50 protein-coding genes, 2 tRNA genes and 1 pseudogene (1 of these 53 cut by a window edge) are annotated in these 56,440 nt (G+C 60.4%); 30 read left to right on the top strand and 23 right to left on the bottom strand.

The window, feature by feature from the left end:
* Both ACLNEE_RS11305 and ACLNEE_RS11300 read left to right on the top strand, forming a co-directional pair.
* Nucleotides 1-1,461 carry the end of a caspase family protein gene (locus tag ACLNEE_RS11305; RefSeq protein ID WP_412007119.1) on the top strand. 2,403 nt of this gene lie to the left of the window's left edge, so 1,461 of the gene's 3,864 nt are visible here — the last part of the coding sequence; its start codon lies beyond the left edge, outside the window; the stop codon is at nucleotides 1,459-1,461.
* A gap of 46 nt (nucleotides 1,462-1,507) precedes the next feature.
* Nucleotides 1,508-2,629: a pyridoxal phosphate-dependent aminotransferase gene (locus ACLNEE_RS11300; protein WP_412007118.1), complete on the top strand. Its 1,122-nt coding sequence runs from the start codon at nucleotides 1,508-1,510 to the stop codon at nucleotides 2,627-2,629.
* On the opposite strand, the gene ACLNEE_RS11295 is transcribed toward ACLNEE_RS11300, so the two are convergent.
* The 6 genes from ACLNEE_RS11295 to ACLNEE_RS11270 form a co-directional block, all read right to left on the bottom strand.
* The gene (locus ACLNEE_RS11295) at nucleotides 2,626-3,480 is read right to left on the bottom strand and encodes a hypothetical protein (RefSeq protein ID WP_412007117.1); all 855 of its coding nucleotides are present in this window, start codon (nucleotides 3,478-3,480) and stop codon (nucleotides 2,626-2,628) included. The two genes, ACLNEE_RS11300 and ACLNEE_RS11295, sit on opposite strands and share 4 nt — an antisense overlap.
* 107 nt (nucleotides 3,481-3,587) lie before the next feature.
* Complete coding sequence (locus tag ACLNEE_RS11290; RefSeq protein WP_412007116.1) at nucleotides 3,588-4,418, bottom strand: hypothetical protein; 831 nt, start codon at nucleotides 4,416-4,418, stop codon at nucleotides 3,588-3,590.
* Nucleotides 4,419-4,511: 93 nt separating this feature from the next.
* On the bottom strand, nucleotides 4,512-5,420 hold the full coding sequence (locus ACLNEE_RS11285) for a hypothetical protein (protein WP_412007115.1): 909 nt from the start codon (nucleotides 5,418-5,420) through the stop codon (nucleotides 4,512-4,514).
* A gap of 45 nt (nucleotides 5,421-5,465) precedes the next feature.
* Entirely contained in the window at nucleotides 5,466-5,918 is a 453-nt protein-coding gene (locus ACLNEE_RS11280) for a DinB family protein (protein WP_412007114.1), read from the bottom strand.
* Nucleotides 5,919-5,976: 58 nt separating this feature from the next.
* Nucleotides 5,977-7,356: a Gfo/Idh/MocA family protein gene (locus ACLNEE_RS11275; protein ID WP_412007113.1), complete on the bottom strand. Its 1,380-nt coding sequence runs from the start codon at nucleotides 7,354-7,356 to the stop codon at nucleotides 5,977-5,979.
* Between the two features lie 50 nt (nucleotides 7,357-7,406).
* A complete protein-coding gene (locus tag ACLNEE_RS11270; protein WP_412007112.1) occupies nucleotides 7,407-8,120 on the bottom strand; it encodes a DUF3298 and DUF4163 domain-containing protein in 714 nt (237 codons plus the stop codon).
* 173 nt (nucleotides 8,121-8,293) lie between these two features.
* Between ACLNEE_RS11270 and ACLNEE_RS11265 the strand changes: the two genes are divergently transcribed.
* The 3 genes from ACLNEE_RS11265 to ACLNEE_RS11255 all read left to right on the top strand — a co-directional run bounded on the left by ACLNEE_RS11265 (nucleotide 8,294) and on the right by ACLNEE_RS11255 (nucleotide 13,277).
* Nucleotides 8,294-9,565, top strand: a complete 1,272-nt coding sequence (locus ACLNEE_RS11265; RefSeq protein WP_412007111.1) for an amidohydrolase family protein — start codon at nucleotides 8,294-8,296, stop codon at nucleotides 9,563-9,565.
* Nucleotides 9,565-12,387, top strand: coding sequence for an amidohydrolase family protein (locus tag ACLNEE_RS11260; RefSeq protein ID WP_412007110.1), 2,823 nt, complete (start codon nucleotides 9,565-9,567; stop codon nucleotides 12,385-12,387). Before ACLNEE_RS11265 ends, ACLNEE_RS11260 begins: the two co-directional genes overlap by 1 nt.
* Before the next feature lie 95 nt (nucleotides 12,388-12,482).
* Nucleotides 12,483-13,277, top strand: coding sequence for a hypothetical protein (locus ACLNEE_RS11255; RefSeq protein ID WP_412007109.1), 795 nt, complete (start codon nucleotides 12,483-12,485; stop codon nucleotides 13,275-13,277).
* Between the two features lie 86 nt (nucleotides 13,278-13,363).
* Here ACLNEE_RS11255 and ACLNEE_RS11250 read toward each other — a convergent pair whose 3' ends face one another.
* The gene (locus tag ACLNEE_RS11250; protein WP_412007108.1) at nucleotides 13,364-14,707 is read right to left on the bottom strand and encodes an alpha/beta fold hydrolase; all 1,344 of its coding nucleotides are present in this window, start codon (nucleotides 14,705-14,707) and stop codon (nucleotides 13,364-13,366) included.
* Nucleotides 14,708-14,834: 127 nt separating this feature from the next.
* Between ACLNEE_RS11250 and ACLNEE_RS11245 the strand changes: the two genes are divergently transcribed.
* A complete protein-coding gene (locus ACLNEE_RS11245; protein ID WP_412007107.1) occupies nucleotides 14,835-16,040 on the top strand; it encodes an MFS transporter in 1,206 nt (401 codons plus the stop codon).
* Here the strand turns inward: ACLNEE_RS11245 and ACLNEE_RS11240 are convergent.
* On the bottom strand, nucleotides 16,011-16,667 hold the full coding sequence (locus ACLNEE_RS11240) for an HAD-IA family hydrolase (RefSeq protein WP_412007106.1): 657 nt from the start codon (nucleotides 16,665-16,667) through the stop codon (nucleotides 16,011-16,013). The two genes, ACLNEE_RS11245 and ACLNEE_RS11240, sit on opposite strands and share 30 nt — an antisense overlap.
* Nucleotides 16,664-17,794 carry a TIGR03364 family FAD-dependent oxidoreductase gene (locus tag ACLNEE_RS11235; protein WP_412007105.1) on the bottom strand — a complete coding sequence of 377 codons (1,131 nt, stop codon included), beginning with the start codon at nucleotides 17,792-17,794 and terminating at the stop codon, nucleotides 16,664-16,666. The genes ACLNEE_RS11240 and ACLNEE_RS11235 overlap by 4 nt, the downstream gene beginning before the upstream one ends.
* Nucleotides 17,795-18,039: 245 nt before the next feature.
* Here ACLNEE_RS11235 and ACLNEE_RS11230 point away from each other — a divergent pair, with 245 nt between their 5' ends.
* The 3 genes and pseudogenes from ACLNEE_RS11230 to ACLNEE_RS11220 form a co-directional block, all read left to right on the top strand.
* Nucleotides 18,040-20,067 (top strand): hypothetical protein, encoded by a 2,028-nt coding sequence (locus ACLNEE_RS11230; RefSeq protein WP_412007104.1) that lies wholly within the window; start codon nucleotides 18,040-18,042, stop codon nucleotides 20,065-20,067.
* A 248-nt stretch (nucleotides 20,068-20,315) separates the two neighbouring features.
* Nucleotides 20,316-20,391 (top strand) — tRNA-Ala (locus tag ACLNEE_RS11225).
* A 17-nt stretch (nucleotides 20,392-20,408) separates the two neighbouring features.
* A pseudogene (locus tag ACLNEE_RS11220) lies at nucleotides 20,409-20,510 on the top strand (GIY-YIG nuclease family protein); the annotation flags it as partial.
* A gap of 63 nt (nucleotides 20,511-20,573) precedes the next feature.
* On the opposite strand, the gene ACLNEE_RS11215 reads toward ACLNEE_RS11220, so the two are convergent.
* Nucleotides 20,574-21,713 carry a hypothetical protein gene (locus tag ACLNEE_RS11215; protein ID WP_412007149.1) on the bottom strand — a complete coding sequence of 380 codons (1,140 nt, stop codon included), beginning with the start codon at nucleotides 21,711-21,713 and terminating at the stop codon, nucleotides 20,574-20,576.
* Between the two features lie 521 nt (nucleotides 21,714-22,234).
* Between ACLNEE_RS11215 and ACLNEE_RS11210 the strand changes: the two genes are divergently transcribed.
* Together ACLNEE_RS11210 and ACLNEE_RS11205 are read left to right on the top strand one after the other, a co-directional pair.
* The gene (locus ACLNEE_RS11210) at nucleotides 22,235-22,417 is read left to right on the top strand and encodes a hypothetical protein (protein WP_412007103.1); all 183 of its coding nucleotides are present in this window, start codon (nucleotides 22,235-22,237) and stop codon (nucleotides 22,415-22,417) included.
* Between the two features lie 905 nt (nucleotides 22,418-23,322).
* Nucleotides 23,323-23,937 (top strand): hypothetical protein, encoded by a 615-nt coding sequence (locus tag ACLNEE_RS11205; RefSeq protein WP_411421347.1) that lies wholly within the window; start codon nucleotides 23,323-23,325, stop codon nucleotides 23,935-23,937.
* A 1,144-nt stretch (nucleotides 23,938-25,081) separates the two neighbouring features.
* On the opposite strand, the gene ACLNEE_RS11200 is transcribed toward ACLNEE_RS11205, so the two are convergent.
* Nucleotides 25,082-25,561: a GNAT family N-acetyltransferase gene (locus ACLNEE_RS11200; RefSeq protein WP_411421345.1), complete on the bottom strand. Its 480-nt coding sequence runs from the start codon at nucleotides 25,559-25,561 to the stop codon at nucleotides 25,082-25,084.
* Between the two features lie 89 nt (nucleotides 25,562-25,650).
* On the opposite strand from ACLNEE_RS11200, the gene ACLNEE_RS11195 reads away from it, so the two are divergent.
* Both ACLNEE_RS11195 and ACLNEE_RS11190 read left to right on the top strand, forming a co-directional pair.
* Nucleotides 25,651-26,466 carry a PEP-CTERM sorting domain-containing protein gene (locus tag ACLNEE_RS11195; RefSeq protein WP_411421344.1) on the top strand — a complete coding sequence of 272 codons (816 nt, stop codon included), beginning with the start codon at nucleotides 25,651-25,653 and terminating at the stop codon, nucleotides 26,464-26,466.
* A 177-nt stretch (nucleotides 26,467-26,643) separates the two neighbouring features.
* On the top strand, nucleotides 26,644-27,285 hold the full coding sequence (locus tag ACLNEE_RS11190; protein WP_411421343.1) for a PEP-CTERM sorting domain-containing protein: 642 nt from the start codon (nucleotides 26,644-26,646) through the stop codon (nucleotides 27,283-27,285).
* A gap of 21 nt (nucleotides 27,286-27,306) precedes the next feature.
* Here ACLNEE_RS11190 and ACLNEE_RS11185 read toward each other — a convergent pair whose 3' ends face one another.
* Complete coding sequence (locus ACLNEE_RS11185) at nucleotides 27,307-28,104, bottom strand: hypothetical protein (RefSeq protein ID WP_411421342.1); 798 nt, start codon at nucleotides 28,102-28,104, stop codon at nucleotides 27,307-27,309.
* 208 nt (nucleotides 28,105-28,312) lie between these two features.
* On the opposite strand from ACLNEE_RS11185, the gene ACLNEE_RS11180 reads away from it, so the two are divergent.
* A complete protein-coding gene (locus tag ACLNEE_RS11180; protein ID WP_411421341.1) occupies nucleotides 28,313-29,206 on the top strand; it encodes an AraC family transcriptional regulator in 894 nt (297 codons plus the stop codon).
* Nucleotides 29,207-29,279: 73 nt separating this feature from the next.
* Here the strand turns inward: ACLNEE_RS11180 and rpoN are convergent, their stop codons facing one another.
* Entirely contained in the window at nucleotides 29,280-30,665 is a 1,386-nt protein-coding gene (gene rpoN, locus ACLNEE_RS11175; RefSeq protein WP_411421340.1) for an RNA polymerase factor sigma-54, read from the bottom strand.
* 156 nt (nucleotides 30,666-30,821) lie between these two features.
* Here rpoN and ACLNEE_RS11170 point away from each other — a divergent pair, with 156 nt between their 5' ends.
* On the top strand, nucleotides 30,822-31,418 hold the full coding sequence (locus tag ACLNEE_RS11170; protein WP_411421339.1) for a riboflavin synthase: 597 nt from the start codon (nucleotides 30,822-30,824) through the stop codon (nucleotides 31,416-31,418).
* 9 nt (nucleotides 31,419-31,427) lie between these two features.
* Here the strand turns inward: ACLNEE_RS11170 and ACLNEE_RS11165 are convergent, their stop codons facing one another.
* A complete protein-coding gene (locus ACLNEE_RS11165) occupies nucleotides 31,428-32,711 on the bottom strand; it encodes a tetratricopeptide repeat protein (protein WP_412007102.1) in 1,284 nt (427 codons plus the stop codon).
* Nucleotides 32,712-32,837: 126 nt separating this feature from the next.
* Here ACLNEE_RS11165 and ACLNEE_RS11160 point away from each other — a divergent pair, with 126 nt between their 5' ends.
* Complete coding sequence (locus ACLNEE_RS11160; protein ID WP_411421337.1) at nucleotides 32,838-33,866, top strand: hypothetical protein; 1,029 nt, start codon at nucleotides 32,838-32,840, stop codon at nucleotides 33,864-33,866.
* An 82-nt stretch (nucleotides 33,867-33,948) separates the two neighbouring features.
* Here ACLNEE_RS11160 and ACLNEE_RS11155 read toward each other — a convergent pair whose 3' ends face one another.
* Entirely contained in the window at nucleotides 33,949-35,982 is a 2,034-nt protein-coding gene (locus ACLNEE_RS11155) for a hypothetical protein (RefSeq protein ID WP_412007101.1), read from the bottom strand.
* Nucleotides 35,983-36,259: 277 nt separating this feature from the next.
* Here ACLNEE_RS11155 and ACLNEE_RS11150 point away from each other — a divergent pair, with 277 nt between their 5' ends.
* The 3 genes from ACLNEE_RS11150 to ACLNEE_RS11140 all read left to right on the top strand — a co-directional run bounded on the left by ACLNEE_RS11150 (nucleotide 36,260) and on the right by ACLNEE_RS11140 (nucleotide 39,089).
* Nucleotides 36,260-36,955, top strand: coding sequence for an OB-fold-containig protein (locus tag ACLNEE_RS11150; protein ID WP_412007100.1), 696 nt, complete (start codon nucleotides 36,260-36,262; stop codon nucleotides 36,953-36,955).
* Nucleotides 36,956-36,993: 38 nt separating this feature from the next.
* Nucleotides 36,994-38,760 (top strand): flotillin family protein, encoded by a 1,767-nt coding sequence (locus tag ACLNEE_RS11145; protein WP_411421334.1) that lies wholly within the window; start codon nucleotides 36,994-36,996, stop codon nucleotides 38,758-38,760.
* 104 nt (nucleotides 38,761-38,864) lie between these two features.
* Nucleotides 38,865-39,089 carry a hypothetical protein gene (locus ACLNEE_RS11140; RefSeq protein WP_411421333.1) on the top strand — a complete coding sequence of 75 codons (225 nt, stop codon included), beginning with the start codon at nucleotides 38,865-38,867 and terminating at the stop codon, nucleotides 39,087-39,089.
* Between the two features lie 18 nt (nucleotides 39,090-39,107).
* Here ACLNEE_RS11140 and trhA read toward each other — a convergent pair whose 3' ends face one another.
* Nucleotides 39,108-39,752, bottom strand: a complete 645-nt coding sequence (gene trhA / locus ACLNEE_RS11135; RefSeq protein WP_411421332.1) for a PAQR family membrane homeostasis protein TrhA — start codon at nucleotides 39,750-39,752, stop codon at nucleotides 39,108-39,110.
* Nucleotides 39,753-39,849: 97 nt separating this feature from the next.
* Here trhA and ACLNEE_RS11130 point away from each other — a divergent pair, with 97 nt between their 5' ends.
* Nucleotides 39,850-40,341 (top strand): RNA polymerase sigma factor, encoded by a 492-nt coding sequence (locus ACLNEE_RS11130; RefSeq protein ID WP_411421331.1) that lies wholly within the window; start codon nucleotides 39,850-39,852, stop codon nucleotides 40,339-40,341.
* A complete protein-coding gene (locus tag ACLNEE_RS11125; RefSeq protein ID WP_411421330.1) occupies nucleotides 40,338-40,973 on the top strand; it encodes a hypothetical protein in 636 nt (211 codons plus the stop codon). Before ACLNEE_RS11130 ends, ACLNEE_RS11125 begins: the two co-directional genes overlap by 4 nt.
* A gap of 32 nt (nucleotides 40,974-41,005) precedes the next feature.
* Here the strand turns inward: ACLNEE_RS11125 and ACLNEE_RS11120 are convergent, their stop codons facing one another.
* Nucleotides 41,006-42,103, bottom strand: coding sequence for an aspartyl protease family protein (locus tag ACLNEE_RS11120; RefSeq protein ID WP_411421329.1), 1,098 nt, complete (start codon nucleotides 42,101-42,103; stop codon nucleotides 41,006-41,008).
* A gap of 166 nt (nucleotides 42,104-42,269) precedes the next feature.
* On the bottom strand, nucleotides 42,270-43,070 hold the full coding sequence (locus ACLNEE_RS11115) for a 3-keto-disaccharide hydrolase (RefSeq protein WP_412007099.1): 801 nt from the start codon (nucleotides 43,068-43,070) through the stop codon (nucleotides 42,270-42,272).
* A gap of 43 nt (nucleotides 43,071-43,113) precedes the next feature.
* Between ACLNEE_RS11115 and ACLNEE_RS11110 the strand changes: the two genes are divergently transcribed.
* The 6 genes from ACLNEE_RS11110 to ACLNEE_RS11085 are packed head-to-tail and all read left to right on the top strand — an operon-like array spanning nucleotide 43,114 to nucleotide 48,116.
* Nucleotides 43,114-43,887, top strand: a complete 774-nt coding sequence (locus ACLNEE_RS11110; RefSeq protein ID WP_412007098.1) for an inositol monophosphatase family protein — start codon at nucleotides 43,114-43,116, stop codon at nucleotides 43,885-43,887.
* Nucleotides 43,884-44,303 carry a Holliday junction resolvase RuvX gene (gene ruvX, locus ACLNEE_RS11105; RefSeq protein WP_411421326.1) on the top strand — a complete coding sequence of 140 codons (420 nt, stop codon included), beginning with the start codon at nucleotides 43,884-43,886 and terminating at the stop codon, nucleotides 44,301-44,303. The genes ACLNEE_RS11110 and ruvX overlap by 4 nt, the downstream gene beginning before the upstream one ends.
* A complete protein-coding gene (gene mltG / locus ACLNEE_RS11100) occupies nucleotides 44,293-45,297 on the top strand; it encodes an endolytic transglycosylase MltG (RefSeq protein ID WP_411421325.1) in 1,005 nt (334 codons plus the stop codon). The genes ruvX and mltG overlap by 11 nt, the downstream gene beginning before the upstream one ends.
* Nucleotides 45,294-46,385, top strand: a complete 1,092-nt coding sequence (locus tag ACLNEE_RS11095; protein WP_411421324.1) for a YqeG family HAD IIIA-type phosphatase — start codon at nucleotides 45,294-45,296, stop codon at nucleotides 46,383-46,385. Before mltG ends, ACLNEE_RS11095 begins: the two co-directional genes overlap by 4 nt.
* Nucleotides 46,382-47,200, top strand: coding sequence for a shikimate dehydrogenase family protein (locus ACLNEE_RS11090; protein WP_411421323.1), 819 nt, complete (start codon nucleotides 46,382-46,384; stop codon nucleotides 47,198-47,200). The genes ACLNEE_RS11095 and ACLNEE_RS11090 overlap by 4 nt, the downstream gene beginning before the upstream one ends.
* Nucleotides 47,187-48,116: an L-threonylcarbamoyladenylate synthase gene (locus ACLNEE_RS11085; RefSeq protein ID WP_411421322.1), complete on the top strand. Its 930-nt coding sequence runs from the start codon at nucleotides 47,187-47,189 to the stop codon at nucleotides 48,114-48,116. Before ACLNEE_RS11090 ends, ACLNEE_RS11085 begins: the two co-directional genes overlap by 14 nt.
* Here ACLNEE_RS11085 and ACLNEE_RS11080 read toward each other — a convergent pair.
* From ACLNEE_RS11080 to ACLNEE_RS11060, 5 genes are all read right to left on the bottom strand, one after another.
* Nucleotides 48,113-48,925 carry a hypothetical protein gene (locus ACLNEE_RS11080; RefSeq protein ID WP_411421321.1) on the bottom strand — a complete coding sequence of 271 codons (813 nt, stop codon included), beginning with the start codon at nucleotides 48,923-48,925 and terminating at the stop codon, nucleotides 48,113-48,115. The two genes, ACLNEE_RS11085 and ACLNEE_RS11080, sit on opposite strands and share 4 nt — an antisense overlap.
* Nucleotides 48,926-48,966: 41 nt before the next feature.
* The gene (locus ACLNEE_RS11075; protein WP_411421320.1) at nucleotides 48,967-50,883 is read right to left on the bottom strand and encodes an APC family permease; all 1,917 of its coding nucleotides are present in this window, start codon (nucleotides 50,881-50,883) and stop codon (nucleotides 48,967-48,969) included.
* A 64-nt stretch (nucleotides 50,884-50,947) separates the two neighbouring features.
* The gene (locus ACLNEE_RS11070; protein ID WP_411421319.1) at nucleotides 50,948-52,000 is read right to left on the bottom strand and encodes an N-acetylglucosamine-6-phosphate deacetylase; all 1,053 of its coding nucleotides are present in this window, start codon (nucleotides 51,998-52,000) and stop codon (nucleotides 50,948-50,950) included.
* Entirely contained in the window at nucleotides 51,997-52,935 is a 939-nt protein-coding gene (gene dprA / locus ACLNEE_RS11065) for a DNA-processing protein DprA (protein ID WP_411421318.1), read from the bottom strand. The genes ACLNEE_RS11070 and dprA overlap by 4 nt, the downstream gene beginning before the upstream one ends.
* A gap of 102 nt (nucleotides 52,936-53,037) precedes the next feature.
* Nucleotides 53,038-54,663, bottom strand: coding sequence for an outer membrane protein assembly factor BamB family protein (locus ACLNEE_RS11060; RefSeq protein WP_411421317.1), 1,626 nt, complete (start codon nucleotides 54,661-54,663; stop codon nucleotides 53,038-53,040).
* A gap of 168 nt (nucleotides 54,664-54,831) precedes the next feature.
* Here ACLNEE_RS11060 and ACLNEE_RS11055 point away from each other — a divergent pair, with 168 nt between their 5' ends.
* From ACLNEE_RS11055 to ACLNEE_RS11045, 3 genes are all read left to right on the top strand, one after another.
* Complete coding sequence (locus tag ACLNEE_RS11055) at nucleotides 54,832-55,530, top strand: polysaccharide deacetylase family protein (RefSeq protein WP_411421316.1); 699 nt, start codon at nucleotides 54,832-54,834, stop codon at nucleotides 55,528-55,530.
* Nucleotides 55,531-55,660: 130 nt separating this feature from the next.
* Nucleotides 55,661-55,737 (top strand) — tRNA-Ile (locus ACLNEE_RS11050).
* A 106-nt stretch (nucleotides 55,738-55,843) separates the two neighbouring features.
* Nucleotides 55,844-56,440 (top strand): hypothetical protein (locus tag ACLNEE_RS11045; protein WP_412007097.1); only part of this gene is annotated, 597 nt, incomplete at its 3' end.

The raw sequence follows: 56,440 nt of genomic DNA, 5'->3' as shown, positions 1-56,440 counted from the left end.
ATCTCGGAGCGTGAAAACGGGGGGATTGGACGGGTGGAAGTGGCCCTGAACGGCAAGCGCCTTTCCACCCGCACCGGGGCCGGCTATTTTCGAATTGGACTGAAGGATGTGCGGCCCTTCTTGCTCCCGTCGGCGTTGCTGCCGCCGGGGCGAGGAAACGTGCTGACGGTGACCGTGGCCAATCGCGATGGCACGCTCTCCAGTCGGCCCTGGCCCTTGGATTTGGGCGTTCCCACGGATTTGCAGGCTCCGCCGGTGCGTTTGTTCGCCTTGTTTGTGGGCGTGGGGGACTACGCCGGAACCGGGGGTGATTTGCAAGCTCCGGCCCGAGATGCGGAGGCCTTGGCCAAGGCGATTCAGGATTCGGCGGAGCGGCTGCTGCCCGGTCGGGTGAACATCACCGTTTTGGCCACGACCCCCGATGCTCCTGCCGATCGCCGACCCACCCGGGCAAACATTTTGCGGTGGTTTGCCGAAACGGCCCCGCAAACCACTCCCTCGGACATTGTGATGGTGTTTATGGCCGGTCACGGATTGAGCCAGATTGGGGAACGCCGCGACTATTTCTTTCTCACTCCCGAAACCGATCCGAACGCCGTGACGCCTTTGACCGCCGAGACCGGAGCCGTGAGCGGAACGACGCTGCGCGATCAGTTGACCGCCATGCCCGCGGCCAAGCAGGTGGTGGTGCTGGATACCTGCCAAAGTGGGGCGGCCCTCAACACCCTGGGGGCAGAGCGCTCGGCCGGAGCCGATTATCAACGCGCCTATGAAGCCCTGCGCGACAGCACCGGGATGTGGTTACTGGCCGGCGCCGCTGCCGATCAAAAAAGCTACGAATCGGCCAACGTTGAGCACGGATTGCTGACCTACTCTTTGCTGGAGGCCATTGACCGGGCCTCAGGCGATGGCCTGCGGGCGGCTTCGAGCGGCGAGCTGTTTTTGGATGTGGAGCGGTGGTTGACTTATGCGGCCAATCGGGTGGAATCGCTGCGCAACGAGGTCGGGATTACCGGCATTCAGCGTCCGCAACTGAAGCGGAGTCGTTCGGGCGCATCGTTTGATTTGGGCGTCACCCGGCCTGAATTCCGAGGCAAACTTGGCTTGCGTCCGCCCATGCCGGTGGTGTTGCTGGGCACTTTTGATCAGGATGAAGAAGATCCGTTAGCGCTGGAGGCGGCCATGCGGTCGGCTCTGCGGCAGGCCAATACCATTAAGCCGTGGCTGGATGTGACCACTCACCCCAATGCCTATCGTCTGTCGGGTCGGTATGAGGTGGATGGCGTGAACATTCGCGTTCGGGGCTTGATCCAGCGGATTGATGAGCGCGGAGCTCGGCGCACGCTGGCATCATTTGAAGCGACCGGAAGAACCGATGCTCTGCCTGCGCTGGCCGGAAGGATTCGGGAACTGGCCGAGGCCCGGATTTTGCAGCTAGAAAGCCAAAAGGGCGGCGGATAAGCCCATCCGCGCTACCGGCCGGGGCCGAGATGGCATAGGATGAGATATGGCCGATATTGCCGTTCACGGCGGGGCGTTTTGGGATGCTATCGGGGCTGATTTTGGCGATTTGCGCCGGGCCGATGAGATCATCAATGCCGATGTGCTGGACGCCTGGTTTCCCCCCGATCCGGCCATTGTTGCCCGCCTGACCGAGCACCTTGATTGGCTGATGCGAACCTCTCCACCGACCCGCTGCGAGGGGCTGCTGGCGGCGATTTCCGAAACTCGAGGTGTTTTGCCGGCCTGCGTGACCGCCGGGCCGGGGTCATCGTCGCTGATTTTTGCCGCCTTCCGGCAGTGGTTTTCGGGAGTGCGGGCGCTGGCTCTTCGACCGACCTACGGTGAATACGCGCACGTTCTTGACCATGTGCTTGGATCGAAGGTGGACGCCTTTGACCTCCATCGGGAAGAAGGGTACCGGGTGGACATTGAGGCTCTGGCACGGGCGGCGGCGGGCTACGACCTGCTTGTCCTGGTCAATCCCAATTCGCCCACGGGCGGATTTTTGCCGCGGACTGAAGTCGTGAAACTGCTTGATCTTTTGCCGGAGACCGTAGCGGTTTGGATCGATGAAACATACTTGGAATACGCAGGTTCACCAAATGGTTGGTCTGCGGAGAGCTTGGAAACCGAGGTTGCGCGCAGGCCGAACCTAATGGTGCTCAAGTCGATGTCGAAGGTTTACGCGCTGAGTGGTTTGCGCATTGGGTACCTCATCGCTCCCGCCGAGCGCACGGCGGAACTTCAACGGCAGACGCCTCCGTGGGCGGTGGACTTACCGGCGCAGGTGGCGGCGATTATGGCGTTGAGAGATTCTGAGTATTACCCGGCTCGGTGGCGTGAAACCGCAACTCTGCGTAACCAAATGGTGGAGCACCTTGTTGGGCTCGGCTGGGAAGTTGCGCCATCTTCGGCAAATTTCGTTTTGGCCGACGTGCGCACAAGTGATTTGGAAACCGAGAGGATTGCCCAAGCCATGATGGAGCGGGGCATTTTTGTGCGCGCGTTTCCTGAGGGGCAAGAGGAGTTACGTCGGTACGGTCTGCGTCTGGCGGTGAAAGATGCAGCGACCCAATCTCGCTTGCTAAGCGTCTTGACGGAAGTGGTCAAATCACCAAAAGGTTAAGATGCCAAGGCCGTTGATTCGGCATTATGGCGAGCGGAAAGCAGGTGAGCGTTGAGCTTTTTGATGAGCTTGGCGCGTGCACTTTGACTGAGCCCCCGGGCCATACGGACGGGCTTACCTTTGGTGTCAGTGAACTCAATCTGGTCTTGTTTTTGCATTTTGTTGGTATCAGAATCCAAGACTTCAGACTGTTTCACCAATTGGTCAATGTCGATTTCGTGCTTGCGGAGGTAGGTGAAGGGGCCCCATCGGTACGTGACGGTGAGTTTGTTGCCCTCCAGCCGAATACTCTCGCGGCAGAGAGAAAAGACCACGCCGGCAATCATGAGGAGTCCAACCGCAAAGAACGGCAGATAGAAGAGTCCCATGAGTAAAGCTAGGAAACCGAATGATTTGAGCATGCTGCCCAGCATCATGGTGGCATGGAAGATGGTAAACCCGTTCCATCCCAGAGCAAAGATTCCGAGGCCCAAAGCGGCGGACGCACTGGGTTCTGCGGTGTTTGCTTCGATCGGCTCAAGATGATCGAGTGCGTTGAGGCCAATCTCTTGACGGGCGGCGTTTTCTTGCAGTCGGTCCTGAAGCGCGGTGAGACACGGACGGGATTCGGGGTCGCCGGGGGCGGCAAGATGGAGTTGACGACGCAAGTCAGATTCCATTTGCGGCAGTTGGCGCACGGCGAGTTGAAAGGTATTCAACAGTTCTGCGTCGTCGGGCTGGCTGAGCGATGATTTGGCGATCATCAACCGGTCGGCTTCGGCCCGTAGTTTTTGAATCAGCTCGACTCGCTCGGTGATCTCTTCGGGAACCAGGCCGGGATTCTCCATGACCAGAGGGGCGAACTGGGCCACCCATCGGTTCATGTCTTGCCGCAAAGCGTTTTCGCCTTCGGTAAGGTTGTGAAGCTCCATCCTTACCTTTATTGTTGCCTCTTTTCGAGGCCTTGTTCCCTGGGGTTCTACGGGGATTCGGTACGAAGGGATCGCTGGTAGGCCAGGTATGCGTTGATCTGACGAACCAGCTCTTCGCGTTTGCCTTCGCTCAGTTCGCGCCCTACATGAATCGGAAATCCGATGGAGTCTTGGATGGCAATGGCGCGGCCACCGTTCCATACCGACGATCGCGAGTCTCGCACTTCAACAATCTCAACCTGTTGGTCAAGCGTAATCTTGTGCTCCACTGGCCACCAGAACGGGCCCAACCATTTGGTGAGGATCAGCCCATCGCCTTTGAGGGTTAGCTTTTCGTGGTATGAAAATGCCCAAGGTCGGCCAAAGGCCATCGCGACAATAAACACCGTGGCGGCAAAGAGGGCGACCGATTTTGAAGTTACTTGGCCCACCGTAAAGTTTTGGCCGTGAAAGAATGCCGCAACGGCTACCGCCCCCAGGGCAGGGAGCATGATTCCGATGGTTTTGCCCCAGTTTACGGTATTTGTCACGGCTTCAAAAACCTCAGGAATAGGGTCGGTCGCCAACCCCATTTCTTGCCGAGCGGAATTTTCGTGGAGTCGATCTTGAAGGGTGGTGAGGCACGGCCTAGATTCCGGATCGCCGGGGGCAACGAGATGGAGTTGCCGACGTAAATCGGCCTCCATTTGAGGAAGCTGGTGCGCCGCAAGTTGAAAGGTATTCAAGAGTTCAGCGTCTTCGGGCTGGCTGAGCAGTGATTTGGCGATCATCAACCGGTCGGCTTCGGCCCGCAGTTGTTGAATGAGCTCGATTCGCTCGGTGATCTCTTCGGGGATCAGGGCAGGATTCGCCATGACCAGAGGGGCAAACTGGGCCACCCACCGGTTCATGTCTTGGCGCAACGTGTCTTCGCCTTCGGTCAGATTTTGACTCTCCATTCTCACCTAACCGTTGTTTTGCTCCCTTCCGTTCTACGGGGATTCAGTCCGAAGCGTTCGCTGATAAGCGAGGTATGCGTTGAGCTGGCGAACCAGATCCTCGCGCTTGGCATTGCTGATTCCCCGGGCAAAATGGATGGGGCGGCCGGTCGGATCGGTCATTTCAATAACCTCAAAAAACCGTCTTGTCCGATTGTTCGTTTCACTCTGCTCGACCTCTTTGACCTTTTGGTCAGGATCAATTTGATGGCGTCGCTCAAACTTCAGGGCACCTAACCTTTTGGTGATCACAAGATCAGTACCGCTCAGCCGAATGGTCTCTTCGGCCGCGGCCGTAAACGCGCCGCCGAACATTGCCACCACCGCCGCATAAAAAATGGCGTAAAAGAGTACGAGCGCAAGCGCTCCCGGGCCAAAGGCCATCCACATGCCGCCGATCATCAGGAGCATATGGACGGTCACAAACGCCCCTACGCCGAGCGCGGGAATGAGCAGTCCAATCGCGGCGACCCAACTGGGCACGCTGGTCACCGCCTCCAATACTTCGGGAACCGTGTCGGTGGCCAAACCCATTTCTTGCCGAGCGGCATTTTCGTGCAAACGCTCTTGCAGGCGGTCGAGGTCGGGCCGGCTTTCGGGGTCGCCGGGAGCCACCCGGGCCAAGCGTGTTCGCAGGTCAGATTCAATCTGGCTGAGTTGCGGCAGTGCCATCTCAAACGTGCGAACCAACTCATCATCCTGGGGCCCGCGCAGCATCGATTTAGACGTTGCGAGTCGCTCTGAATCTCGGCGCAGGCCCTCGATCAGTTCAAGACGGTCACGCAGATCCGCCGCTTCCAGGGGGGCCGGTGCCATGACCAGAGGGGCAAAGCGGGCCACCCACGCGTTCATTTCGTCGCGGGTGGCGCTTTCCTGGTTTTCAAAGGCAAAGCCCGAAGCCATACCTCCCATTATTGGCGCATAAAAGCGCGAAATGTCGTGGGGGGGTTAGCGGACGCCCCACTCCCACAGGCCATAAGCGACCTTGTCGGGCAAGGGCGTACCGGCCTGGCGCAGGGCCAGCTCAATCTGTGCCCGGTGGAAGCTCTCGTGCGCCACCAAGTACGCCACAAAGGCGGCCGCGTGCGGCTTGAATCCTTTGATGCGACCCTCGGGCGTTTGGGCGCGGGCCACCAGTTCCCGAATCGCCGCGCCCGAGCTTGTTAGGCCCGAAGCGATCTCGTCACGCAGAGCGCCCGCCTCCAGTTTTGTCTGCGTCGCGTGCAAGTCGGGGGCCGAGGCCTTCAGCCACATCAGGCGCACGGCATGCACGTGAACAAAGTGCGCGCGCACGGCCTTGCCCTTTGTGAGGGGGGTGTCGATGGCCGCCTCGGGGATGGCATCGAGCAGAAACAGGTTGATGCGGGCGTTGATGTCCCAGGTTTCCAGGAGCGCATGCATAACGACCATTCTAGTCCGGAGTCGAGGCTCTTGAACCAGAATGGTCGTGCGTCGTCCGTTAGTTATTCAGGTCAACGGGCTTCATGGTGCGCCACTTGCCGCGCGTGAAGTCGGGGAAGTCCACCGAGCGACCCCGATTGGCCACCGAGATCTCGCTGAGCGGAGTCACCGCCGACCAGGCGGCCGCATCGTATACGTCTTGGTCGAGCGGGAGTCCGTTGCGCAGGCAGTAGATGATGCGCCACACCATCACAAAGTCCATGCCGCCATGGCCACCATGGCGCTTGGCTTCGACTTCCAGCTTCTTCCAAAGCGGGTGGTCGTACTTGGTAAAGAATTCGCCCACGGCCGCGCCTTGCGTCCAGCTTTCAAACTCTTTGGTGACCCCTTCAATGGCCACGCGAGCCGGGAAGCCGCCCCACACGCCGCGGGTGCCTTGAATGAGATTGTGCCGGGTGTACGGGCGTGGCAGCTGCTCATCCCACTGGATCATCAACGTTTTGCCGCGCACGGTTTGGGCAATGCTGGTGTTTAGGTCGCCGCAGGTAAAGCGCAGGGAGCGCCGCTCGTGGCCTTCGGGGAACTCTTGCTTGGCGTAAATGGCGCGGGCGCGGGCCGGACAACTCACGCTGCTCATAAAGTCGAGCCGGTCGCCGCGGTTGATATCCATGTACCACGCAACCGGGCCCAGTCCGTGGGTGGGATACAGGTTGCCGTTGTGCTTGGTGTAGTGATAGGTGCGCCAGCTGCCGGTCCCGTGTTCAATCTCCTTCATTTGCCAGCGCAGGTCGTGAATGTAGGCGGCTTCCCCGTGGAGCAGTTCGCCAAACAGGCCGAGCCGGCACATGTTCAGCACCATCAACTCCTCGCGACCGTAGTTGACGTTTTCCAGCATCATGCAGTGGCGCTGGGTGGCTTCGGCGGTTTCCACCAGTTCCCAGCAGCCTTCCAGGGTCAGGGCGGCGGGGACTTCGACCAGAGCGTGGGCTCCGGCCTTCATGCAGGCCACGGCTTGGGGCACGTGCCAATCCCAGGGGGTGCTGATGAACACGGCATCGAGCTTGTTTTCGCCGAGCATGCGCTCGTAATCTCGATCGCCGTTGGTGTAGAGCTTGGGCGCGGGGCGACCCTTGTTGGTCGTCATCTTGGCCCCCTTGTTGGCGCTGGGGACATGGGGATCGGCAATCGCGACGATCTCCACGCCTTCGCAGTTCATGCTGGCATCCAAATGGCTCGGCCCGCGGGCGCCCATACCGATGAACCCGAGTCGCACTTTTTCGAGCTTGGGGGTGCGTACATCGTACGCCGATCCGGGCGCACTGCGGAGTCGAGGGGTCTGACCGGTGTTTTGGGCGAGGGCCGAGGCGGGGAGTCCTGCGGCCAGAGCCGCCGCGGCGGCACCGGCCATCAAATCACGTCGGGAGAGGTCTTGACTCATGGGGCGGATTGTACGGGATCATCCGCCCCAATGTCACCCCAGAGATCACGTTATCGCGCGCTGCCGCGAGCGAATCGAACGAGCCCAGCCGGGTCGATGTAGCCCTTCATCTGCTCCCACGTCAGCTTGATCTCGTAGCCACCTTCGGCGTACGGGCCAAGTTCGTAGGGCGAGAAGTGCCAAGTGAGGCCTTGAGAATGAATGACAAAGGCGTTCACCTGCTCAACGCTCAGGGAGGAGGCGGGGTCGCCACCGCGTTCCTTCTTGGCCCGGTTAATGGCGGGGATGAGCACCTTTTGCGTGAGGTCGGCGGCGCGCTTGCCGCGCAGCAACAGATCGCTCAGGGTCAGCGATTTGGCACGTCGATTCACCACGCCATAGTTGAACACCTTGGTGAAGCTGTTGGGGTGGGCTCCGCCGGTGTAGGTGCTCACGTCGTAGCGGAAGCTCACGAGTTGGGCATGAGCGGTCGCCACCACCGGGGTGGCTTGCAAAAATTTGGGGCCGGGCCCGACATCGCCGTCCTTAAAGATTTCGCGAAAATCGGCGAGCTGTTCATTGGCAAAGGCGCGGGCCGCGTTTTCGGCGGTGGACTTGAGCGGGCCGGTGATGCGGAATCGAGGCACGCTGACCGTGATTTCCCGCGACTCGGTCTTTTCTTTGGCCAGGGTCACAAACTCAACGTTCCCGCGTGAAGTTTGGGCCGGAACGGCAAACGCCAAGCTCACGCCGAGCGCAATCAGGGGCAAACGAAACGAAAACATGGTGACCTAAAGATACTTGACCGCGGCTTTACCCCGCCATGGGGGGCCGGGAATGGCGACGCGTGATTCGGGTGGCCATCGCCCGAAAATGTGCGCCCCGCGCAAAAAAGATTAAGAAACTTATAGAATAAACGTTACTTATGGTGAAGCGTGGACTCCTTTTGCTATCCCTCATGGCTACGGTGGCCGGGGTGGCAGCGCAAACGCAGGCTCCCCAGCCGACTGCATTTGCCATCACCAACGTTCGGGTGGAAGTGGGAACCGGCGACGTGGTTTCCAACGCCGTGGTTGTGGTGCGCGATGGGCGGATCAGCGAGATCCGACCCGGGGCGGCGGCTCCTACTGGGATTGAAGTGATTGACGGGGCGGGAAAAACCCTGTATCCCGGGTTCTTTGATGGCTTTAGCAGCCGGGGGATCAAGGCCAGCGATCCTCCGACGGTGGCGGCCCGACCCGGACAAGGCACCACGGCTCCCGCTGACTTCTGGATCGGGAACCGGAAAGGAATCACCCCCGAGTTCCGAGTGGCCGAGAATCTTGACTTTGCGCCCGACCGCGCGCGATGGGCCAGTGGCGTTACGACGACCATGATCAGCCCAACCCGGGGCGGCATGCGCGGCGTGACCGCACTGCTTGATCTTTTGCCCGCCGATGCCGCGGATCGGGTACTGAACCCCGCCTGCGGGAGCGCGATGTCGTTCCGGTTGGGTGCCGGGGCGGGTTATCCCACCAACTTGCTGGGCGGCATCGCCTTGCTTCGTCAGGTTTTGGCCGACGCTCAGGCGCTTAACGAAGGCGCGGTGCTTTACGAAGGCAATACCAAGCCCGCGTGGATGGCCTCGCTCGAGGCGCTGCAACCGGTCATTCGGCGCGAGATGGTGGTCTATTTTGAGGCCAACCAGGCGCGAGAAATCGAACGGGCCATTGCGATCAGCGAGGAGTTCGGATTCCGGTTGGTGATTGTGGGCGGACGCGAGGCCGGCCGGGTCGCGACCCTGCTGGCCGAAAAGAAGATTCCCGTCATCCTGAGCGCCGACCCCGGGACGCCGCCTTCCACCACCATTCCGGCGGACACCCTTAATCAAGATGCGAGCCCGATGGAATGGCGCGAGGAGCGGGTGACCCGTTGGCGTGAGATCGCCTTGGGCGACCAAGCTCTGGAACGGGCGGGCGTGACATTCGCCTTTTCTTCCGACGGCACGATGGCAAATCTGTTGTCCTTGGTGCGGGCCCGTATTGGCCGCGGATTGAGTCGGGGTCAAGCTTTGAAGTCACTCACCAGTGACGCCGCCAGCCTGCTCGGGGTCGGGGATCGCTTGGGCAAGGTCGCGGTGGGGATGCGCGCCAACTTGGTGCTGATGTCGGGAGACTTTGCCGATGAGAAGTCGTCGGTAGAGCGCGTTTGGGTAGGGGGCCGCCCCGTTCTGGCTCCGGAGGCGAAGTGATGAAACTTAAGTTGATCGGAAGTTGTGGCCTGCTGGCCCTGGCGCTCAGCGCCGTTGCCCAGACGACCCCGGCGGCGGGCGGCCCCAACTGGCCGTTTCCGTACGAGTTGGATTCGCACCGGATTCCCGCGGCTCGCACGGGCGGCAACTGCCTGATCAAGGGAGCGCGGGTGATGACCGCCGTGCGCGGCACCCTAGAGAACACCGATGTCTTGATCACCAACGGCAAGATCGTGGCGATCGGTCGAAACCTCACCGCTCCGGCCGGATACCGCGTGATCGAAGCGGCTGGTCGCACCATGACCCCCGGCATTGTGGATGGCCACAGTCACCGAGGCAGTGACGGCACCAACGAAGGGGCAGAAAGCATCACGAACGAGGTTCGCATTGGCGACGTTCAGAATCTTTCGGCTCTGAACGTTTGGCAGGCTCTGGCCAGTGGACACACCACGGCCATGGTGCTGCACGGCAGCGCCAACGCGATCGGCGGCGAAAGCCTGGTCATGAAGTACAAATTCATGCGGCCCAACCGCGAAGGCTTGATTCCCGATGCGCCGCGTCAGGTGAAGTTTGCCCTGGGCGAAAACGTCACCCGAAAGAACAGCACGGGAACCGGAGAGCGCCGATTCCCACTGAGCCGAATGGGGGTGGAAGCGGTCTATCGCCGCGCCTTCCAAGATGCGCAGGTCTATCGCCAAACCTGGGCCGATTTTCGGGCCGGGAAGACCAAGGTGAGACCGCGTCGCGACCTGAGGCTGGAAGGCTTGGTTGATATCTTGGACAAGAAGGTCTGGGTGCAATGCCACAGCTACCGCAGCGACGAGATGCTGATGATGGCCCGGCTGAGCCAGGAGTTCGGCTTTAAGATCGGGGCGCTACAACACGCGCTGGAAGGCTACAAAATCGCGCCCGAACTCGCGGCGGCGGGAGTGGGGATCTCGATCTTTATGGACAATTGGTCGTTTAAGGTCGAGGGCTACGACGCGATTCCGTGGAATGCCGCCATTTGCCAGGCGGCGGGGGTCAATGTTTCCATCAACACCGATGGCACCAGCGGCACCACGGCCCTCAATGTGGACGCGGCCAAGACCATGCGGTTTGGCGGGTTCACCGAGGAACAGGCCCTGCGCACCATCACGCTCAACCCGGCCAAACAGTTGGGAATCGACCATCGCACGGGGAGTATCGAAGTGGGCAAGGACGCCGACCTGGTGCTCTGGGCCGGCCACCCGCTTAGCCCTTACAGCCAGTGTTCGATGACCATGATCGAAGGCGAGGTCTACTTTGAGCGGCGCGACGCCTTCCGGATCGATCGCATGGCCAACCTCGTGCGTGATCTTCCGCGCCAACAGAACGTGGGCGAAGCTCCCCTTCCGCGCGTAAACGATACGTATGCGATTGTCGGGGCGACGCTGTACCCAGTCAGTCGCGCTCCGATCGCCAACGGGACGATCGTGATCTCGCGTGGGAAGATCACCGAAGTGGGCACCAACGTGCGCGTTCCGAGCGGCGCGACGGTGATCAATGGTCGGGGGCTGAGCGTTTTCCCCGGATTCTTTGATGCCTACAGCACGATGGGTCTGGGCGAGATCAGTCCCGTCGCGACGATGATGGACAACACCGAACTCGGAACGGTGCAGCCCGATTTGGATGCGGCGACGGCCTTGTGGGTGGAATCCGCCCACTACGGTCCGGCGCGATACGCGGGCATTACCAACGTGTTCACGGGCCCGGCGTTCGGAACGGTTTCGGGGCAAGGCGCGGTCATCCACACCTGGGGCTTCACCCCCGAGGAGCTCACGATGTCGCGCAAGGCGGGCCTGATGGTTCAGCTGCCTGGTGGCGGCACCAACCCTCTGGCTTTCGATGCGTGCGATGCGATTGCCGATGCCTCTCGCTTGCTGGGAATGGGGGGCGCCGATGACCATGACCACGCCGCCGATGGCACCTGCATCGTCGAGGAGGAGCATAGTCACAACCACGACGTGGCCGCAGAACTGAAAGAACTGAAAGGGGATGAAGATCTCACGGCCGCGCAGCGGGCCCAGTTCTACGATCTGTTGGGGGCGCGGCAAGAGGAGCCGACTCCGGCGGGTGGCGGAGCCGCTGCCGCGGGTTCGCTGGAGCGCATTTTTGAAGATGCACTTCAGTACTACCGCGACCGCGATGCCAAGAAGCCGGGCGTTGGGCTGAACCTACAGCACGAGGCGATGCGGCCGTACCTGACCCAACGGCGTTTGATGGTGCTGGCGGCACGAACACCGTCGCAGATTAGAACTGCGGTGGCCGTGGCCAAGAAATACAACCTCAACGTGGTGCTGCGGGGGGCAAGCGGAGCCTGGAAAGAAGCCAAGCTGCTGAGGGAAAACAACATCCCGGTGATCCTGACTCCTGCGGGTCGGGTGGTATTGGGGGCCAACTCCCCCGATGCCCCATGGGAACCCTATGACACCCCCTATGTGACCGCTGGCATTCTTGCCCGCGAAGGAGTGCGGTTCTGCTTTGGATCGGGCGGTCCGGCCGACGTGATGAATCTGGCGGTTCGGGTGGGTCAGCACTGCGCCTTCGGCCTGAAGTTTGAAGATGCGCTCCGATCGCTGACGCTCACTCCGGCGGAGGTCTATGGAGTCTCGGATAAGTTGGGTTCGCTGCAAACCGGGCGGCTAGGCAACCTTGTGGTGACCGATGGCGATCCGTTCCAACTGACAACGACCATTCGGTACGTGTTTGTCGAAGGTCAGCCCCGGCCCATGGTCAGCAAGCATACGCAACTGCGGGATAAGTACTTCCCACGCGCGGCGGCCTTCGGTCGGTCACGCTAAGGCCAATCACAAAGCTCCCTGGCGGCCGTGCTGGCCAGGGAGCTTTTTCTCTTTGTTCCGCAACTTCTGGCCCACGAGCTCCGTTTACAAACCCTGTGGATCCGAGCAAAGTTCGCATTCGCACGCCGCTTTTTTGGGTGCACATTCTCTGCGCGCTCGCGCTCTTTTTCGCGCTTGGCATCCTCTTCGACTTGACCGATCTTCAGGAGCCGTACGATCTCGATCCGGCCGTTCAGCAGTTTTGGAGAACGCTCTCGGTGGCTTTGGTGGGCATTGCCATTCCGGTTGGTGTGGCGGCCGCTGCGCTCGAAGTTGCTGTTCTCCGTGGATACGATCCCAAGTTTTTGGCCCGCCGGATGTACGGGGTTACGGTGGCTGAAATCACGCGACCGGCGGTGATGGGACCGCACATCATCCTTCATGTGAGCCATCGGGGTGGCCGCATTCACGACTACTTAGCGGAGCTCGATGAAGCACGGGGTCTCAAGCCGGGCGATGTGCTTCGTCTCGACGTCTTTGGGAAGCACGTGGTCGGCGTTCGAAGACTGGAATCTCTCCCGCCCACCCAAGGTGATCATGCAATGGGGAAGTGGTGGAAGCGTCATCGACGCACGTTTAGCCCGCTGATCAATGCCCCTTTCATGGTTTTGGCCTACCCCGTCGCCGGTTTTTTGACGGGAGCCAACCTGCTGTCGGCGATCTTTCAACAGGACATGATTTACGTCGGGCGGCGTTGGAATCGTCGGAGCTACCTTCTTTCCGGAACCGAAGCCCTGGTGCCTAACCTGTTACCGATCGCGGCGAGCTGGATTGTGATCATCGGCATCACTCTCTACTGGCTGAAAGGCTGGAACGAGGAGAGTCTGGGCGTCTCGCGCGACGACGTTTGAATTGATTGCGGGCGCCCAAAACACTCGCTCCCCGCAAGGAAGGGGCACTTCCTCGGGGGAGCGTCGTAGCTTAGCAAGGCAGATCCTTACTTCAGCGTCTTCTCCAGCCACGACTTCAAGATGTCGATGATGTTCGAGTTGAAAGTCGCGCCGGGTCGGCCCCACTTTTCCATGCTGTCGCGCGGAGAGCTGGTCTGGTTGAATCCGTGATCGCTTTGCGGAACGAGCGTGAATGTCGCCGTGCCGGGGCGGCGCGCATTGACCCACCGGGCGATGTCTTGGTGATCGGTGATGCCGCTGATAAAGTCGTTCTCACCGTACAAGGCCAGCACCTGGGTCTCACCCAGATTCTGCCAGGCGGCGGCAAGGTTTTCTTTGGCGAGCTCTTGGAAGAACGGGAGGCCAACGCCGGAATAGGTGCGGCCATCGGGGATCATGCCGTTAACGGCCGCGGCGAGATCCGGGTGGGCGGTCTTGATCTCGGCCGGAGACTTGCCTTCGTTGAACAGGTAGTGCATGACCCGGGCAAGCGGGATCATCTGCTCGCTGACCACAGCCGGCGGCGTTCCGCCGAGTTCCATTTGTCGCCGGGAGTTCTCCAGGGTGTACTCGTACCAAGTGCGGGCCAGGGTGCCGTGGACAATCAGTCCGCGCACACTTTCTTGAGCGGCCACCTGCGGGCCAAATGAACCGCCCATGCTGTGGCCAAAAATGGCGATGCGATTCTTGTCGACAAATGGCAAAGTCTTGGCCAGGCGCAACGCTTGCAGATAGGCGTCGCGCTCCACCGTGTAGGTCAGTTCGGTGTAAGTTGGGCCTTCACTGTCGCCTTGCCCGGGCTTATCGATGCGCACCGTGGCATATCCCGACTTTGCCAGAGGGCCGAGAATGTTTCCGTACGGAGCGGTCGCAAAGTCACCGTCTGAGCTGTAGGCACCAATCCCTCCGATCAGGAAGATGGTGGGGTGGGGCCCGCTGCCTTCGGGATGGGTGGCAATGATGCGAATGCGCTTGCCTTGACTCACGACTTGGTCGTAATGCACGCGGAACCCGTCAGGTCGTTGCTGCGGTCGGGCCACCAAAGCGGCTTGGCCTTGGCTCGCTTGACCTTCGCGAATGAATCGTACGGTGATGGAATCGCCCGCGTTCTTTTTGCGGAGGGCTCCACTGAGAGCGGGTGCGGCCGGAGTGGGTTCACCCGCAATTTCGGTCACGATATCGCCGACTTTCAGGCCGAGACGCTCGGCGGTGAGCCCGGGGCTAATCGCGGTAATGCGAAGTCCGCCCGGCTGGCCGCCCTGGGCCGCCACCGGGGCCAACGCAGCGCCGAACACGCCTTTTCGGGGCAAGGGTGCGCCTCGCTCGGGAGCTTGGGCGATTCCCAACGAGATCGATCCTAAGGCAATCAAAGACAGCAGCCAAGTGCGCATGCCAGGGATTACGGCAAGCACCCGGGGGTTCAGTTCCCAGATGTTCGGCGATGGGCCTTGCCGCTCTTGACCTTGCCTTAACCTCAGGCGAAAAAAATGCCCCGTGGCCTCACGAAAGTTTTGGACGATGATCGCCCTTTTGGTGATTGGATATTCGGGCTTTTACCTGTGCCGTTCCCACTTTAGTGTGGCCAAGCCGCTCCTTCTCGAGACGGTGCCGGGGCTCGATAAAGCGGCGTTGGGGCTCATCGCCTCGGTCGGAACTTTGTTGTATGCCCTGGGGAAGTTCATCCACGGCCCGCTTGCCGATAAGTGGGGTGGAAAGCCGCTGTTTTTGTACGGATTGTTTGGGGCCATCGCGTTCACGCTTTTGTTTGGCTTAGGGGGGCCGCCGCTGTTCATGCTGGCCTGGTCGGCCAATCGATTTGTCCAGAGCGCCGGCTGGGGTGGCATGGTGAGGATCGTGAGCCAGTGGTCTACCCCGCAAAAATACGGGCTGGCCATGGCGGTCGTGAGCCTGAGCTACCTGTTTGGCGATTTTCTTAGCCGATTGCTGCTGGGCTATTGGGTGGGCCTGGGGGCAACCTGGTCGCAGCTGTTTGTCTGGTCGGCTATGGGTCTGGGATTGATCGCGATTCCGGTGGTTTGGTTGCTTCGTGAACGCCCCGAGGGCGCCGAGATGGTGCCCGCCACGGCCCCGATTCAAAGCGGTACCGCATCGGGCGGAGGATCGATCTTTGCCCGTCCCGACTTTTGGATGGTGTGCTTCCTCTCGTTCTGCTTCACCCTGCTCCGCGAAACATTTAACGAATGGACGCCCACCTATCTCAACGAAGCCGCCGGGCTCGCCAAGGCGGCGGCCGGTCAGGCCAGCTCCATCTTCCCCCTGTTTGGGGGTCTGAGCGTGCTGGCGGTGGGGGCCTTCAGTGACCGAATCGCCCGAGAAACGAATCCCATGCGGCGGTTGGCCGTGGTGCCTTACGGATTAGGCTTGACCGCCGTGCTTCTTGGCATTTTGGGGCAGGTGCCTGGGCTCAATCCGGCGGTGACTGTGGGACTGGTTGGCCTGATCGGCTTTTGCCTGATCGGCCCCTATTCGCTGCTGGCGGGCGCGACATCACTTGATTTTGGGGGCTCGCAAAAGGCGGCCAGCGCGGCCGGGCTCATCGACGGGGTGGGCTACATCGGCGGCATTTTGAGCGGGTGTGCCGTGGGGAGCCTGGCCCAAAACCTGGGTTGGGCCATGTCGCTTTCGGGTCTTGGGGTGATGTGCGCCGTGGTTGCCCTGGGGACGGGCCTCCTCTTAAAGCATCAGGCCCGGAAGTTCGGATAGGTGCTCGATCATGGCGTCCGGTTCGTGAGCCGCCAGTTGGTCACGGGTGTGGGTTCCGTACAGCACGCCCACCACGAATCCGGCCCCGGCGGCCCGGCCCTGCTGGATATCGGAGGGCGTATCGCCAACTTTCGCAATTTCAGCGGGGGTGACTCCTTGCCGCTCCGCCAAGGCCAGGAGCATATCCGGAGCAGGCCGGCCCTGCGCGACTTCGTTGCTCGCAATCGAATCATCGATGAGATCGCGCCACGGCATCCGCCCGATCACGACATCGGTAATGGCACGATCGAACCCGGTATCCACCGCGATTTTAAGTCCAGCCGTCTTGATTTGGTCCATCACTTGGGTGGCTCCCTCAATCTCGTCGATGCCGGGATCGGTGCGGTAGATCTCGATCATCAAGCTTTGGAATCGAGCGTGAATCGCTTCGACATCGCCTGTTGTGCCGTGGGCGGCCAACAAGTGCGCGATGGCCACCGGTTTCGGAATCCCCATCACGGCATTGACTTCGGCGATGGAAGCCGCTACACCGAATTCTGCCAAGGCCGCCTGGAGCGCACCACCCACGGTATTGGTATCCCGGACGGTGGTTCCGGCAAGGTCGAAGACGACGAGTTTCGTTTTCATGCGCTGATCAAGATCTCCGATTTCAGGCGTTCGGTCACTCCGAACGAAAGGGTCATGCCGGTGCCAAAAAGGTTGAGCGCCCACACGCCATCATCCACCTGAGATTGCCAAAAGGGCAGTGTGGGATGGGTGGGGTAAGTGCCGATCCATCGCTGATGAACGGTGTAGTTTTCGCGCGGTAAGAACTCGTCCATGGCGGTCAAGATGAGTTCATCCACCGCTTGCTCGCCGTACACGGGGTGTGCCCGCCCGTAAGTGTGACTGTCGCCTACGGTCAGCGAGCCGTCTCCATGTTCGGCAACGAGAATGTGGATGCCGTGCGCGACTTGGTCAGGCCATTTTTGGGCGTGAAGTTTGCGTACGGAAGGAAGCGACGGGCAGTCGCGAAAGTTCTTGTAGTGATCGAGCGTGAGCCCGGCGCAGAGGTGAATGCCGAGTTCTTGGCGCTTGGGTTTGGGGGTCAGGCGCAGCATTTGCAGGTGGCAAAGATCGATTCCGGCCGCCTGAGCTTGCACGCCCAAATGTTCAAACAAAGCCGGGCCTGCACAAATCACCACCGCTGATCCACGCACGGTTTCTCCCCCGGCCAGAGTCACCTGTCCGGAGCGGATGCGGGTGACGGTGGCTCCAAAGCGGATGGTCACCCCCGCAGAAGCGAGCGAAGAGGCGAGGCGGTGAACGACCTCTCGTGGATCGACCGCATGCTCGGTTTCGCTCAAGAGCGCTCCCTTAAGTCCGTCGCGGCGAATGGCGGGGCAGCGAGCATGAGCCTGCTCGGGTGAGAGGAGGGTGCGGGGAAGTCGGTCAGCAGAATCAGCGGCAAATTCGCGCAAGACGGCCATCTCCTCGTCTTCATAGGCCAGGTGAAGCGAGCCAGAAGCGCGGTGCCAAAAACCCGCTTCGGCCGCCGCGATTTGCCAGAGCTCCCGACTGCGCAGCGCCAGGGCCTCGATCTCGGCGTTTGGCTGTCCCACCGGCCAAACCATTCCAAAATTGCGGACGCTTGCGCCTTCGGCCCGCACCGAGCGTTCGAGGACGCAGACGGATTGTCCGGCGCGATGCAGGTGCCACGCCAGCGAGAGCCCCGCAATCCCCGCCCCGACAATCACAACATCGAACTTCGTCACCGATTCATCTTAGCCACACAAATGTTAAGGTTGTTGATTCACGGCCACCACGGAGAATCTGGCCTCATTTTGTTGCGGAAATCGGGGCAATGCTTTGCTATGATTTATGCATGATCTCGTCATTGATCGTGCTCGGAACGGGCCTGGTGACGCCGAGCGAGCCCCTCCCCTCTCCCGCGTTTGCCGCTCTGCTGGCTTCGCCTCAGGCTTCAAGATGGCTGGGGGCGAAGACATTTGGGGGTCGCGTGACCCTGGAATCAGGGGGCAGTTACGCGGCGATTGAGGAAGGGGATGGCGGGTTGCGAAGTGAGAAACAAGTTTCGGGTCGAGATTCGATAACCCTGAATCTGAATCTCAACCAAAAGTCGGTCGCAGGCCAGGTTCTCACTTTTCGGGGTGAGGCTCAACTGAAATGGGAGGTGGAATTCTCCCGGCGGGAGGTAACAAGCGGATCGGGGGGCTCTTCCAACCGCCATGAGTTTGGGAAGCACCGCAGCGCAAAGACGCTCTCGCGTCCGGCGACGCTGACCTTGGACCTCGGTCGTGGCACTTACGCGCTCATCATTGAAGCGCAAGAGCAGTTGATCGTGCCGTACAACGTCACGACTTCAACGTATATCCCCGGAGATCGGCTCAATACGAGGGTGACGGGTACCCCAAACCCGGCGCCCGTTTTCACGCGCGTTCTCAATTCGATCACGATCAAGAATCAGGGGGCAGATCTACTGGAGTGGGGGCCTAGCTACCCCTTAGCCGTCGAAGCGACGCTGGATGCAGCGGCCATGGGAATGCCCAGCCTGGACGGGCGGCCCTTTGCTTTGCCCGCTCAAGGCAACACCATTCGGGGTCAGCGGACTTTGCCATTGCGGCTCCAGCTTTTCGATCAGGTGTTTTCGCCTAACTTGACCAAAGCTTGGACGCTGACCGCCGACCCCAAGCCCATGAAGCTGGAGGTGGAGATTCCCGGGCACCGCGAGTGGATGCCCGAAGCCGGCGGCCCCACCGGGGCGGCCGGCAACACGATCAACCTGCGGGCCCGGGTGCTCAATGAAGACGGTTCTCCGAGCCAGATCACCCCAGAGAAGGTGGAATTCAAGCTCATCAATACAAGCCGCGAACCTGGCGCGGCCATCAATGCGCCCTTGGAGAGTCCGCGCCTCGACCCGGATCTCCAGTTCAGCCCCGCGCAAAACCCGAAAGGCGTGATGGCGGATCAGGGTCAGTCGATCACCTTTGATTTGGCCACGGCGGGCCCCGTCACGACCGCTGTCCTCACGAGTTACGACTTCGGCGGCTTTACCACCGTCGAGGTGCGGGCCATCCTGCCGGGCGGCCAAGAATTGACTGGTCAGCTCAAAACCGGAGAGCCTGACATCTTGATCCCCCATCGTCAGCCCGGGAGCCGCATCGCGACGGCTTTTGCCGCGACAGGAGGCGACTTGGATGACGATGAGAGTGTGGATGGCAACGCCTATCGGGGAGATGGTCTTTCGCGATACGAGGAGTATCGCGGTCTGTTTGCGAAGGGGGCACATCGACGGCTCGACCCAAAAACCAAAGAGATTGCGGTCAACAATCGCACCGGAACCTACCAAGAGGCACAGGCAATTTTCAAAACTGCTTCGGGCGTGGATGTGGTGGAAGTGAACGACCCGGAACTGAAAGATCGCCAGCTGAACTTCAATTCCGAAGAGGGTCAAGTAGTCAAGCAATTTGGGCTTGTGATGCAGTTTGTCGATACCCCCATTGCGCCTGGGGTCATTGGCCATACCGTCTTCCGGAACGGGCACGACGAGGCTAATCGGTGGCCCGCCAATGTTTTGCGGATTGATGTGACCCGCAATGCGGTGGATGACCCGGTGGGGATGGTTGTGGACACAATTGCGCACGAATTGGCGCATGCCTGCGGAGCCGAACACCACGGCCCCGAATTTCCGGGCGAAAGCCCCCATGTCCTCACCCCTCTTGACCGGCTGCTGAATGCGGATGGCTCGCCTTACGCCAACAGGCCGACCGAACTGAAATCGACCATCAACATCCCGGGCGGTTTGAGTTCGGGAGACCCGCAATGTTTGATGGCCTACCCAAAAGGATCGTGGGTGGCCCGCCGCAACTCCGAGGGCGGATGGAACTTCACTCGCGCTCTCGAGCCCCAGGTTCGGCGGGTTCGATTGTGTAGATCTACGGCGGCGACCGGCTACAACACGCTGCCTCATAACTGTGGCGATGCGAGTTCAGGAAATTGTTTCGGAATGATTCGCCTGCGACCGTAAGGCTTGGTTTGATGCGGGCGGCCTAGCGAATGCACCGCTCATCGCCCATAATTTCTGCGATCGACGTCGGACTTTGTGAAAAGCTCGTCCGCTCGATGGGGGCGTAGCCGGGTGGCGAGAGCATCCCGTCCTTGACGGGACAGGGGGCTACGATCTCAAAAACTGACAATCTGGGGGCGTAGCTGGGTGGCGAGAGCATCCCGTCCTTGACGGGACAGGGGGGCTACGATCTCAAAAACTGACAATCTGGGGGCGTAGCTCAATGGCGAGAGCACCTGCTTTGCAAGCAGGGGGTTAGGGGTTCGAGTCCCCTCGCCTCCACCAGACTTCTCATCCTTACCGTGTTCACGGTTTACATTCTTGAGTCCGCTTCGTCGGGGCGGTTTTACGTGGGTCATACGGTGGATTTAGAAGACCGCCTTCTTCGCCACCAGCAGGATCGTTCTGTTTCCACGCACGGACGCGGGCATGCAGTTGGCTTTCTCGTGCCCCCGACAAGCCCGCCCTTAGCGCAGATCCTCACACGTGTTGGGCGAAGACGGCCCGTAAATCAAGTTGTGGAGAGTTCCTGTTTTCGGATCGAGAGCCTTTGGCTTAATCGTCAGGAAAGGGTTGCCAAGAAACAAGACGCCAGACACGGTATCGCCCTTGGGGTACTCACGGTGCATTTCGGCTTCAGCCGAGGCTTTGAGGGCGAAGTAGGCTCTTCCCAAATAATCTCCCGCGAGAACTCGCTCGTACAAGGCCTCTTGTCCGTAGACCATTCCGACGCGAACGTTACCAACTAACGCCTGGCCAATGCCTTTGCCAAATACCCAACTCATGCCGGTATTCCGCCCCCGTTCTACAGACTGGTTCTTCATCCAGTTGCAGTTCGAGCAACCGTGATTGACGGTAAAGAGTGCGCCGTTTGCGATGTTGGCGATGTCTTTCGATCTCAGTGGGCCCGCGCTGGTTTCTTGCTCGAGAGGCGACGAATGAAGCTGCACATAAAACATCGTATAGGCACGCCGGGCAAAGGCACCGTAGATCGTTTTTGGTGTCGCCTCTTGGGAGTTCAGTACGTCCACGCCATCTTGACCAAAAAGCTTCTGTCCAACATTTGCGGAGAACTGATTCGCGCCTTCCGGCCAATCTGAATCGGTCACCGCCAGGGCTCTGGGTTCAATCTTGAGCTTACCGGTGTAATAGGCATGCGTTTTTCTCAAAAATCTGCGCAATACCTCGATCCCATCGTCGGTTTCTCCCTCAACTCCCCTGAGATTGGCCACCCAAACCTTTAACTGCGGAGTTCCGATATAGGTCTCAGGAATCCCGTTCCCGTCTCGATCTTTGAATTTGAGATCGTAGTCCTCGTAGTAAAGAGGGTTCGGGTTGTCGAAGTCGTGCATGTGGAACCGATGCATGGGCATCGCTCCGACAAGAATCACGCCGGAAATCTGCTTGTTTTGGTGGAGGGATTTGACGCTCGTTCTCACTTGAGCCGGAGTCGTCCAGGTGCCTTCAACGATTTCCAGCGTCACCGGAAATCGCTTTTCAACATCGGCTTTGTATTGTCGGATCTCGTTGCCCAGCAACGCGTATGTTTTCTTGCGGACGAGGATGGCAACCTTATCCTTTGGTGCGGCATGCGCTCCCACGGCCAAGCAAGCGGCGAGAACAAGAAGAAGGGCGCGGACTCTTCCCATGGCCGCGCAGACTACCACAGGCATTCCGCTTTTGTGGCGTCGAGCGAAAGATAATTAATCTGAACTGTGTCTCATCATATCTCCCTTCTCCTCGGTGGAACTGTACATACAGCCTGTAACTTTGTTCCTGCGCGGCTCCATGCTTTCGTTGGAGATCACACCGGCGATTTTTCACATCGCCTGGCAAAACATCGTAGCGGTCGCCCGGCACTTGTGCGAGCCCTGGGCTCACCTGACTTGCAATGCGTTGAATCGGCTCATGCTCCGTAATCTGTTGCTATTGCTGAGGAAAGCTCCGAGTTTTGTATTCCGAATGAATATCAGGCCATCGAGGGGGTTAGGTCATGTTCGTATTGAGAGCTGACCTTTATCTCGACTCAATCCGTCGGGGGTCAGTTCTTGGAGCGGATCGCTAGAAGACGCACGTGAAAGATGTTCCGCTTCCCCAGTCAACGCAAATTGGACAATTTGAAGCATCCGTGAACCCGGGCACGATCACCATGGTGTATGATAAAGAGAACAGGATGGTGGTTCATAACCTTAACGGAACCTTGACCACCTACACCTATTCTGCCGATGGCCTGAAGCGGGCCGAGATCACTTCCGCCGGAACCACGACGCTTGTGTGGGATGGCACCGACTACTTGCAGGAGCGCAGTTGACATGCCCGTAAACACTTACATCACGGCCAATGGCCGCATCCGACGCCGAATTACAACCGACGAGGGGCGGATAACGGATGACGTTACGGTAGTAACCAATGCGTTGGGTTCGGTGGTTGCGACCTACAAAGATGGCTGGCTGACCGCCGACCGTAGCTACGACCCTTACGGCGAAACCCGGGCCGAATGGAATGATGTGGGTCGCTTTGGCTGGGTGGGGGGCCTTGGCTACCGTGAAACTCGGCGGGAGTGGGTAAGTCACTACGTCCGCGCCCGTCATTACGGCTTCACCATGGGGATGTGGACAAGCGTCGATCCGCTCTGGCCGACGGAGGCTGCGCTAAGTTATGCCACAGGGCGCGTCACGAGTTGGGCCGACCCAACGGGTAAGTGGGTGCCTATTGCTTGTGCCATAGCGTGCGGAACCTCAGCGGCATGTGCGGCTGGTGTCTGGATCGCCTGCGGGCAATTAGCCGGCGAAGAGGAGTTTTGGGACTGCACCAAAGATTATATTGCCTCGCTTCCTCCGCATTCGCAAATTGGGTGTGGAGCTGCCGCTTTAGGATGCTTGGCCTGTCTGGTTGTAGCATTCAGGGGTTGCCCTAGGCCGACCCCAGTTACGCCGCCGGTTCTCCCGACGCCTACCCCCGTCCTACCTCCGCCCGTAATGCCACGCCCGGTAATGCGCCCGCCTACACCGGCCAGTAGACCTGCTAGCGGCCCCAGACGAGGTACGCCGCGACCTTCCGACAAAAGTATACCGAAAGGGCGGCGCTATCGAAACTGCAGATCGTTTATGAATGGATGTTATAGGCACGTTATTCCAGGTACCCTTCGGTGGCAACGCGAACACGCCTGTGACGAGTGCTACAAGTACTGTAAACGTAATGGTTTGAAGAAGCTGAATGAAAATGACCGATGTAGATTCTGGGAGCATTGACGTGATTGACTCGAGCTTTTGGCTGGAGCATCTGCCTCGATTGCGAGAGCGAGAGGGTCATCTGGCGCAGGACGAGGTGGAACAGGTAACCAGTCTTTGCACGCGCTGGATTCCTGAATTGGAACGCATTTGTACTCACGCAAACGCTTCCGAGTTCGATCTAGAGCTGACCATCCTCCTACATGCAGTTGACGCCGTTGCCCCTCAGGCTGATCAGGACTTTCTGATTCGCATGTTGGATTCTGAAATTTGGCACTTTGATGATCTAACTTCTTTCAAGGCGTGGCTTTTTTCTATTATGATTAGCGATCGGAGCGATCAAGTTTTCGATCATGTAATGCAGGTTGTGCAGGCTGCCGATGCGGTTCACATGCCGCCATTAACGAGGGCCCTTAATTCGATAGGAAGTACAGTTGTTTATTCTTGGTTGTTTGCTACAATTTCCACCGCGTATGGAAAGCCTTGTAGATTTCCGATCTCGCCTAAAACGTTAGAACGGCATCGATCAGTTGCGAGCAGCATCAAGGATCTAAATGGATTTAGTCTTCTTGCCGAGTCATACGGAAGCATCCAGGACTGAACCCCATCTGAACCAAGTTGGTGTTTCCTTTGGCCATCTTTTATCCGTAGGCGCTGGCTTGTTTTATGATCACCTTGAGCGGGCATGAGGCCTCCAGCCGTGGAACGAATTACGATAGAAACAAAGGTCTGGGAGCGGGATTGGGCGACTCGGCTTTTTTCGTCTGGATGCCCACTTGTCTTTGACCTCAATGAAATCGAGTGTCATCGAGCATTCTCGCAAGCTGGATTTACTTTCAGTCTACTATTGTCCAGCAAATAAGTTGCTTGCTGACTGCAAGCATTGTCCGCCTGGGTAAAGTGACGGAAACGTTGTGGCAGCCTTTGTTACCGACATGAAACAGAAAGCTTATTCACAGTTTCGGTGCAGCTTTGCGCTCAAGACCGTCCTGACGCTATTTGTCTTCGGATTCTGCATCATTCAAGGGTGTTCGCTTCCCAAAAAGACGAGGAGCGGTAGTTCCATCACTCAGACTACATCCGACCATTCTAAGGCGAAAAGTACACAGACGTTTTTGGTAGCCCCAGCAGAGGCACCAATTGAAACAGCTCTGCGAAAGATTGGTAAGTACATGCCGCTCAACACTGAAGTACTCATTCTGGAGGATTTTACTGTGTTCTCGGACGGTCGAGCACTCCCCGATGGAAGTCCACTTCCCAGTTTTAAAGTTGGGCGTGGAGCTCAGATAAAGTTCGGAAAATCGCCAGAACCAGTGGCTCGTTTGGAGTGGCAGGATGAAGGCTGGATGCTGATTGGAGATGTGAGCCTCGGCACAGATCCAGACGTAGCAACCGCTTGGGAGTCTCTGTTTGGATCGGTGTCAGTGCCCATACCAAAATACGTTTGCATTTATAGCAGTGTAACTCAGGTCACATTTTCGACTCTAGATCTTCCTAGTATGCCAGGAGATAACAGAATCTTCTACTTCGACCGGAAGTCTAAACGACTAGAAACGCGGCAAGGGTTCTAGTATTCCTCGGAATGGATGTTCGTGTCTAAGTACAAAGCTGCGGCGGGCCCCACTAGGGCCAGCGAGATAGAACTCAGCAAGGATTACCTCTGGGTTTGGCCGGTTAGATAGTCACCCTGCGGTCGTTCGCCAACATCATTCGCACGACCTTTACCTACGAGAGAATCGAGCAGCTCACTCGCCAGGAAGTGGCAAGCAAAACGCCCGATCTCCGGATGCCTCGGGGGCTTGCTCCTGAAATCCAGAGGCCAGCATGAGCCGAGCCGAGGGGATGTTGTCCGGGTCGCAGTAGCCCCAAATTTCCGTCAATCCGGCTTGCCGTATCAGCTCAACCACCTGCGCGAGCGCGGCTCGGGCAATGCCCTGGCCCTGAAACGCCGGAAGAATGGCGAACCACACGGTGGCGCGTCCGTCGTCGTGTTCAAAACCGATCCGCCCGGCCCACGCACCCTGGGCCTCGATCACGAACTCCTGCCAGGTTGGAAAGTCGCCGCTGGCCCACGATTCCTCAGCTTCCCGAGCGTAGCGCTCCGCTTGCTCAAGGTCAAAAACGTCGTACGACTGGTAGCGGTTGACCTCGGGTCGGCTCTCCAGGTCAAACAGCATCGGGGCGTCGTGCTGGGCCATCGGGCGCAGTGTCACATCGGGGTTCATAGCGGGATTTAACCTGCCGGAGAGGGAGGGTGCCTCCGCCCGCCTGGCCGCCAGCCTGGGCCGACCTGGTAAGAGTACTGGTTTTTGCGATGATCACCGCAAGCGCCATGTATAATCAAGTTGCGAAACGTTTCGCAATGTGTTTTACCATGAGAAGTGTGTGCTTTTCCCGAACAATGATGTTTGCGTTGGCCGTGTCCGTGTCGACTTCTGCCTTTGCCTTCATCAACAACTACACCCAGGATTTTGAAGGCCTGGACCGCACCTCGTCGACCGCTCTGGGCGGCGATGGTTGGAGGGTGTTTGGCAACGTCTTCAATCCCGATGGCTCCTATTTCGGCGGTTACGGCGTGTTTCCGGCCCCCAACGGCGGCCCCGGATTCTCCGCGATCGTCACCGGAGAGGGCGGAGCGACGCAGGGCCAGAACCAGCTGAGCATCTACAACGACTACAACAACCCCGAGCACACCAACGGCAGTGGTCGAACCATTGAGTCCAACGTGTTCCAAGAGCGCACGATTGCCGCCGGTGATCTGGGACGCACGTTCAACTTCACCTTCGATTACAAGGCGTCGAGCACGAATGGCCCCAGTGGCGTCAGCACGGCTCAGGCGTTCTTTAAGGTGCTGAACCCGAATAATAACTTTGCGCTGGTTTCGTTCCCCACGTTTGTTACCACCAACGCTTCAACGAGTTGGTCAACCGGCAGCCTCAGCATCACCATCGACAACGCCTGGACGGGTCACATCTTCCAGTTTGGCTTCATGAACACGGCCGTCAACCTTAGCAACACGACCGTGTTTTACGACAACATCAGCATGGTGGATGCCATCCCCGAGCCCTTGACCATGAGCGTGTTGGCGGCTGGTCTCTTGGGCTTGGCCGCTCGCCGTCGCCGCAAGTAAGCCCTGGCTTCTCAGGGCTGAACCGTCCCCCGTTTGCACCGTTGGTGGTGAAGCGGGGGATTTTTCATTTGACCGCTCCCTGGCAATTCGGCCGGGAAACCGGACGTTCAATCGTGAAAAATCGCAAAAGCTTTGGAAACTTGATTTGCGGGCGTCGGACATGTTTATAATGGTTTCATGCGTATTGCTTTTCTTTTCGTAGGGGTTGTCCTCAGCACCGCGTCGTTCGCGACCTCAATAACCATCTCAAATCACAGTTTCGAGGCCCAAACTCTCGGGAGCGGGAGCTTCTTCTATTCCCCGACCCAGATCACCGACTGGTCGAGTACCGCGACCGGAGGTGCCGACCGAGGGGTCTGGAACACAGGCGCGCCCGGTAAAGATGGCAACAACATCGCGTTTGCGTATGCCAACAATGCTTTTGCCCAGCAGCTGACGGCGACGGTTCAGGCCGATACCGTTTACACCTTTCAGTACCTGATGGGCCGCTCGGGAGGGGCAACGCGAGGCACGGCCGAACTTTGGGCGGGCGGAACCTTGCTGAACGGTGTGGTCACCGGCGGCACCCTGTTGGCGGGACAGACGCTGCAAATCAACCAGAGCAGCATGAGCGAGTTGAGTCTCACCTACACCTCGCCGACTTCGGGCGCGGTGGTGGGTCAGCTTCTGACGATTCGATTTGCGGGAAGCACGATCCCGGGTGAGAATTATGTGAGTTTCGATAACGCCCGATTGAGTGCGGAAGCAGTTCCGGAACCGGCCACCCTGACGGTGCTTGCGTTGGGGGCTTTGGCGGCCGCTCGGCGTCGCCGCAAGTAAGGGTGATTTTGGGGATGGGGCCTAACGCGCTCCATCCCCAAACCAAAACTCCACCGCGTCTTCATCAACCCCATGCGCGCCGCGCCATGCGCGAGCGGGGAACTGCGTATCGTCGCGCGGGTTCCCGACCTGGGTTTCGGTGAAATCAATCCAGCGATGGAAGTAGCTCATGGGGGCTCCGGCCGAGTCCCGCGGGGCAAGGATCCCGGCGGCGGCCAGCATCTCGACGACCCTCACGCGATGCTCGGGGTTTTTGATCCCAAGTTCCTTTAGGCTTTTGGCTAACTGAGGGGCCGTGGTTCGGGGGTCGGCCTCGCGGCAGATCTCGAGCAGGCGCTTGACCCGCGCCCATTCCGCTTCATTCGGGGCGGGAAAAAGGGGAAAGCGGGCAAAGAAGTTCAGGTGGCTGGTGACCGGGAGGACGGAGAGCATCGGACCGTTCATCAAGAGGCCGGAAACATCTTCGCCCGGTGACCAAGACGCAAGCTCATCGGTTCGCGAACCTTCGATGCGGGGAAGGCCACACACCGCGCACACGTACGAAAGATCGCCCGCTGTGTTCGGGTGAGGAACCAAGTGGCGGGCAAAGGCCGCACTGCCCAGAATGCCCCACCAGTCGGGCCGATTCCACGCGAGTCCAAGCGCAAACGCGCGACCCGCCTGCCTGAGATCGACTTGGTCGCGGGCCGTAAGCAGCCGGGCGATCGTGGCATCGTGTCCGGCCCGTTCGTCGGGTTGCCAGTAGCCCTTTTCCTGGGCGTAGGCGAGCTCTTCGTCACTTGGGGCGGGGAGCGGCTCCTCGTGGGTGAACGGGGCCATGGCCCGCTGCCAAAGACTATCCAGCGTTCGTTTGGCCCGGACGTCCAAGCTATGTTCGGGAGCAAACCTGGCATCGAGCTTTGCGGGCATACGCTCATTCTAGCGAAGCGCCGGCTGAGCATCTCGCCAGAGTCTGAGTGCCGTTCCGGAAAATGCGCACAATTGATCAGACCCCGGCGGTTCCGCTCCGCTTATCATCTTTCCAGGCATGAGACAAGACACCGCCCGCGATTATCGCGCTCGACTGGAAGCGGTCATTGAACTTCTGGTAAGCCGCCTGGATGCGCCGCCCTCGGTGGCCGAAATGGCGGAAATCAGTGGATTCTCCCGGTTCCATTTCGGTCGGATTTTTGGGGGCGCCCTGGGCGAATCCCCGGGCGATTTTTCGCGCCGGATCCGGCTGGAGCGAGCCGGGTATCTGCTCCAAAACTCCAAGCTGAACGTTTCAGAAGTCAGCCTCGAGGCGGGCTATGAATCCCTGGAGGCGTTCTCCCGGGCGTTTCGCTCGGTTTGGAAAATGAACCCCTCCGACTACCGTCCGCGCGATGGACGGTGGGAGATCCAGGCTGCTTCGGGCATTCACTGGGATCCCGAGACCGGTTTTCGGCCACGGCCTCTTGTTCTTGCGCCCGGAAAGCCTATGCAAGCCACCCTCACTCATGAACCCCTTCGCCACTTGCTGGCCATGCGCCATGTGGGCCCGTACCATGAAATTGCCCAGACCTTTGAAAAGTTGGCCGCCTACGTCCACGGTCAAGGACTGGCCATCGGCGAAAGTCTGGCCGTCTACTACGATGATCCGGGGGTGACCCCGGCGCACGAGCTGCGCAGCGATGCCTCGTTTTTGGTGGGAGAAGATTTTGAATTGCCCGCCGGACACCCGGGCGCTTTGCATCTCACCCAGATTCCCGCCGGTGAATACATTACGGCCGCCCATATCGGCAGCTACGACGGGCTCGGTGATGCTTGGTCGCGCTTCATGGGCGAGGCGGCTCCGGCTTTGGGGCGCCCCATGGGGCAAGTGACCTTTGAAATCTACCGGGGCGATTGCAGCGGCGATCCCGCAACCTGGCGAACCGATCTCTACGTTTCGGTGGTCTAAGCCCCCAGTCGGCCTGGCGAGTCCGGACTGGGCTCGCCAGGCTGGCCGGATAAGAATGTTGGCAATCGACGAGTTACGCCGAACGACGCATTCGGCTGGAGAGCAGTTTGGTGCGATCTCGATACTTGTTCACCGTGCGACGCGCCACTTCGACCCCCTGCTCGGCCAGCATCTGGGCGATGCGTTCATCACTCAGCGGGCTGTCCGGATTCTCGTTCGCCAAAATCTCTTCGATCATCTTTTGCACCCTGAGCGCGGGCTTAAAGAACACATCAAAGCTGATGACATCTTTCGTCACAATTTGCACGAACTTGCCGTTGGTTGCCCGGCTGATTGTGCTTTCGTGAACGCCCAAATCTTTCGCCACCTGACTCCGCGTGAGGGGCACCAAAAAGCGGTACTCCCCGGTCCGCACAAAGCCGCCCTGACGCTCGATGAGGTACTTGCCGACCTGCGCCAGTTGCTTACGCCGTTGCCCCAGAGCTTCAAGAAATCGCTCGGCGCGATCGGTGAACTCCATGATGTGCCGTTTCTCGGCCGGGTCGATGCTGGCCCCTGAGGCGATGTGTTGGCGGGTTTTTTCGTAGGCCCGGTTCACGCGAAGGTGAATCGGCGACGGTCCAGGCACCTCCACGACGTAGCCAAACTCGTCCAACAGAATCACAACGTCGGGCTGGGCGGCGGCGACCCGCTCTTGCCGCTGGGGAACGTGGTGCCGGGTAAAACTTTCGCCGGGGAAGGGATCGAGGCCCAGAATGACCTCAAACGCTTCTTCCACAAGTTCATCCGGAGCTCCGGTTTGCCGACTCAGAGCCCGGCGATTGCGGGCGACGAGTTCATCCCAGTATTTGCGCACCATCATGCGAGCCAAGCGCTCGGCGTCGGTGGACGGGGAGCGGAGTTGCAGCGCCAAGCATTCGCGCAGATCGCTTGCACCCACTCCGGCGGGTTCGCAGTCTTTGAGCGCCTTCAAAGCCTCCTCAGCCTCTTCCAGCGTCACATCGCAGTCGAGCGCAGCATCTTCTACGGTGCAGTTGAGGTAGCCACGCTCGTTGAGCGACCCCACGTAGTAAACGCCGACGGGAAGCAGCTCATCCGACAGCCGAGAACGGAGCTGGGCCATCAGGTGATCCCAAAGGCTATCCACGCTGGTGGCCATATCCACCCAGTCGTGATCGGTTTGGCCATCGGGAGGCAGGGAGCGCTGAAGCTCTCGATTCTCGCCGCTTGGCTTGAGTTGATCGGGCGCGACGGCCCTCAAAATCTCCTCTTGCAGCACCGGATCATCGTAATCGTCAATGCGCTCCAGGGCCGGATTCTCCATCAGCTCCGATTCAATGGCTTGCTCCAGCTCCGCCCCGCTGAGTTGCAGAATCTGGCTGGTCAGAACCACCTTCGGGTCTACCCGTACCTGCGTCCCTACGCGCAGTCCGGTTTTTTGTCGTAATCCGTTGAACACCGTTGACTTGCTCCAGCCCTCCCTTCCGTTGCGAGGGCGTCTCCTGTCCTGGTTATCGGCGCAGGTCGGGGCGGTGCTCCACCGATCTTTGCTGGGTTTTCCCGGGCCGGGGACAATTGGCACGGATCGCCCCGCCCGGCAGGTACACCCCCAGGCATGTTCACGGGATTGGTGCAAGTTGTGGGTCGGGTTGAAGCGGTGGAGGGCTTACGGTTGCAAGTGGTGGCCCCGCCCCTGTGGCCCCCGGCCCATGATCCTTGGCAAGAAGGCGAAAGCATCGCGATTCAAGGGGTGTGCCTGACTTACCTTCCCGATGCCTCGAATCTTCTCACGTTTGACTTGAGCGAGGAGACGCTGGCCCGAACCACCCTCGGCGACTTGCGCCCAGGTTCGCCGGTGAACCTAGAGCGCGCCATGCGTCCCAACGACCGGCTGGGCGGGCACATTGTGCAAGGTCACGTGGATGCCACGGCCACGGTGGAATCGATCGCCGAGCATGAAGGTTCGTGGACGATGCGCTTCCGGGTGCCCGATCGAGGCGGTCGTTACTTGATTGACAAGGGCTCGGTCTGCCTCGATGGGGTTTCGCTGACCGTGGTCAGCCCGGTGGAAGACACGTTTGAAGTCGCCATCATCCCCCACACGTGGGCCAACACCTCGCTTTCCGCCCGGCAAGCGGGGGACCGGGTCAACGTGGAGTTTGATGTTTTGGCGAAGCACGTGGAACGGTTGCTGGAGTACCGGGGGCGGTAATTCCTGGCTTTAGCCTCCGGCCCGGGCGAGGCGATCCCGATCCCACGGAACCACAACCCACTGATTCATCGCGCGGCACTCCTGCGCATGGCGGAGCTCGGCGTGGGCGCTGGTCTCGTCTCCCAACTGAAGGTGGCATCGGGCCAGGCTTTCGCGCACGTAGATTTCAAAGCCCAGCGCTCGATTCGCTTCACAGGTTGCTAAAGCGCTGTGCCCCAAGATGAGTCCGGTGCCTGGCCGACCTTCGCCGCACGCCAGGTGAATACGCGCCAGGTCGCTGGTGAGCCGAAATCGCCACGACGCTCCGGTATCCGCGGCGACAAATCGCTCCAGCGCCCACCGAGCGGTCTCGTCGTGCCCGACGGAGGCCGCCATCCAAGCCAGGTTGACCGCCACGTAGGCTTCTTCAAACGGTTCTCCGTGGGTGCGGGCCAGTTCGGCGGCCTGAACGAGCTGCGCGAATCCCGATTCGTAATGGCCCCGGCATCCGGCAATGAGGCCCAAGCTGTGAACCATACGCACATGGCCTCGGGCTCGCAAGACCCCCGGATCCAATCGCGCGGCCGGACGCCAGAGCGCTTCGGCTAGGTTCAGCTCGCCCAGATACATCAGGCATCCGGCTTCAAAAAACGAACAAAGCGCCAGGAGCTCGCCTTGCTGTTGTTGCATCGCCGACAAACGCACCTGATGCAACGCCTCCGAAGCAGCGGCGGTCTCGTTGCAATAAAAAAGCGCCCATGCGCGCAAAAATGAGGCCCAGCCGCGCAAGGGGTGGCTCGGCGAACCCGCTTTCAGAGCGCGATCACTGAGCTCCAAAGCCCGATGCGGTGCCAGGTTGGTCGCCAGATCGTTGGCGTGCCGAATCAAGCCAAAGGCGTTGTTCGGCTGATGAGTCACCGTCCATTCCAGCACGTCCTCAAGCGATCGAACCGCAGCGTCCTCGCGCCCGCGCCCGTCGGTCAAAATGGCGGTTTGCCGGGCTGCGGTCAGGGAAGATCGGAGCAAGATAAACCAGGGTTCGGAGTGCAGAGCCAGGAGGTCGGGGCTGTGCGTCAGGTTGATCTGGAGCAAAGGCATCTCCAGGGTCAGGCTGGTTCGTCCCACCCGCAAAAAAGGGGCGTTGTTGGTGGCTTTTCGAAGGGTGGCCAGGGTCTGCCGGAGGCTGGTGGCCTGGTGAGCCGCGCTTGATTGGGGCCAAAGCAGTTCTCCCGCCCGGGCTCGGGTCACGGGCTCCGGGGCGATGGTGGCCAGCATGCCCAGCAGACCCCGGCTCCGAATCGGCAGGTCGCGCACGGGCCGACCCGAGGGATCAATCAACTCCACCGTCGGGCCTAGATTGAGCTGCCACGGCTTCATGACGGCCTTGAGTATAGCGGGAAATCACGAATTTTCACAAAAACTCGGCCGATCGTTAAGGTCATGACCGCAAGCCCTAAAGTGAAGAAATCGGGACTTCCGGAAGGCCCTAACGTTCGCAACCCGACCGTAAAACTGCATGCGCCGCGCGGTTTCTTTGCGAAATGTCGCATCGCCCGGCGGGAGAAGACAATGAAAAACGGTCGAAAATGGATGAGCTTGGTGGCCATGGCCTTGGTGGCCTTGCCGATGGGGTTGCAGGCCCAGGGTTGGGGGACGTCCTCGCCTGAACTCACTTCGCAAGTGCTGGATGAGTTTGTGAGGGCCAACGAGATGATTGCCATGGGGCGCTTTACTCCGGCGCAGCGCAATCGCATGCAGCAGATCTTGCAGCGACAGTGGAATGACGGGGTCACCGCCGGTCAAGTGATGGGCACCATTGAAGGGGCGCAAAAGCTGCGCGCTTTGCCGGCCCGCACGCAGCACCTGGCCTTGATGGCCAACATCATGGGCTTTCTCACCCGGGCCGATGAGTTTCGGCGCCAGGGGGATGAGTACAGCATTCTGGTGCTCGAAGTCTATGCGGCCAGCAATCCTCCGCTCCTGGCGCAAGAGCCCCTGTTTGGCAAGCGGGTCGCCGATGCCTACATCGACGCCTTTCTGTTCCTGGGCGCGGTGCGGAGCGGAAAGCCCGAGCCCAAGCTCGGCGAAGAGAGTCGGCAAAAACTACGTTTGGAACTGGCCCGCGATTACCACCGTGCCAACAAACAGCAGCGCGATCAGTTCCAGCAGAACGTAGGCGGCGTGCTCGGACACATGATTCAGTGGCCGCAAATGGGCGAGCTCGATCGACTGCTGGTGCGGGCCGACTTGGGGGCCAAGCTCACGCCGCAAGAGCAGCAATATGTGATGCAAGCCCGGCAGATGATGAGTCAGCATAATCACCAAATGATGTCGAATCAGTTGAACTTTATGCGTCAGAATCAGGACACAATCATGGGCAGTGCACCCTACTGGAATCCCAGCGCCAATCGGTGGGAGCAAAAGGGCGGCATCGTGACGGAATTCGGCGTCACTCGGGTGGGCGGCTAGTCGTCTACCCACTCCCTTCCTCCCCCGAAAGTCGTCGTCTCCATTGACCTTCCGGCATGGTGGTCAAAACGCGGGGCGCGGGCTAGTTCGGGGGAGGATTTTTAGCGACCCGGGGGATGGCTTCGCGGAGATAAGTCTCATATTCCGCCAAGGCGGCATCCTTCCGGGCTTCTGTCCATCCCAAATGGAACCGAGGGGCATTGCGGAGTTGCTTCAGTCCTTCCGCCACCAGATCCCCCACCCGAACCGGACTTCGCTCGCCGACCTGAATGAGGTCGGGGAGATCTCCGGCCAACATTGGATCCCAGCGAGTCTCGCGTGGTTCTTTGAGCTCCACCCGGTAGCGGTCGCCAACGACGCGCAGCACCGAGCCCACAACCCGCCGATCCTGAATGGCCGTAAGAAACGATCTTTGGAGTGGTTCTAACGTGATCAAAGGGCTTAAGAACACATCCTTCAAAAATCGGATCCGGCCTAAAGCCATGGCCGAGGCGCAAAACAACCCATCCGGCTCGGCGAAGAAGGTTTCGGCCGCCGACTTCATCACGGGGTCGGTCGCGTGATCGGACATAGGAAGCAGCTCGCGTCCGAATACCAGGCTAAACCTGGGCCCCGCGTTTCTCATCCAAGTCACCCATTCGGAGAGGGCTTCGCGGTCGCCCAATCGTGCCCGCGCGCTAGTCGCTAGGGCCAAGTCGTGCCCCGACCACCCCACCGATTCGGGAGGCAAACTAAAGAATCTTCGAGTCTGGTGTTGAAGCGATGGCAGGGCTCGCTCTGGATCCCAATCCGCCAGCTTGATCACGGTTTGCAAATTGAAGGAACGGAAATGATCACGGCGCTCCGGGTTCGCTTCCATCTCTTGCATCCGTCGAACCATGAGTTCGGTGAGGCTTGGGTTTTGGCGATTCCGCACCTTTTCCGCCCAACGGGGGGTGGCGGGAGTGGGGGGCGGTCGGAACAATTGCTCCATGAGGGGAAGAGTGCGGTCGATCGTCTGGGCTTCCATCAACCGCTCGATCGCTTCTTTCCACTGCTCGAAACTCGCCGAATCATCTTGTAAGATGGCAAACCACCGTTCGGGATGCGACAGGCCCCGGCTGCGTTCCCATAGGGCGCGAACCTTGTTGAGGTCAATTTGCCGATTCGTCTGCGGCAGTTCTTCCACCCCGAGGATTCCCTTGATCGCCTCGAGAATGGCCTCTCGTACCGGGATGGCGCTGCGACCCATCCGGTGGCTGCTTTTTCCGGCCAGCGTGATGGTCAGGCGAGTATCCGTCTCCATCGCTTGAAGTAACGGCTCCAGGGCCGCTTCGCCTTCGGCAATAAGGTCTTGCACCCGTCCGCTTTCGCGCATGGGTGAACTCAGCGGCCAAACATGCACGGAGGAATGGGCTTGGTCGAGGGCCACAATTTTGGCCGCGATCCGGGCGGATTGCGGCGCGATGGTCTGGGGTGGTCTGGTCTTTCTTTTTTGAAGTCGGATGCGACGCTCGCATTCGGCCAAGAGTTGATCGACCAGGTTCGATAGGTCGTTGAAATGAGTCAAAGCATTCGGCCAGAACCTCAGCTCCGACTCGTTGATTCGCTCCTCTGGGGTGAGGCGACGGTCGAATTCCTCCCGGAAGGCCGCGCGGACACGAATCAGCTCGCGCAGATCGCGAAGCGCGTTTTCAAGTTCACCCGCGGCAAAGGCTAACAGGGCGCGTTCGTACCGGGCGATCAGGTAAGACAGCGCGGCATTTTCAAACGGTCGATCCCTTAGGCGCGCAACCTCACCTGAGAGAGCGGTGTCCGGGTCTCCTGCGGCGAGCCAAAGGGCCGCCGCCAACCACACGGAGTAAGGGTTTCTTTCTCGGATTGAATACACGCGAGGATCGTTGAGCGCCAGGGTGGGAAGACGCGGGCCCAGGAATGTGCGCACCGGATACGTTAGCCCGTCTCCGAGAACAATTTCCCTGCGATCGGGGAAGTACCAACCCTTTTCGCTGACCAAAGCGCTTCCCCCAAACCGTTGGTAGCGCGCGACAATGGCCTCCCCAAAGCGTCCACCCCGAGGGTCACTCATCCCGTGGCGGAGCAAAAAGTTGGCGGTTTCCGCCAACTCCTGGGTCATGGTGGGCGCTGGTGGTGAGCCAGGCCGAACATCGGCGGCCTGCGGCCATGCTGTTGTTGCCGCGAGCAATAACAGCATACTCAGCCCTCCCCTGAAACCCACGCGAAGCGTCTTCACTTGCCGTTTCCCCTACTGCTCCGACGGGCCGATGCGGTCTGTTTGTTCAGGAATCACGCGGGATTGACGTGATCATTCCCCCCTACATTCACAAGGACTCGACCCGAGCGCTTGCAACCCGCAGCCCAAACGCTAGGTAGGATGAGAGCGGAAGACGTTGATGAGTTTGGGGGAGTTTTTGCTGGCACCGCCCAATGTGCCGTTTGCCATTGCTCTTGGAGTCGTGGCTCTGATGGGGGTGGTGGAGGTCATCGGCACGTTTCTTGGAACCTCGGGCTTGGCCGATTCCGACTCCGATGTGGATGCGGACGCCGAGGGATTTGCCCCGAAACTCCTCAACTTTTTGCACTTTGGCGCCCTGCCCACCACGGTCATTATCCTGCTGTTTTGCTTAGGCTTTAGCTTGAGCGGTTATGCAATTCAGTTTGGCGTCAATCAATTGACCGGACGCTTAGCCCCGGCCCTGGTGGTCAGTTTCCCGGCCCTGTTGTTGGCCTTGCCCCTCGTCCGGCTGGGAGGCGCGGGTCTGCGCAAGACCCTCTTCCGGGAAGACACGGCGGCGGTGAGCTCTGATGCGCTGCTTGGGCGCGTCGCCACCATCACCCTGGGCGAAACCCGCCGCGGAACCCCCTCGCAGGCCAAGCTCAAAGACGAATTCGGCACCACTCACTATGTGCAGGTGGAGCCGCTCCACGAAAATGGAGTCTACGCCGCTGGTTCAGAGGTGATTCTGGTCACCCGAACCGGGGCCACGTATCAGGTGGTGGGGGTCGATGACACCATTGACCAACTCACCGCCCCCGATCCTCGCGCCGGCACGGAAGCCCCCGACCCGTCTTCCTCCACGCCCCAATAAAGGCGGAGAGCCCGACAATTCGCTTTTTTTGACCCGACGTGCCTGATATCAACTCGCTTCAAATCATCGGCTTTTTTGCCGGAGCCATTGTCCTTGGCATTCTCGTCATCGGATTCATCTTCTCGCGCCTTTACTACCGCGCGACCAAAGAGTCCTCGTTCGTGCGCACCGGTCTGGGCGGCCAGAAGGTCGTGATGAACGGCGGCGCCCTTGTGATCCCGGTCGTTCACGAGACCATCCGCGTGAACATGAACACCCTGCGACTCCCGGTTGAGCGGGGCAAGGATAGCGCCCTCATCACCAAAGACCGGGTGCGGGTCGATGTGCAGGCCGAGTTCTTTGTCCGGGTCAAACCCAACGAAGACGCAATTGCCGATGCCGCCCAAACGCTGGGTCAGCGCACCATGAAGCCCGAGGCCCTGAAGGAGCTGGTGGAAGGGAAGTTTGTCGACGCCCTGCGCGCCGTTGCCGCCGAGATGACCATGGAAGAACTGCATGAGCAGCGGGTGAACTTTGTTCAGCGCGTGCAGACCACGGTGTCCGAAGACATTCTCAAGAACGGTCTGGAACTCGAGTCGGTCTCGTTGACCAGTCTCGACCAGACCAACAAGGAATTTCTGAATCCCGACAACGCGTTTGACGCGCAAGGTCTGGCCAAAATCACCGAAACCATTGAGCTCAAGCGTAAAGAGCGGAACGACATTGAGCAGACGAGCAAGGTCGCCATTCAAGAACGCAACCTTGAAGCCACGCGTCAGCTGCTGGCCCTGCAAAAAGAAGAAGAGTACGCCAAGCTTGAACAAGAACGGGAAGTGAGCATTCGCCGGGCCGCGCAAATGGCCGAGATCGCCCAGGTCCAGGCCGCGCGTCAGCAAGAAGCCAAGCAGGCAGAAATCAGCGCCCAGCAGCTCATCAGCCAAACCGAAATTTCGTCCAAGCGTAAGATTGACGAAGATCGGATTGCCACCGAGCGCGAGCTTGAAGAGTTGCAGCTTCAAAAGGCAAAGGCGCTCGAAACCAGCCAGATCGAAAAGGCCAAGTCGCTGGAACTCGCTGAGCAAGAACGCGCGATTGCGATTGCCGAGAAAAGTCGCGCCAAAAGCGAAGCCGAGGCTCTGGCCGCCGCCGCTCGGGCCGAAGCGGTTCGCGCCGACGAGCAGGTCATCACGGTAAAGGAGCGCGAAATTGCCGAGCGGAAAAAGATCATCGAACTGGTGAATGCGGCCGAGCAAGCCGAACGGGAAGCCTTGAAGATCACCGTGGCCGCCGAAGCCGAGCGCAAAGCCAACGAGGACCGTGCCGCCGCCCTGGAAGCCATCGCGCGGGGCGAAGCGGAATCGGAGCGACTGCGGGCCGAAGCCGCGCGGGCGCGTTACGAAGTGGATGCGGAAGGGCGTCGCAAGCTCAACGAGGCGGAAAACCTGTTGAACCCCGAAATTGTGGCCGCGCAGGTCAAAAAGATCCTCATCGAGCGTCTGCCCGACATCATTCGCGAGAGCGTGCGACCCATGGAGCAGATCGACGGCATCAAGATCATTCAGGTGGAGGGTCTGGGGGGCGGCAACGGCCACGCTCATGCCGCCGGCACGGCCACAGAGGGAAACCTGGCTGACCAGCTGGTGAACTCGGCGCTGCGGTACCGGGGTCAGGCTCCGCTGGTCGATGCGCTGATGACCGAAATCGGGATTCGGGGCGGGGATATCAACGGCATCACCGAAGTGCTGGATGCTCCGACCAAGCCCGAGGGCGGTGCCCCGCGATCCTCGGGGAAGCCTGCTCCCAAGCCTAAGCCGGCCGAGGAGTAACGGTTTGGCCTCCCCTGGGGCGCCCGCCTCGGGGGAGGATTCAGCCCGGTGCAACGCCTGACTCAACCCCTGCGTAAAGGCCTTTGGAGTATGAGGGGAGCGACATGATCTTTGTCACGGCCTTAGTGGTTTTGGTCGCGCTGTGGGGCGGGTTTTCCGAAGAGATCTACTGGCCCGAGGCGCTGACCTACATCGTCCTGGCGGTTTTGGCCTGGGGGATCACATTTTTTGCGCCCCACTCAAGCGCCCCCGCCATTGGGCTCGGGATTTTGGCGGTGACGGGCATCGTCCTCCTGTTCCGAGTTGGGTTGGCGAATATCCGAGCCTGAGGTACGGGGGGGGACAGGTCAGCCAAGCATCCGGAACAGCGTGACCATCACCATCAGGTGACACAGGGCCCCGCCGAGCACGAAGACGTGCCACAACTCGTGAAAGCCAAAGCGTCCCGGCCATAGGTTCGGCCGCTTACTGGCGTAAATCACCGCCCCGACCGTATAGAACAGACCACCGCCGACCATCCATCCTAGAGTCGTCGGACTGGTTGCGGCCAGCATTTGCGGGAGCAGAAACGCACACATCCAGCCCATGCCTAGGTAAAGCGAAAGCCGGAGAGGGGTGGGGGTTTTTTCTCGGGTCGCGGCCACCAAAATCCCGACCACCGCCATGCCCCATTGCAACGCCAGCACCCACATGCCTAAGGTTTTGGGCAAAGCCAGCAGCGCAATCGGCGTGTACGATCCCGCGATCATCACGTAGATGGCGCAGTGATCCATGCGCTGCAGCCACTGATGCTCCAGCTTGAGCCAGTGGTACAGCGCACTGCTGGTGAACATGAACACCGCGCCCAGGCCGAATACGGCAAAGGCCAAGGCGGCCAGCGGCGATGACAGAGCCAGCACCGCAAGCAAAAATGCCCCGACGCCCACAATCACCGCGCCGGCCGCATGGGAGAGGGCGTTGAAGGGTTCGCGAATCCGGGCGATCAGCGACATTTGCGGTCTATTTTACTGACTGCGCACGGTGGGGCCTTGGTGTACTTTCCAAGATTGAGTGTAAACATTCCCCGCGCCTCCGCGAATCACACCTTCGATGACCTCTCAAGCGCGCTCAGAAGCCCGGTTCCTCGCTCTTATCGAGGAGTACGCGGGCATGCTGGCGCGTATTGCCGCTCCCTACGCCCAAACGCCCGAAGACAAAGCCGATCTCATTCAAGAGATGCGGTTGCAACTCTGGCGGGCTCTGCCGAGCCTGGATGCCGACCGCAACGCTCGCACTTGGGCGTATCGAGTGGCACTCAACACGGCCATCAGCTGGTATCGCCGGGCGCGAACCTGGCGGCCGGTGGAGCATGAGATGGAATCGATTGCGGACGGCGAGGAGATTTCGACCGAGGCCCTGGTGCTCCGGCAGCTCATCGCCGGTCTTGATCCGGTCAATCGCGCCCTGCTGACCCTTCATCTGGAAGGACTCTCGAACGAAGAGGTCGGCCAGGTGATGGGTTTGACCCCGCAAAACGTCGCCACTAAGCTGACCCGCCTCCGGCAACAGCTCCGCTCCCTCATCAACCGACCAACGCTATGAATCCCAACCTTGAACTCGAAGATCTCCGGGCCGCCTGGCAACAAGTGGCCACCGATCAGACCGCCCTCCGCGCCGATTTTGAACTGGCGCGGGTTCGTCGTGGCCTGTGGCAGCAGCACATTTCGCCGGTGCTGCATATTCTCGTTTCTCTGGCCGGGATGAGCGCGGTGGGGGACTTTCTCTCCGCCCGGTTTCCGCAAATGCTGGCCGACCCCGCCGGGGCCTGGCCCACGGTTGCTCTGATGCTGCTGGGGGTCGCGGCGATCATGGCCTCGGTGCATCAACTCATGGCCATCTATGCACTTGAATACGCCAGCGACTTGCGCTCGATGTTGCACCGCACCCTGGTGCTAGAAACCGTCACGGTGCGCGGCACTTTGATTTTGCTGGCCCTGGGAATGGTGGGTTGGGTGGCGCTGCCGGTGTGGTGGGGGCAGGTGACCCTGGGGTACGGGTTCTATCGCCAAATCCCGCTTTCGTGGCTGGTGGCCAACGCCGCGTTTGGCGTTGCCGCAGCCGGAGCCCTGGTCACACTCGCGCGTAGTCAACGCTGGAGCCAGCAAGTGCGCCAGGCGTTCACGGGCGAAAACCTGACGCGGCTCCGCAACGAGCTCCGGCAGCTGGAAAACTGATTCTTAGCTCAAATGTGGCAGTCGAAGCCACCCTAGATCAGGCGACGTGTCACGACGTTTGCCATCCACTTGATCTCATCTCGAATCAGGCTTAAGTCCAAGCTTTGTCCTGGGATGCGAAATCGCGATTCCACCTCCTCCAGTCGCAAAGTGGACACGGTTTCGCCGTTCACCTGAACGAGAAGATCCCCGACCTCGATTCCAGCCTCCTCTGCCGGGGATTCAGGCACCACCCGGGTGACGGCGATTCCGTGCGGAAGGGGCTGCAATCCAATGCCCACCATGTCGCTCTCAATCGGGGTGCCAAAGTGGGCGTTGGGGGTCAAGTACGCTTCGCCCCGCGCATAGTCCAGGCTTATGGTGAACTGTTGAAGGATGTCGTATCCAAGGAGTCCGGCTCGTCGGGTGGAATCAAGCGCACCAGGCGGAGCAGAAGGGGAAGCGACCGCCAAGGGACGAAGGATGCAAAATCGACCGAGGCAGGCTTCCTCTAATCGGCCCATGATCGTTCCTCTCTGTCCCCCAACGCCTCCGGACTGAAGTGTTTGGGCGGTACCCGGGAAAGGGAGCAACTGGTTTTCATCGGTGAACGGGGCGTAGAAGGTCAGGCCTCGCTGGGCCCCGGTATCCAGGCCAAACATGCCCTCAATCGTTCGTTCGTCACTCAATTTCATGCGGATTCGAACCAGGGGCACGCCATCATCGAGTTGAAAAGCAATCACTTCAGTCGCCTGATTTTGGAAAGGGGGCGCGCCAAGATGAACGACTTGTTCCGCATAGTCGATGGTGACCACTCCTTGCTCAAAAAACTCACAACCCAAGATTCCGTCAACGGTCTTGCCCAGGGCGGCTTCGATCCCCTTGATCGGAAGGCCGATGAACGGGATTCTTCCGACGACACGAGCCCTAATCTGGACTTCAACGGGTTGCAAGCGTTGAGCGTCAACGCTTCCACCGGCTCCCTCAGCGGTCTCGAATCCAATTTGGGACAGACCGAGCGATTCAATGAGCGACTCGTCTAGGACCGAGGTTCCGGCTCCCGAATCCAGCAGCAGCGAGAGCGGCCGCGACCCGTTGATTCGTCCCTTAATGAGGATAAGGCCACGGGCCGACTCGAATTCAATCACCATAGGGTGTGGATGGGAGGACATGAGAGGATGAAGGAAAGCGATGAAGGGGCCTGCTGCACTTGACGGGCTTGAATTGACGAGTCATTGACACCATAACGACAACCAGGAACCGAGCAGGGGTGGGAGAAACTTGGAGCGACGTGCCGCGGTTTCAGGGTCTGCTCGCCTACAACGGGCGGATCATGATGCGCCGAAACTCCACGGGGTGACTTTCGGATTGCAAGGAGATGCTTCCGCCCGAAATTTTGAGTTCGTCGCCCTTCATCAGCGACTTGGCATCGGGGTCGCGCGGATCGTACTGAACCTGCTCGTACCGCATGACTTCCGCGCCATTGATGCGGTGAATCACCAGGCCGCTGCCGCGAACTTCGATTTCCAGCTGCACCCACTGGTCTCCGCGCAGGGTGGGCGAGTTGGAGTTTGTGCAGTGCTGAGTGATGAGCTTGCCATCCATCACCACATTTGTCCCGGGCGTGCACAGGTTTGCGGTCGGACGATCGCCCTCTTCGGGGCCACCCAGCAGCTGGATCTCGGCCGAAACGGGGAAGTCTTGATCCTTCCGCATGGTCTCCGGCGGCTGACCGTGAATCATGACCCCGCTGTTCCGCCACGCCCATCCCGGGCCATCGGCAATCTGCTCGCCGACGAATCGGTACTCCAATCGAAGCACGTAGTTGGATTGCGGGGTGCAGTGGAATAGGTGTCCGAAACGCGCGTTGAATTTGCCCTCGTAGCCCTCGTATCCCACTTGAATCGCGCCATCTTTCACCCGAAAGGTGTTCCCAAAATTCTCGCCCAGTGCGTAGCCCTTAATCTTGGGCGTCCAGCCATCCAGCGATTTGCCATCGAACAGGGGCGTCCAGCCAGGGTCGGGAGTGGCTCCCAGCAGAGACAGACCCACCAGGGCTAATCCGCACTTGGCCAAGAGATGAAGTCTAGAAGGCATGGCGGAAACGTTACCCGCCATCGCCCCAGCAAACCTCTGGATAATCCGTCAAACTTGCTCCTGCATGTCGCCTCGCCTTGCTGCTGCCATCGAAATTGCGGTTGCCGCCGGTCGCTCCACGTTGGCGCACTTTGGCCAGCCGCTGGATATCGAGCGCAAGGCCGATGCCTCGCCCGTGACGGTGGCCGATCGCGCGGCGGAGCGCTTGGCGCGCGAGATGTTGGCCGTCGATTTTCCTGGCGAGGCCATCTTGGGCGAAGAAGAGGGGGAGTCCGGCAACTCAGGGAACCGCTGGGTGATCGACCCCATTGATGGCACCAAGAGCTTTGTGTGTGGGGTGCCTTTGTACGCAACATTGATCTCTTACGAACAAGATGGGGATCCGATTCTCGGGGTTATTTACCTGCCTGCGCTCAACGAATTGATCTATGCCGAACGCGGCGGGGGATGCTATTGGAACGGTCGCCTGGCGCGGGTCAGCACTCACGCCTCGCTCGAAGGATCAACCTTGTGTAGCGCAGGCCATAAATCGATGTATCAATTTGGGCTCAGCGAAGGCATGGAGCGGTTAACCAAACGGACAATGGCCACCCGAACATGGTGCGATGCCTACGGTCACGCTTTGGTGGCCACCGGACGAGTGGTGGCGATGATTGATCCGGTGGTGGAACGCTACGACATCAGTGCGATCATTCCCATTATCGAAGAGGCCGGCGGAAAGGTCAGCACCCTGACCGGCGCGGATCCCTTGCAACCCGCCCACGCCAACGGCAAGTATCAACTGGTCAGTAGTAATGGGCAGGTTCACAAAGAACTTTTGGAGACGCTGCACGGATGAGAATGTTAGGGGTGGATTTAGGCCGGAAACGGATTGGGTTGGCGGTCATGCCGCTGGAACTCGGCATCGCAAGCCCGCGTTCCAATTTGGATGCCAGCGGAACTCTGCGCAAAGATGCCGAATCGATCCTCGCTCGGGCCCGCCAAGAAGAGGCAGATGCCATTGTGATCGGTCTGCCTTTGAATGATGATGGCAGCGAGGGATCGAGCGCCCGCATTTCGCGGATGTTGGGTCAGCACCTCACCGATCTTGGGGCGACCGTGATCTTCCAAGATGAACGCATGACCAGTCAGGAGGCCGAAAACGTGATGCGCGAAGCCGGGCTGAAAGTGGCCGCCCAGCGCAAGGCCGTAGATGGCGAAGCCGCCTGCCTGATTCTGGAGCGCTACGCGCAAGGGGTTCAGAATGGCGCGTAACAAGGGGTGCATCGCAGGCCTGGCCATCATCGCGCTCCTCGGGATTGGTTTGGCGACCGCCGTCGGCAGTGTTTTCGTGCGCACGGCTCCCACGCCCCGCGGAACCGAAGACGTCTTCCTCCGCCTCTCGGGGCAGGGGGTGCGATCCGCCCTGAATCAGCTGGAAGAAAAGGGTGTCATTCGCAGTGCCGATGCCTATGCAATGCGCATGCGTATCCAGCCGGTTGACCTGAAGGTTCGGGAAGGAACTTACAAGTTTCGGGCCGGTATGTCCTACGATGATGTGCTGAAGGCGCTGCGCACTCCGGTTCGGCGCATGGTGCGCCTGCCCGAAGGCTGGTGGATTGCCCGCACTGCGGCTCGGCTTGAGGCCGAGGGGGTTTGCAAGGCCGAAGACTACATTCGGCTGGCCAACACTCCGGCCGAGTTCAAGGATGTCGTCGATTTCCCCCTGCCCGAGCGCAGTCTGGAAGGGTTTCTTTTCCCGGACACATACGATCTGCCGCCCATGACTCCGGCCAAAGATGTCATCACCATGCAACTGCGGGCCTTTGAACGGCGGGTCATTCCGGTGGCCAAAGGTCAAGATCTTGAGCGGATCGTCAATATTGCCGCGATGGTTGAGCTGGAAGCGGCCCTGGATGAAGAACGGCCGCGCGTCGCCGGGGTGATTACCAACCGGATCAAGAAGAGGATGACCCTGGATATCGACGCCACCGTGTTGTACGCCTTGCAAGAATGGAAAGTGCTTGGCCCGGGCGTGGTGCGAACGGTGAAGTCGCCCTACAACACCTATCTCAATCGAGGGTTGCCGCCGGGCCCGATCGGTTCTCCCGGATTAAAGAGCATTCAGGCCGCCATGAATCCGGAGTCTCATCCGTATTTGTTTTACGTGGCCCGCCCCGACCGCAGCCATATCTTCACCACCAACTACGCCGACCACCGCGCCGCGATCCGGCGGGCGCGGGCCGAGTTTAGGGAGCGTGCGCCATGAGACACTTCAAGAGCGGCACCTTTGCCCGCGATACCATGCCCACCAGCGTGCGGCCGTTCAGTCCTCACATTTCGCTGACCGGGATTGATCAGGTCGATTTGCAGGCGCTCTGGGATTCAGGCAAGCGGCTCCTGCTTCTGGACGTGGATAACACCCTCCTGCCCTGGAAGGCGAAGGAGGTTCCGCCGGAATCGAAGGCATTCTTAACCCGGGCCCGGGAGTTGGGATTCGATCTTTGCGCCATCAGCAACACCCGGCATCCCGAGCGGCTGACGGTGATTTGCGGCCTGATGGAGATCGACTTCATTCGCGATAAGTTCAAACCCAGTCGCCGAATGTACAACGCGGCGCTCGAAAAGTACGGTCGCACGCCCGAACAGACCATGATGATCGGCGACCAGCTGCTCACCGATATCTGGGGGGCCAATCGCGCCGGAATCGACGCCATTTGGGTGCGTCGACTGGGCAAAGAAGAGTTCATTGGCACGCGTCTCGTCAGCCGCAATGTCGAAAAGCTGCTCGGCACCGTGCTTTACCGCTACTTCCAGGCCGAGGAAGCCGATGTCGAGCGTCGCCCCGGCTTCTTCCGCCGCGCCGTGTTTCAGCAGATGGTCAAGTTCGCCATGGTCGGGGGCTTGGCGACCGCCGTTGATCTGGGGCTGCACAACTATTTGATGTTCCGGGCCACCAGTGGCGGCATGTTGTTGCGGGAACGGGTGGAACTCTGGGCCGCGGCCACCTTTGGCTTGTCCCAAGACACCTTTATTCACCCCGCCGAGGTCGCCTATCCGGTGCTCAAGATTGGCCCGGTTTTGCTCGCCATCCTCATCAGCTACCTCATGAACCGCTGGCTGACCTTCCAGGCCACGCACGAAAAGATCACGGTGCGGCAGGTCGTGCAGTTTTATGCGGTTGCTCTCGTGGGCATGCTCATCAGTATCACCGCCGGAAGCGTGGTGAATGCCGCCGCGACGGGGAGCGTCCAGGCGAACTGGCTGAAGGGCAGTCTGGTGGGCATGGTCGCCGGATTTATTTGGAACTTCAACGTCCAGCGTCGATGGACGTTCAAAAAAGGGTCGGAACAATGAGCCCGCACTGGTCGCAGGCCGAGCCGGGCGACTACGCCGTGATTGGCGACCCCATCGACCACAGTCTCTCCCCCCGCATGCACTCCGCCGCGTATCGAGCGGATGGGCTCAATCATGCTTACCGAGCGATCCGGGTTCCGGCGGGGGAAGTCTCGGAAGCCCTCCCGGCGCTTCAAGCCAAGGGCTATCGGGGACTCAACGTGACGGTTCCTTTAAAGGAAGAAGTCTTTGCGTATGTCCGCGAGCAGGGCTGGCGGGTCAGCCCGAGCGATTTGGAGTACGGCGCTGTCAACACGCTTCTCTTGGCGGAACGCACGGCCCTGAACACCGACGTTCTCGGCTTCTTGCGAACCCTGCAGGCGCAAGCGGTGACCCCGGGCGCCTCGGTGCTGCTGCTGGGGGCGGGGGGAACGGCGCGCGCCCTTTTGGTGGGTCTGGTAAGAGCGGGTTACCGGGTCGCCGCGTGGAACCGCACCCCTGAGCGCCTCACCACGCTAATCGCCGAACTTCAATTGCCCATTTCTCCATTGACTCATCCCGATCCCGCCGGAGTCGAGGCGGTCATCAATACCACCTCGGCCAGCCTGACGGGGGAAGCGGTTTCGGTGCCATGGGAGGGCCGCCCGATTTTGGCGTATGACGTGGCTTACGCCCAAACCCTCACGCCCTTTTTGGCCTCGGCCCAGGCCGCGGGGTGTCGGGTGACCGATGGCCGGGCCATGCTGGTGGAGCAAGGGGCCATGGCTTATGAGGCCTGGCTTAGACGCCCTGCGCCCCGAGCGGCTATGCTGAAAGCCCTCGATGAGCATTTTTAGCCCGACGGTCGAAGCCATTCAAAATGCCGCGCGCGTGATTCGCGAAGGCGGGATGGTGGTCATGCCGACCGAAACGGTCTACGGCTTGGCATGTAACGCGCTTGATGCCGAAGCGGTTCAACGTGTGTTTGAAGTCAAGGGCCGCCCGGCGGAGAATCCGCTCATCGTTCACCTGGCGCGCTGGGAACAGCTGGGAACCGTGGCCGCCAGCTGGCCTCCCATCGCCGAAAAGCTTGCCCATCAGTACTGGCCTGGCCCGCTGACCCTCGTTCTTCCCAAGCGTCCAGAACTCCCCAACGTGACCACGGGCGGACTCGATACGGTCGCGGTTCGCATCCCTCAGCACCCCGTTGCGCGCGAAATCATTGAGCGTGCAGGCGTACCCATTGCGGCTCCCAGTGCAAACGTGTTTATGGGTTTGAGCCCCACCAACGTGCGCGACTTAGATCCCGAGATCTTGGTCGAAGTCGATATCGTCATTGACGGCGGTGACTGCGAAGTGGGGCTGGAAAGCACGGTTCTTGATCTCAGCGATGCCACGCCCCGCATTCTTCGTCCCGGGGCCATCAGTCGGGCCGATATTCAGGCGCGGGTGGGACAGCCCCTTGGGATGACTCCCCCGAGCGGCGTTCGGGCTCCAGGTATGTATCGGCGGCACTACGCCCCAAGCACCCCGCTGGTTCTGGCGCAAGAAGTCAAGGACGATGAAGCCGGTTTGGTGTTCGGTGAGCCCGAGAATCCTCGTCAGATCAAAATGCCTCGCGAGGCCAAGGCTTACGCGGTGCTGATGTACGGAGCCTTGCGCCGCCTCGACATGATGAAAGTCGAGCGTATTGTTGTGCAGGAGCCTCCGGCCCTGCCTGAGTGGGAAGCCGTTTTGGATCGACTGCGCAAAGCCAGCGCCAGCATGGCCTAAGGCGTTTCTGCGGTCGCTCCGCCGGAGCAGACAAACAGCAGGGAGCGCTTGACCTTATCCATCATGAGCCGCATTTGGCGGACCGAAACGTCGTCTTCTTGCGCATGAGGGCTCAGGCCGACCAGGACGTGATCGCTCTGGGTTTCTTCGCCCATATCGCGCACCAAAGAGGGCAGATCGCGCGTGCGCTCCAGCCTGATTTCGTAGGTGAGCTGCTCGTCATCCAAAATGGTCTGCGCCGATTCGGCCAGGGAAGCGGCCCGACTTTCCTGTTCTGGCATCGCGGCGTGAATGGGAAGATCGCGCGGCACCACGATGGGCAGGAGCAGCACAAGGCGGGTGTCACGCGCATCGCTGAACTCCACCGCCACATCCAAAAGGTGGCGATCAAACGAATCCGGGCAGAACACAACGAGAACCCGGCGTTCCACCTGACTCTTCAGCTTCTTTTTGGCCGCCGGTTCGGGCGAAGTGCAGAGCAGATCCAGTGAAGTCCGGGCCTCTTCCACGGTGCGGGTAATGGCGAGCTGACTGCGCACTTCGGGCACCGATCGCAGCATCGTTTCCACATGATCGGGGAGCGCGGCAAAAATGACGCGGGCGCGGTCGTGTTCACGGACAAATTCGATGAACGAGGCAAACGTCTGCGCGCCTTCCACGGTGATTTCGGTAATCCCGCTGCCGTCCACAATCACCCCGGCGGGGTGCCTGCGCAAGGTGAGGGTGATGGCCGTTTCCACCGTATCCCAAAAGTTCTGGCGCAAAGCTCCAGAAAGAACAATCACGTCCTCATAGGATTCGACAATCATGGATGAGATCTCACTTCTGTTTACGCTCGGTTGACCGTGACTTAGGGCAAGAAGTAGCGAATGCTGGTGATGACCACATTCTTCCGTGATCCCAGCGCCCACTTCATGGCCGTGGCCGCATTCCCGTGCAGCAGGCCTTGCCACCAGTGTTTGGGGACGGCTTGCGGAACGATGACGGTAATGAACATATCGGGTTCTTTGGCCCGAAGCTCGTCGATGTACTCAATGACGGGCTCAATGAGCGATCGGTACGGCGATTCGAGAATCACCAGCGGCATATCGGCCCCAAACGTGATCCAGTCGTTGCGGACGCTTTTCGCTTTCTCGGCGTCCAGGGTCACGTGCAGAGCCCGGCAATCGGGCGCGCTGCTTTGGGCGTACTGAATGGCATGCAGAATGCCCTTGTGCACCCGGGGAACCAGCAGCAGGGTGAGGCTCTTGATCGCCTTGAGGTCGCTGGCCTGGTTGCCCACGCTCAGCGACTGGGCTAAGTAGTCGTAGTGCCGTCGAATGCCGTAGAACAGCATCATCAACCCCAGGACAACAATCACGACCAGCCAAGATCCTTGCTCCCACTTGGTGATGAGCAGAATCCAGCACACGATGAACGTGACCACACCGCCGAAGAGGTTGATCGCCATTTTGCGGTTCAGACGGCCACGTTCGGCCTTGGCGGCCGGATAGTCGGGCGACATTCCGCGCGCATCTTCAACGTGTAATCGGTGAGCCAGCAGCGCCTTTTGCCGTCGGAATCGGATAAACATGCCCGCCTGACTCAACGTGAAGCCGATGAAGACTCCGACCGCGTAGAGCGGAACCAGACTGTGAGTGTCGGCGTTATACGCCACCACCAGACCGCCGGCCACCACGGCCAAAATGATGATTCCGTTTTGGAACACGAGGCGGTCGCCCTGGCTCATCAGCTGGCGCGGCAAAAAGCCGTCGCGGGCCATCAGGCTGGCCAAACGCGGGAAGTCGGCAAAGGCGGTATTCGCGGCCAAAAAGAGGATCGCGGCGGTGGCAATCAGGGTGGCGTAGTACATCACCGATCCATCGCCAAAGCTCTTGGCCGCAATCTGCGCCAACACGGTTCGATACCCTTCTTGGCTGGAATCCATGGGGGTGATTCCAAACTGCACCGCGGCAAAACTGACGCCCAAGAACATCACGCCCAGCAGCACGATCATGAGCCACAGCGTCCGCACGGCATTGCGTGGCGAGGGGGCCTTGAAGGCGGGAACCCCGTTGCTCACCGCTTCAATTCCGGTGAGGGCGGTACACGAGGCGGCAAACCCCTTGAGAATCAAGAGCCAAGCGGGAATCTGCAGGAGGTGATCATCGGGAAGATTGGGTGGGGTCGCGGGCGTGGTCACGGCCTTGGTGAGGGCAAAAATGATCAGCACGATCATCGTCACCACAAATCCATAGGTCGGGAGCGAGAACAGAATGCCGCTCTCCTTCACCCCCCGCAGGTTGCCCAAGCAGATGAGCGCAATGGCTCCCAACGCAATGGGCACCATAAATGGCTGCGTCTGCGGGAACATGGAAACGATTGCGGCCGTGCCCGAAGACACGGAGACCGAGACGGTCAGTGTGTAATCAAGCAACAGGCTGGCGCCCGCCACCTTGCCCCAGTTGCGACCGAGGTTATCGGAGCTGACCGAGTACGTACCGCCGCCGTTGGGATAGGCGTAAATCGTTTGCGAATAGCTGATGGCCACCGTGACCATGAGCAGAATCAAGACCAGCGAGATGGGCAGCGTTTTGTAGTAGGCGGCCATGGTGCCGCCCCTCACCAAAACGTGCATCACTTCTTCCGTGGCATAAGCAACCGAGGAGAGGGCGTCGCTGGCGAACACGGCGAGCCCCACCGGAATGGCAAGGCGTTCAAGGTGTGCGTGTTTGCTTGCAATCGGACGACCAATGACGGTGCGTTTGAGGGCGCTCAGAAAACCCATAAGACCCCCGGCAATCCGGCGGCAATTCGTATTGTAACACGTGCGATGAGGGAACCGCGTGGCCTCAGGCGTCTGCGGATCGCCACTGATCCTGCAACTGGCCATCTTGGCTCCAGAGTAAGTGGAGCCGGGGAGCCTGTCCGTGCCCCAACCGGAGCCGAGGATTGATCGTGCACGTGCGGACGGCGATCTCGGGGCCAAAATCGGCCCACAAGTTGGCAAAAGCATCGCGCAGGGTTATGGCCGAACCCGCCAGGGTATCGGTGCCCGCCAGGCGGACATCACCTACCCCCACCACGCCGGTATGGCCCCACATATCGACCTGGGTTCCGGGCGGAAGTCCCTTGGCCTTGGTGCAGTCGCTCACCGCAATGACCCCGGTTTCGGGCTTGGCCTTAAGGAGTACCGCCGCCGCCGCCGGGCTTACGTGAAGTCGGTCGTAAATCAGTTCGCAGGTCACGTCATCGTTGAGCAGGGCAAAGCCTACGCACCCGGCTTCGCGATGATGCAGACCGCGCATCGCATTAAAGGTGTGCGTGGTATGGCAAAGGCCTGCGTCGCGTCCGGCCATGGCCTCGGCAAAGGTCGCGTTGCTGTGTCCCAGGCTTACGGCGACGCCTCGCGCGGTGAGCCGGTGGATCAGCTCCGGGGCATGCGGCCGTTCGGGCGCAAGGGTAATCAACTTCAGCCGCTCATCGTCCAAAATCGCGTCCCATTCGCTTGGCCCGGTCGGGACGTCGACAATGGCCTCGGGGGGTTGCGCTCCCGGGAACACGGGCGAGATAAACGGCCCTTCCAGGTGGAAGCCCCAAATGCTGCGATGCGAAGGGAGTCGGGCCAAAGCGGCCTGCACAGCAGCGGCCGAGGCGGTAATGGTCGTGGGCAGCCACCCTTCGTAGCCTTCGGCTTCCAGCCGGTTGGCCAGGTCAGTCATCTCACCTTGACTGGCCGACATTGTGTCAATGCCGAAAGCGCCATGGATATGGAGGTCAACAAAACCGGGCGAGAGGATGAAGTCGGCGTCAGACCGATCGCTGGGGGTCAGGCGGACGCCATCGGCGGTTCGCTCGGCTTCATAGACCCCCCAGCCTTGGGTTCCCACGCTCCAGACATTCATGATTTCAGAGCGTATCCGGTCGCGGTGCGCAGCACCAAGCCTTCCAGCTCCAGAAGCGTGAGACCGGTCAGGACTTGCTCGGTGGATTGGCCGGTTTTCATCGCGATGGCTTCGGCGGTGAGGGGTTCGGCCAGTAGCGCTTGGCGGAGGGCTTCGGCGGCGGGATCATCTAGCGGAGGCGCGGGTTCCGCATCGGCGAAACCCCATCCGAGCTCTTCCATGATCTGCGCGGGGGAATCGACGAGACTGGCCCCTTCGCGAATCAAGGCGTGCGAACCTTTGAATCGGTAGTTGGTGATGTTGCCCGGCACGACAAACACCGGTCGATTGAGTTCGGCGGCGGCGGTGGCGGTGCTCATCGCGCCGCTTCGTTCCGGAGCCTCGATGACCAGAATCGCATCGGCGGTCGCCGCGATCAGTCGATTGCGGAGTAGGAAGTTGTTGGGATAACTGGGGGTTCCCAGCGGAAACTGGCTGAGCACCAGGCCCGACTTTGAGATCTGCTTGAGCAGTGGCGCGTGCTGCGCGGGATAGGGCTTATCGATTCCGGTTCCCAGGACGGCCACCGTGGCCCCGCCGACTTCGAGCGCGCCCCGATGGGCCGCGGCATCAATGCCCAGCGCCCCTCCGCTGACAATGGTGACCCCTTGCGCCGCGCAAAACTTAGCAAAGCTGAGGGCGGCCGCCAATCCGTAGGTCGAAGCTTCGCGGGTGCCCACAATCGCCAGGCAGGGTTGACTCAGCACCGCCTCTTCACCCCAATGGAAGAGAGCGAGGGGAGGAGGGTCGATTTCGGACACTCGGCCCTGGTACTGACCCGCCGATCGAACGTACACCCCGGCGGCCTCGGCCTTCTGCAACTTGGTGCCGCCACTGGCCTGAACCCGCTCGCGTTCTTTCGGGGTGAGCTCGCGCCAGCTTTGGAGGGCAGCCAAGGGGTCAAGCGAAGGCCCGAGGCTCGCTAAGAGCGCTCGGGCCTTTTCGGGGGCCATCCCCGAAGCCAAGATGCCTTGCCAAAAAGCCAGGCTCACGTTGGTTTAACCGCGTCCGCCGCCGCCACCCATCACACCGCCGCCCGCAGCTCCGGCCGCATCGGGTCGACGCGGGCTTCCGAGAGCGTTGAGCGTGTTGTCGATGCTCAGGTTCACTTTGGTGACGCTGGTGTTGCCCAGCCAATCACTGGCGGTGACGGTGATGACCGCGCGACCGTTCTGCAGCGGGCGGTTGACCGTCGAGGCCGAGGTGATGCGAATGGAGAGGAATCCGTCGCGGCTGAGTTCGCCAATGTAGTTTTGGCCGTTGATGTCAATCTTGATCGATTCCGGGTTGACGCCGATGCCTACGTCTTCGAGTCGGAAGACAATTTCCATCGGAGCTTTACCGGCCACTTCCTGACCGGGGGTCGGCCAGACCATGCGGGTCGTCGGGGCGGTCAAGTCGACGCCCAGATTCCTATCGAACAGCAGCAGGCTGCCATCGCGGGTCACCAGCATCAGGCTATCGCCCGCCAGAACCGGCGAACCGCCCGCTTGGGTGAAGGTCGCCACGGTCGGAGTGCCGGCCGCTTGACCGCCACCGGCCGCGCCAGATCCTACGCCCGGGCCGCCCGCCGCGCCACCCATTTCACCGGTGTTTCCACCTCCCGCCCCACCACCGGTGGCCGGGGTGGTCACTCGGGTGACGATGGGAGGAAGAACGTAGTTCCAAACCAAGTCGCCCGTGGTGGGGTTCACCAGGTTCAGCGCGCCGTTTGTACCGGCCACGGCCACAAATCGACCGACGAAAACCGGCGGAACGATGGGGGCGCTATCCAGCTTGACCCCGCGCGGGAAGACCGCATTACCTTGCAAGTTGTAGGTGAAGAGGTTGCCATCGCGGCTGACCACGGCCACGCCATCGGGGCCCGCAGCGGGAGCAAGGTCAAGATCGCGACCCACATTGCGCTGCCAAATGATGGCACCGTTGCTGGCGCGCGCGGCGGCCACAAAGCTACCGGAGTTCACATAGATGCGCTCACCAAAAACGGTGAAGGAACCGTTGTTGCTCAGTCGCTGGAAGCGTTGCGTCCAATCGGGGCGGAGAGTCACCGGGTTAAGGCGAACCAGCGAGCCGCGACCCGTGCTGTAGAGAACTGCGCCCTCCACCGAACCGAGTCGAGTTTGCAGACCTTCGCTGACCGCGACTCCGGCTTGGCTGACCGGCTGGCCGGATTCACGATTCAAACCGTGAATCTGGCTGCGGGTGTCGCCAAAAAAGACGTTTGCTCCGGCGGAAACCAAGTTCGTGGTCACGGCAACCGGGTGCAGGTGTTGCCAGGCCAGGTTGCCGGTTGCGGCATCAACCGCATAAACCGATCCGTCGTCGGCGGCGGCAAAGACCTTACCGTCGGCCAAGATGCAGCCATTGCGGAAGTTGGCTTCGGCCGCTTCGCCGCGGGGGAAGCGCCAAAGCGTGTTCCCGGTGGTGCGATCGACGGCGTAGATGCGTCCTCCCACCGCGACATAAACACGATCCCCCTGAATCTGGGGCACTCCGCCACTGGCGACGCGGGTGGGTTGCGCCCAGCGCCAAGCAAGCGGGGCGGGGCCAGTAAACTCCGCCAGGGCAAGGCCGCACAGGGCGGCAGCGGTCAGTAAAGCGGAAGCCCGCAGGCAAGTGCGCATCGTTGACGTCCTCATCATCCAGCCGAAGCCCCCTCGGGGCCCCACGAGGCAAATCATACCGCCCCCGGAGAGATACCGGTGGCAGAAAACTTGACCCGAGGGCTAAGACGCGCCGCGGCCCCGAATCGTCACGCCGCCCCACGGGGTGAAGGGGGATAAACTGCCCGCATGCGTGATGCATCGGTGGTGCTTTGCTACCACAAGGTCGGCCCCCAGGCTGAGGTAGGGCGCTGGTTGAATTTAGAGCCCGAAGCTTTGCGTCGACAGATTCGCTTTTTGCGTCGGCGTGGCTTTCGCATTGCGCTGGCTCGCGATCTGGCCGACTCCCGGGCCACGCGCCTGGCCTGTCTGACCTTTGACGATGCCTACCAGTGCTTTGTTGATTACGGGCTGCCCATCTTAGACAGTGAGGCAGCGCCCAGCAGTATCTACGTGGTTTCGGGAGAAGTGGGCGGGGCCAGCAATTGGGATGGCGATCGTGCCGCACCCTTGGCCGGCCTTGAGGCTTTGCACGCGGCCCGTGCCCGGGGGCACGAGCTCGGCAATCACACGGCCACCCACCGATTTTTGGGTCAGCTCAGCGAAGAGGAGCAGGCGCAAGAGATCGCGACCTGCCACGACTGGATGCAGGCTCAAGGCTGGACGCCCGAATCATTTTGTCTTCCGTACGGCTCGCATAATGAAGTCACCGCGGCGGTCATTGCCCGGCACGGCTATGCCGTGGGACTGACTACGCGGGCTGGGTTCATCACCGCTCAGACCGATCTCCGCCTGTGTCCCCGCATCGGGGTTTCGTACAGCGATGGGGTCGCCGGGCTCTGGTACAAGCTCACGATCAAGGCCTGGATCAAAGGCTATCGGGTTTGAGATTTGGGAAGTGTGTTGCAGGTGAAGGGTCGCGAAGAGATCTGCCGCCCCGCGACCCGCAACTCACAGTGAGCCTACGGACCCGACCGGCGCATGACCCGAGCGTCCACGGGTATAGTCTTGGGCGGTCGGGCTTATAGCTCAGTTGGTTAGAGCGCACCCCTGATAAGGGTGAGGTCACTGGTTCGAATCCAGTTAGGCCCACCATCCGACTCTGAAGAACGCAGCCATCTCTGGCGGCGTTTTTTTGTTTTTTGATCGTTTGTGCCGTCAAGTGCCCCATACTCGAGACATGGTTCGGGCGACGGGATGGATGGCGGCGGTGGCATTGGTGGCGACGGCCGGGGCGCGCACGACCCTGCTGGTTCCCCTAGACGCTGAACCCAGTTGGCGCGATTTGGCCTATTTGGCCGCGATCCCCGCTTCGGAAGCGGTGAACCCGGGCGGAGCCTCGCTCATTGCCCTTGATGCGGCCGGGGTAGGCCCCGAGATGAAAGACTACGCGCGTCGGTATCGCGCCCAGGCGGTCGTGGTGCTAGGCGACGCCGCCCGGGCCAAGGCGGCCCAGAACGGCTGGCCAATCCCATCGGCACGATTCTCTTCGCTCCCGGTGACTTCGGCCGAGCAGGCATCGCTGGCCTTAAGTCGCCGCTTCTGGACAAAGAGCCCCTCCGTTGTGGTCTGCCGGGCCGAGGACTACGCTTCGGCCCTGATTGCGGCCAGTGTTGCGGCCCGAGTCAAAGCGCCCCTGATCTATCTCGGCCCTCGCGGTCTGTCCCCGGCCGCGACGGCCGAAATCAGGCGTCTCCAAGCGCGGGAGGTCATCGCAATTGGCACCCCCGCTCCCGGTCTGGGCCGTTCCCGAGTGACGCTGAGCACCTCGCTCGAGGTGATGCAGTGGGCACGGAAT

It is taken from the genome of Aphanothece stagnina RSMan2012, assembly GCF_046764815.1.
In the GTDB taxonomy this organism is placed as follows: Bacteria; Cyanobacteriota; Cyanobacteriia; order PCC-6307; family Cyanobiaceae; genus NIES-981.
Note: the sequence above shows the minus strand (reverse complement) of the source record. Positions and strands in the feature narration are given on the sequence as shown.

Excerpts from the sequence above, each read along its gene's own strand:
- ACLNEE_RS11155 (WP_412007101.1), bottom strand. The coding sequence starts at position 35,982 with ATGACCCAGGAGTTGGCGGAAACCGCCAACTTTTTGCTCCGCCACGGG.
- ACLNEE_RS11300 (WP_412007118.1), top strand. The coding sequence starts at position 1,508 with ATGGCCGATATTGCCGTTCACGGCGGGGCGTTTTGGGATGCTATCGGG.
- ACLNEE_RS11250 (WP_412007108.1), bottom strand. The coding sequence starts at position 14,707 with ATGCGCACTTGGCTGCTGTCTTTGATTGCCTTAGGATCGATCTCGTTG.
- ACLNEE_RS11150 (WP_412007100.1), top strand. The coding sequence starts at position 36,260 with ATGAGTTTGGGGGAGTTTTTGCTGGCACCGCCCAATGTGCCGTTTGCC.
- ACLNEE_RS11160 (WP_411421337.1), top strand. The coding sequence starts at position 32,838 with ATGACCGCAAGCCCTAAAGTGAAGAAATCGGGACTTCCGGAAGGCCCT.
- ACLNEE_RS11080 (WP_411421321.1), bottom strand. The coding sequence starts at position 48,925 with ATGATTGTCGAATCCTATGAGGACGTGATTGTTCTTTCTGGAGCTTTG.
- ACLNEE_RS11195 (WP_411421344.1), top strand. The coding sequence starts at position 25,651 with ATGATCACCGCAAGCGCCATGTATAATCAAGTTGCGAAACGTTTCGCA.
- ACLNEE_RS11190 (WP_411421343.1), top strand. The coding sequence starts at position 26,644 with ATGCGTATTGCTTTTCTTTTCGTAGGGGTTGTCCTCAGCACCGCGTCG.
- ACLNEE_RS11265 (WP_412007111.1), top strand. The coding sequence starts at position 8,294 with ATGGCTACGGTGGCCGGGGTGGCAGCGCAAACGCAGGCTCCCCAGCCG.
- ACLNEE_RS11120 (WP_411421329.1), bottom strand. The coding sequence starts at position 42,103 with ATGGTGATTGAATTCGAGTCGGCCCGTGGCCTTATCCTCATTAAGGGA.
- ACLNEE_RS11240 (WP_412007106.1), bottom strand. The coding sequence starts at position 16,667 with ATGAAAACGAAACTCGTCGTCTTCGACCTTGCCGGAACCACCGTCCGG.
- ACLNEE_RS11245 (WP_412007107.1), top strand. The coding sequence starts at position 14,835 with ATGATCGCCCTTTTGGTGATTGGATATTCGGGCTTTTACCTGTGCCGT.
- ACLNEE_RS11070 (WP_411421319.1), bottom strand. The coding sequence starts at position 52,000 with ATGAATGTCTGGAGCGTGGGAACCCAAGGCTGGGGGGTCTATGAAGCC.
- ACLNEE_RS11110 (WP_412007098.1), top strand. The coding sequence starts at position 43,114 with ATGTCGCCTCGCCTTGCTGCTGCCATCGAAATTGCGGTTGCCGCCGGT.
- ACLNEE_RS11085 (WP_411421322.1), top strand. The coding sequence starts at position 47,187 with ATGAGCATTTTTAGCCCGACGGTCGAAGCCATTCAAAATGCCGCGCGC.
- ACLNEE_RS11055 (WP_411421316.1), top strand. The coding sequence starts at position 54,832 with ATGCGTGATGCATCGGTGGTGCTTTGCTACCACAAGGTCGGCCCCCAG.
- ACLNEE_RS11095 (WP_411421324.1), top strand. The coding sequence starts at position 45,294 with ATGAGACACTTCAAGAGCGGCACCTTTGCCCGCGATACCATGCCCACC.
- ACLNEE_RS11060 (WP_411421317.1), bottom strand. The coding sequence starts at position 54,663 with ATGCGCACTTGCCTGCGGGCTTCCGCTTTACTGACCGCTGCCGCCCTG.
- ACLNEE_RS11275 (WP_412007113.1), bottom strand. The coding sequence starts at position 7,356 with ATGAGTCAAGACCTCTCCCGACGTGATTTGATGGCCGGTGCCGCCGCG.
- ACLNEE_RS11170 (WP_411421339.1), top strand. The coding sequence starts at position 30,822 with ATGTTCACGGGATTGGTGCAAGTTGTGGGTCGGGTTGAAGCGGTGGAG.
- ACLNEE_RS11205 (WP_411421347.1), top strand. The coding sequence starts at position 23,323 with ATGAAAATGACCGATGTAGATTCTGGGAGCATTGACGTGATTGACTCG.
- ACLNEE_RS11270 (WP_412007112.1), bottom strand. The coding sequence starts at position 8,120 with ATGTTTTCGTTTCGTTTGCCCCTGATTGCGCTCGGCGTGAGCTTGGCG.
- mltG (WP_411421325.1), top strand. The coding sequence starts at position 44,293 with ATGGCGCGTAACAAGGGGTGCATCGCAGGCCTGGCCATCATCGCGCTC.
- ACLNEE_RS11280 (WP_412007114.1), bottom strand. The coding sequence starts at position 5,918 with ATGCATGCGCTCCTGGAAACCTGGGACATCAACGCCCGCATCAACCTG.
- ACLNEE_RS11200 (WP_411421345.1), bottom strand. The coding sequence starts at position 25,561 with ATGAACCCCGATGTGACACTGCGCCCGATGGCCCAGCACGACGCCCCG.
- ruvX (WP_411421326.1), top strand. The coding sequence starts at position 43,884 with ATGAGAATGTTAGGGGTGGATTTAGGCCGGAAACGGATTGGGTTGGCG.
- ACLNEE_RS11260 (WP_412007110.1), top strand. The coding sequence starts at position 9,565 with ATGAAACTTAAGTTGATCGGAAGTTGTGGCCTGCTGGCCCTGGCGCTC.
- ACLNEE_RS11125 (WP_411421330.1), top strand. The coding sequence starts at position 40,338 with ATGAATCCCAACCTTGAACTCGAAGATCTCCGGGCCGCCTGGCAACAA.
- ACLNEE_RS11185 (WP_411421342.1), bottom strand. The coding sequence starts at position 28,104 with ATGGCCCCGTTCACCCACGAGGAGCCGCTCCCCGCCCCAAGTGACGAA.
- ACLNEE_RS11285 (WP_412007115.1), bottom strand. The coding sequence starts at position 5,420 with ATGGCTTCGGGCTTTGCCTTTGAAAACCAGGAAAGCGCCACCCGCGAC.
- ACLNEE_RS11140 (WP_411421333.1), top strand. The coding sequence starts at position 38,865 with ATGATCTTTGTCACGGCCTTAGTGGTTTTGGTCGCGCTGTGGGGCGGG.
- ACLNEE_RS11115 (WP_412007099.1), bottom strand. The coding sequence starts at position 43,070 with ATGGCGGGTAACGTTTCCGCCATGCCTTCTAGACTTCATCTCTTGGCC.
- ACLNEE_RS11130 (WP_411421331.1), top strand. The coding sequence starts at position 39,850 with ATGACCTCTCAAGCGCGCTCAGAAGCCCGGTTCCTCGCTCTTATCGAG.
- trhA (WP_411421332.1), bottom strand. The coding sequence starts at position 39,752 with ATGTCGCTGATCGCCCGGATTCGCGAACCCTTCAACGCCCTCTCCCAT.
- ACLNEE_RS11075 (WP_411421320.1), bottom strand. The coding sequence starts at position 50,883 with ATGGGTTTTCTGAGCGCCCTCAAACGCACCGTCATTGGTCGTCCGATT.
- ACLNEE_RS11180 (WP_411421341.1), top strand. The coding sequence starts at position 28,313 with ATGAGACAAGACACCGCCCGCGATTATCGCGCTCGACTGGAAGCGGTC.
- ACLNEE_RS11090 (WP_411421323.1), top strand. The coding sequence starts at position 46,382 with ATGAGCCCGCACTGGTCGCAGGCCGAGCCGGGCGACTACGCCGTGATT.